Source organism: Gilliamella sp. B3817 (genome assembly GCF_026536705.1).
Lineage (GTDB): Bacteria > Pseudomonadota > Gammaproteobacteria > Enterobacterales > Orbaceae > Gilliamella > Gilliamella apicola_I.
This window is the reverse complement of sequence record NZ_JAFNNV010000004.1, coordinates 57672-115342: the sequence shown is the minus strand read 5'-3', so window position 1 is coordinate 115342 and position 57671 is coordinate 57672. Positions and strand designations below refer to the sequence as shown.

Annotated in this window: 41 protein-coding genes, 2 tRNA genes and 4 pseudogenes (2 of these 47 cut by a window edge); 27 read left to right on the top strand and 20 right to left on the bottom strand. The window is 35.0% G+C overall.

Annotated elements, in window-relative coordinates; genetic code table 11:
• From J3U36_RS06780 to J3U36_RS06740, 9 genes are all read right to left on the bottom strand, one after another.
• Positions 1-406: the start of a hypothetical protein gene (locus tag J3U36_RS06780; protein ID WP_267380605.1), read on the bottom strand. It extends 557 nt beyond the left edge of the window; the window shows 406 of its 963 coding nt (coding positions 1-406); it begins with the start codon at positions 404-406; its stop codon lies off the left edge, out of view.
• 62 nt (positions 407-468) lie between these two features.
• Positions 469-1143 (bottom strand): LexA family transcriptional regulator, encoded by a 675-nt coding sequence (locus tag J3U36_RS06775; RefSeq protein ID WP_267380607.1) that lies wholly within the window; start codon positions 1141-1143, stop codon positions 469-471.
• A gap of 762 nt (positions 1144-1905) precedes the next feature.
• Positions 1906-6849, bottom strand: coding sequence for a DNA repair ATPase (locus J3U36_RS06770; protein ID WP_267380609.1), 4944 nt, complete (start codon positions 6847-6849; stop codon positions 1906-1908).
• Positions 6850-6968: 119 nt separating this feature from the next.
• Positions 6969-9080, bottom strand: coding sequence for a hypothetical protein (locus tag J3U36_RS06765; RefSeq protein ID WP_267380611.1), 2112 nt, complete (start codon positions 9078-9080; stop codon positions 6969-6971).
• Positions 9081-9110: 30 nt separating this feature from the next.
• A complete protein-coding gene (locus J3U36_RS06760; RefSeq protein WP_267380613.1) occupies positions 9111-9764 on the bottom strand; it encodes an OB-fold-containig protein in 654 nt (217 codons plus the stop codon).
• A 73-nt stretch (positions 9765-9837) separates the two neighbouring features.
• Entirely contained in the window at positions 9838-10530 is a 693-nt protein-coding gene (locus J3U36_RS06755; RefSeq protein WP_267380615.1) for a PspA/IM30 family protein, read from the bottom strand.
• A 36-nt stretch (positions 10531-10566) separates the two neighbouring features.
• Positions 10567-11196, bottom strand: coding sequence for a YjfI family protein (locus J3U36_RS06750; protein ID WP_267380616.1), 630 nt, complete (start codon positions 11194-11196; stop codon positions 10567-10569).
• Positions 11197-11559: 363 nt separating this feature from the next.
• Positions 11560-13863 carry a TonB-dependent receptor domain-containing protein gene (locus J3U36_RS06745; RefSeq protein ID WP_267380617.1) on the bottom strand — a complete coding sequence of 768 codons (2304 nt, stop codon included), beginning with the start codon at positions 13861-13863 and terminating at the stop codon, positions 11560-11562.
• 136 nt (positions 13864-13999) lie between these two features.
• Positions 14000-14851 (bottom strand): heme/hemin ABC transporter substrate-binding protein, encoded by an 852-nt coding sequence (locus J3U36_RS06740; protein WP_267380619.1) that lies wholly within the window; start codon positions 14849-14851, stop codon positions 14000-14002.
• A gap of 340 nt (positions 14852-15191) precedes the next feature.
• On the opposite strand from J3U36_RS06740, the pseudogene hutW reads away from it, so the two are divergent.
• From hutW to J3U36_RS06705, 7 genes and pseudogenes are all read left to right on the top strand, one after another.
• Positions 15192-16505 (top strand): annotated as a pseudogene (gene hutW / locus J3U36_RS06735) (heme anaerobic degradation radical SAM methyltransferase ChuW/HutW); the annotation flags it as partial.
• A 125-nt stretch (positions 16506-16630) separates the two neighbouring features.
• Positions 16631-17131 carry a heme utilization cystosolic carrier protein HutX gene (gene hutX / locus J3U36_RS06730; RefSeq protein WP_267380622.1) on the top strand — a complete coding sequence of 167 codons (501 nt, stop codon included), beginning with the start codon at positions 16631-16633 and terminating at the stop codon, positions 17129-17131.
• An 18-nt stretch (positions 17132-17149) separates the two neighbouring features.
• Positions 17150-17788 (top strand): NAD(P)H-binding protein, encoded by a 639-nt coding sequence (locus tag J3U36_RS06725; protein ID WP_267350759.1) that lies wholly within the window; start codon positions 17150-17152, stop codon positions 17786-17788.
• Between the two features lie 106 nt (positions 17789-17894).
• Complete coding sequence (locus J3U36_RS06720) at positions 17895-18821, top strand: FecCD family ABC transporter permease (protein WP_411589888.1); 927 nt, start codon at positions 17895-17897, stop codon at positions 18819-18821.
• Between the two features lie 16 nt (positions 18822-18837).
• Positions 18838-19611, top strand: coding sequence for a heme ABC transporter ATP-binding protein (locus J3U36_RS06715; protein ID WP_267380624.1), 774 nt, complete (start codon positions 18838-18840; stop codon positions 19609-19611).
• An 84-nt stretch (positions 19612-19695) separates the two neighbouring features.
• Positions 19696-20697: a zinc transporter ZntB gene (gene zntB / locus J3U36_RS06710; RefSeq protein WP_065558201.1), complete on the top strand. Its 1002-nt coding sequence runs from the start codon at positions 19696-19698 to the stop codon at positions 20695-20697.
• Positions 20698-21359: 662 nt separating this feature from the next.
• Positions 21360-23252, top strand: a complete 1893-nt coding sequence (locus tag J3U36_RS06705; RefSeq protein ID WP_267380626.1) for a DNA topoisomerase III — start codon at positions 21360-21362, stop codon at positions 23250-23252.
• 84 nt (positions 23253-23336) lie between these two features.
• Here J3U36_RS06705 and J3U36_RS06700 read toward each other — a convergent pair whose 3' ends face one another.
• The gene (locus J3U36_RS06700; protein WP_267380628.1) at positions 23337-24026 is read right to left on the bottom strand and encodes a hypothetical protein; all 690 of its coding nucleotides are present in this window, start codon (positions 24024-24026) and stop codon (positions 23337-23339) included.
• A gap of 699 nt (positions 24027-24725) precedes the next feature.
• On the opposite strand from J3U36_RS06700, the gene mgtA reads away from it, so the two are divergent.
• On the top strand, positions 24726-27434 hold the full coding sequence (mgtA, locus tag J3U36_RS06695; protein ID WP_267380630.1) for a magnesium-translocating P-type ATPase: 2709 nt from the start codon (positions 24726-24728) through the stop codon (positions 27432-27434).
• A gap of 475 nt (positions 27435-27909) precedes the next feature.
• Here the strand turns inward: mgtA and J3U36_RS06690 are convergent.
• Positions 27910-28123 (bottom strand): annotated as a pseudogene (locus J3U36_RS06690) (YdcH family protein).
• Positions 28124-28228: 105 nt separating this feature from the next.
• On the opposite strand from J3U36_RS06690, the gene J3U36_RS06685 reads away from it, so the two are divergent.
• Entirely contained in the window at positions 28229-29746 is a 1518-nt protein-coding gene (locus J3U36_RS06685; RefSeq protein WP_267380634.1) for a helicase HerA-like C-terminal domain-containing protein, read from the top strand.
• A 70-nt stretch (positions 29747-29816) separates the two neighbouring features.
• Complete coding sequence (locus J3U36_RS06680) at positions 29817-30899, top strand: AI-2E family transporter (protein ID WP_267350769.1); 1083 nt, start codon at positions 29817-29819, stop codon at positions 30897-30899.
• A gap of 21 nt (positions 30900-30920) precedes the next feature.
• Here the strand turns inward: J3U36_RS06680 and bcp are convergent, their stop codons facing one another.
• A complete protein-coding gene (bcp, locus tag J3U36_RS06675; protein WP_065558209.1) occupies positions 30921-31397 on the bottom strand; it encodes a thioredoxin-dependent thiol peroxidase in 477 nt (158 codons plus the stop codon).
• Between the two features lie 70 nt (positions 31398-31467).
• Entirely contained in the window at positions 31468-32763 is a 1296-nt protein-coding gene (gene hemL / locus J3U36_RS06670; RefSeq protein ID WP_267380637.1) for a glutamate-1-semialdehyde 2,1-aminomutase, read from the bottom strand.
• Positions 32764-32920: 157 nt separating this feature from the next.
• On the opposite strand from hemL, the gene erpA reads away from it, so the two are divergent.
• Positions 32921-33259, top strand: coding sequence for an iron-sulfur cluster insertion protein ErpA (gene erpA, locus J3U36_RS06665; RefSeq protein WP_065558211.1), 339 nt, complete (start codon positions 32921-32923; stop codon positions 33257-33259).
• 394 nt (positions 33260-33653) lie between these two features.
• Here the strand turns inward: erpA and J3U36_RS06660 are convergent.
• Positions 33654-33741 (bottom strand) — tRNA-Leu (locus tag J3U36_RS06660).
• Between the two features lie 203 nt (positions 33742-33944).
• Positions 33945-34250, bottom strand: coding sequence for a hypothetical protein (locus tag J3U36_RS06655; RefSeq protein WP_065558212.1), 306 nt, complete (start codon positions 34248-34250; stop codon positions 33945-33947).
• Between the two features lie 770 nt (positions 34251-35020).
• Here J3U36_RS06655 and hcp point away from each other — a divergent pair.
• Together hcp and J3U36_RS06645 are read left to right on the top strand one after the other, a co-directional pair.
• Positions 35021-36691: a hydroxylamine reductase gene (hcp, locus tag J3U36_RS06650; protein ID WP_267359582.1), complete on the top strand. Its 1671-nt coding sequence runs from the start codon at positions 35021-35023 to the stop codon at positions 36689-36691.
• Positions 36692-36864: 173 nt separating this feature from the next.
• Entirely contained in the window at positions 36865-37281 is a 417-nt protein-coding gene (locus tag J3U36_RS06645) for an Rrf2 family transcriptional regulator (protein ID WP_267350772.1), read from the top strand.
• 55 nt (positions 37282-37336) lie between these two features.
• On the opposite strand, the gene J3U36_RS06640 is transcribed toward J3U36_RS06645, so the two are convergent.
• Positions 37337-37987: a DUF421 domain-containing protein gene (locus J3U36_RS06640; protein ID WP_081298988.1), complete on the bottom strand. Its 651-nt coding sequence runs from the start codon at positions 37985-37987 to the stop codon at positions 37337-37339.
• A 316-nt stretch (positions 37988-38303) separates the two neighbouring features.
• Between J3U36_RS06640 and J3U36_RS06635 the strand changes: the two genes are divergently transcribed.
• A complete protein-coding gene (locus J3U36_RS06635) occupies positions 38304-38513 on the top strand; it encodes a hypothetical protein (protein WP_065558216.1) in 210 nt (69 codons plus the stop codon).
• 302 nt (positions 38514-38815) lie between these two features.
• On the opposite strand, the gene J3U36_RS06630 is transcribed toward J3U36_RS06635, so the two are convergent.
• On the bottom strand, positions 38816-39088 hold the full coding sequence (locus J3U36_RS06630) for a DksA/TraR family C4-type zinc finger protein (protein WP_065558217.1): 273 nt from the start codon (positions 39086-39088) through the stop codon (positions 38816-38818).
• A gap of 100 nt (positions 39089-39188) precedes the next feature.
• Here J3U36_RS06630 and msrA point away from each other — a divergent pair, with 100 nt between their 5' ends.
• Genes msrA through msrB form a run of 3 tightly spaced genes read left to right on the top strand, consistent with a single transcriptional unit; the run spans position 39189 to position 40773 of the window.
• The gene (gene msrA / locus J3U36_RS06625) at positions 39189-39737 is read left to right on the top strand and encodes a peptide-methionine (S)-S-oxide reductase MsrA (RefSeq protein WP_267350773.1); all 549 of its coding nucleotides are present in this window, start codon (positions 39189-39191) and stop codon (positions 39735-39737) included.
• A gap of 3 nt (positions 39738-39740) precedes the next feature.
• Positions 39741-40265: a cytochrome b gene (locus J3U36_RS06620; protein WP_267380356.1), complete on the top strand. Its 525-nt coding sequence runs from the start codon at positions 39741-39743 to the stop codon at positions 40263-40265.
• A gap of 58 nt (positions 40266-40323) precedes the next feature.
• Positions 40324-40773, top strand: coding sequence for a peptide-methionine (R)-S-oxide reductase MsrB (msrB, locus tag J3U36_RS06615; protein ID WP_267359576.1), 450 nt, complete (start codon positions 40324-40326; stop codon positions 40771-40773).
• A 78-nt stretch (positions 40774-40851) separates the two neighbouring features.
• Here the strand turns inward: msrB and lptG are convergent, their stop codons facing one another.
• Together lptG and lptF are read right to left on the bottom strand one after the other, a co-directional pair.
• Positions 40852-41916: an LPS export ABC transporter permease LptG gene (gene lptG / locus J3U36_RS06610; protein ID WP_065558221.1), complete on the bottom strand. Its 1065-nt coding sequence runs from the start codon at positions 41914-41916 to the stop codon at positions 40852-40854.
• An 11-nt stretch (positions 41917-41927) separates the two neighbouring features.
• The gene (lptF, locus tag J3U36_RS06605; protein WP_267380354.1) at positions 41928-43031 is read right to left on the bottom strand and encodes an LPS export ABC transporter permease LptF; all 1104 of its coding nucleotides are present in this window, start codon (positions 43029-43031) and stop codon (positions 41928-41930) included.
• A 143-nt stretch (positions 43032-43174) separates the two neighbouring features.
• Here lptF and J3U36_RS06600 point away from each other — a divergent pair, with 143 nt between their 5' ends.
• From J3U36_RS06600 to J3U36_RS06575, 6 genes and pseudogenes are all read left to right on the top strand, one after another.
• The gene (locus J3U36_RS06600; protein ID WP_267380352.1) at positions 43175-44656 is read left to right on the top strand and encodes a leucyl aminopeptidase; all 1482 of its coding nucleotides are present in this window, start codon (positions 43175-43177) and stop codon (positions 44654-44656) included.
• Positions 44657-44674: 18 nt separating this feature from the next.
• Positions 44675-45130 carry a DNA polymerase III subunit chi gene (locus J3U36_RS06595; RefSeq protein WP_267350779.1) on the top strand — a complete coding sequence of 152 codons (456 nt, stop codon included), beginning with the start codon at positions 44675-44677 and terminating at the stop codon, positions 45128-45130.
• 144 nt (positions 45131-45274) lie between these two features.
• The gene (locus J3U36_RS06590) at positions 45275-48133 is read left to right on the top strand and encodes a valine--tRNA ligase (RefSeq protein WP_267359569.1); all 2859 of its coding nucleotides are present in this window, start codon (positions 45275-45277) and stop codon (positions 48131-48133) included.
• Between the two features lie 281 nt (positions 48134-48414).
• Positions 48415-48490, top strand: a tRNA-Lys gene (locus J3U36_RS06585).
• Positions 48491-48651: 161 nt separating this feature from the next.
• Positions 48652-48930, top strand: a pseudogene (locus tag J3U36_RS06580) (integrase arm-type DNA-binding domain-containing protein); the annotation flags it as partial.
• Positions 48931-48937: 7 nt separating this feature from the next.
• Positions 48938-50528: pseudogene (locus J3U36_RS06575) on the top strand (terminase large subunit); the annotation flags it as partial.
• Here the strand turns inward: J3U36_RS06575 and J3U36_RS06570 are convergent.
• Positions 50529-51047 carry a hypothetical protein gene (locus J3U36_RS06570; protein ID WP_267380348.1) on the bottom strand — a complete coding sequence of 173 codons (519 nt, stop codon included), beginning with the start codon at positions 51045-51047 and terminating at the stop codon, positions 50529-50531.
• Between the two features lie 529 nt (positions 51048-51576).
• Between J3U36_RS06570 and J3U36_RS06565 the strand changes: the two genes are divergently transcribed.
• The 4 genes from J3U36_RS06565 to J3U36_RS06550 all read left to right on the top strand — a co-directional run.
• Complete coding sequence (locus tag J3U36_RS06565) at positions 51577-51909, top strand: DMT family transporter (protein WP_220215206.1); 333 nt, start codon at positions 51577-51579, stop codon at positions 51907-51909.
• Positions 51910-52190: 281 nt separating this feature from the next.
• Positions 52191-52910 carry an epoxyqueuosine reductase QueH gene (locus J3U36_RS06560; RefSeq protein WP_267380346.1) on the top strand — a complete coding sequence of 240 codons (720 nt, stop codon included), beginning with the start codon at positions 52191-52193 and terminating at the stop codon, positions 52908-52910.
• Between the two features lie 256 nt (positions 52911-53166).
• Positions 53167-57441 carry an acyl-CoA dehydratase activase-related protein gene (locus tag J3U36_RS06555; RefSeq protein ID WP_267380344.1) on the top strand — a complete coding sequence of 1425 codons (4275 nt, stop codon included), beginning with the start codon at positions 53167-53169 and terminating at the stop codon, positions 57439-57441.
• Positions 57442-57506: 65 nt separating this feature from the next.
• Positions 57507-57671, top strand: the 5' end (the start) of a protein-coding gene (locus J3U36_RS06550) for a CDP-alcohol phosphatidyltransferase family protein (RefSeq protein ID WP_267380342.1). It continues 444 nt past the right edge of the window; the window shows 165 of its 609 coding nt (coding positions 1-165); its start codon is at positions 57507-57509; its stop codon lies off the right edge, out of view.

Genomic DNA, 57671 nt, shown 5'->3' with positions numbered 1-57671 from the left:
TTCTCTTAGGTGAAAGAGATGATTTTAAGTTGGTTACTAAATAGTTCTCACTTAATGCGATATAAAAATGATCTTTATATATAATTCCAGTATCAATACTTGTTTTTTTTAAATCAAGTATATTGAATAAGGGTTCATCAAAAAGAGAGCTTTCGATTGTAGGTAGGGTGTTTTCTTCACTAGATCTAAGTATTGTTGCAACTAAATGATTATTGTTATCAACAAATTCGTAATAAGATAATGAATCATTTTCTTTTTTAGGGTCGTCCTGATTTAAGAACATCTTTCTGGTGGATACTGAACACCCCTCATTGAGAATTTTACTTATGTTTTCAAAAACATCATTTTTAAATTTTTTAATATCAACGTTTTCAAATTTAAAAGCTCTAAGCGTTACTTTCTGCATTTTATTATCCTAAATTTAACCTATTTTATTTATGTTTATTGCAAGGAAAACCACAAAATCGGTTATCCATGCTTCCTCAATAACATGGATTGGCTTAACATAACCTTTCCATGTATATAAAGTTGATCAATCTCATCTTCGCTAATATCCCATTCTTTGTATTTTTTATTATCGGATATTACAATAAGTTTATTCTTGATTTTTTGAAGACGTTTTACGTATAGACACTGTCCAAAAGTAAAAACATAAATGCCATCACCGATGAACTCCTTCTTTGAGACATCGACATAAATAGCATCACCACTATCGAATGTTCCCTGCATCGAATCACTGGCTATATTAATAATTTTCAAATCACTAGCATTAATACCCTTAAATATTATTTTTGCTTGATCTAAATCATATTTAACCAATTTAATAACTTGCATAACATCAGAATCAATATAACCTTTACCTGAATAAGAAGTAATATCTAAAACTTCGATGTAAAAATTATCGTCATTGAATTCGTTCGGGGTGATGTTTTCTGAAGCAGAACCATCGGAATTTATAATGATTTTATTAATTTCCAATGTTTTCATTATTGAGCTGATTATATCGGTATCTGGTTTTCGTCTACCCGACAACCAGTGAGCAATACTACCTTGGGTAACATTTAATTTTTCAGCCAAACTCTCCTGAGTTTCACCTAACATTCTCATTTTATTTTTTACTATATTTTGCCATGTGTTAAGCATAAAACTTCTCCTTAACTTAAATTATTACAGTTTGTTTTTAATAGACAACTAACAAAATGTAATATTTTTGATCAAATTAAATTACATTATGTAATATTATCAATGAGTTGTTATTAAGCAACAGAATTTAAAAATTAAAGAAAATAGTCATCATGCCATATGCTTAAGCGATAAAATTTGTTTTTTGAAAGTTCATATTTTGTATTTTGAAAACGAGATAGGTATTTAATCAATATTTCTAAATGTTGATTAGAAATTTTGTGACGTTTAAATTAATGATTTTGTTTTTACTAATCCAACTCATTGCGTGTTTTGAAGGGCAATATATTGCTTCAACGGAAGATAGAACTTACCCTGAATTATGATCAATTCGTTCAATATATTGGACATTTGATAATCACTTAAAAATTGCGAGAAATTTATTATTCTGTGACAACATTAATTAATTAAGGATTCATGCATGATGCGAAAAATTTTACTCGTTTATATCAATATATGATGATAGAACAGTTAGTTTTAAAATTAATATTATATTCTTTGGTGAATTATTAATTAAAGAATAAAGATCCTTATTCACCTGAATTAAAAATGAATATTTATGTGTCTTCTGAATTAATGAATTTGATGTTATTAAGTTAAACATCTTGATTATTTTCTGGTTTAATTGTTTATCAATTTTGTTTTAACCTAACTGAATCATGGTCATCATTTTCTAAGAAAAAGCGGAAAATTCATTTCCGCTTTTTTAATAAAATAACCACTTTATAACTTTAATGCTTGAACACTTTGTACTAAGTCAGCTAGTTGGGTAACAATTTGGTTACCGGTATTCGCTTCGTCACCACCTAGTGTTTTATTGCGCATAAAGTCAGCTTTGATTTGTTGCCAACGTTTAGTTTGTTCTTTTGTTAACACCCCTCGAATTTCAGCAAGTTTAAGCAGATTTTCTTCTGCGCCGTTGGTCAGCAGTTGTGCCTCGCCCAAGTAGTGATCTTCAATAATTTGGTTGAGTTCTTCATCATTCATTACGGAAGAAACTTTTTCGGCTAATTTGTTCATGTTTCGATAACTACCTTGTAACTTGAACGGCGGTTCTGTTCGGTATTTATCGGATTGCGCTGCGCTAATAATGTATTGCTGATTGACTTTAAAGACCACTTCTCGAATTTTCAGTAAATGACGCAGTACAGCGATGATTTCGCTAATTTCCGCTTGGCTATAGGCATAGCTAAGTTCGTTGGTGTTAAGCGGTTTTCCTTGCGCATGGTCGATAAACTGATATAGGTCATTAAGATCACGTAGTGCCAATGGCGATAATATTGGATTTGATGTTAAGCAGTTTTCAATGTAACTTGATGCAAACACTTCATCCATGCCACCTAAAACTTCACCTAAGTTATAAATATCTGCACGGTTGGCTAACATGTCAGGGATTTTGAAAACCTCACCCGATTCGGTATAAGGGTTGCCAGCCATAATGACACAGAATTTTTTACCCCGAAGGTCATAGGTTTTGGTTTTTTCTTTCCATACCCCTTCAATACGACGAGAACCATCACATAACGAAATAAATTTTTGTAAAAATTCTGGGTTAGTGTGTTGAATATCGTCAATATAAAGCATGACGTTATTACCCATTTCGAGCGCTAAATTGAGTTTTTCAAGTTCTTGTCGCGCGGTGGCATTTGGCGCTTGCTGTGGATCGAATGATAATACGCTGTGACCTAGTGCTGGGCCATTAATTTTCATAAATATTAAGCCAAGTCGATTAGCCACATATTCCATTAAGGTTGTTTTACCGTAACCTGGTGGCGAGATAAGTAGTAATAACCCCATTAAGTCAGTACGGCGACTTTCACCGACAGTGCCCATTTGTTTTGCTAAATTGTCCCCAATGATTGGTAAATAAACTTGGTTGATCAGTTTATTACGCACAAATGAACTGAGTGGTTTAGCTTTGAATTCTTCAAGATGTAATTGCTCACGTTGTTCATCCAGCACTTCTTGACGCAGGCTTTGGTAATGTTGGAATTGCGGTATAACGACACGTGATTGTTTACGCATGCGACTAAAGAAGTCATCAAGATTGATTTGTAACACCCCTTGTGTAATTGAAGGGTGTTCACCTAATAAATCATTGACGGTGATATCCAGTTCAATTTCGCTGATTGCTAAAGTGATGTTACTTTCTTTATCCAACATGCATAGTAAAGTGGCTTCGGCGATGTATTCACTCAATTTTTGATATTGGGGTAGGGTACAAAGCCCTTTAAACCAACTTTCAATAAGATTCCAACGGTCAGCCAGTCGTTTTTTAAGATTTAATTGCGATTGGTTAAAATCACTCCACATGTGCGATTCTTCTAATCGAGTATTTAATCCTTCATATAAATAATGGCTATATTTGCTTAACGTAAATTGTTGTGGAATTTCAGCTAAGACATAGCTTAAGTATTCGCTTGCCTGTTTAATATGGTAAGGTTCATGTTCGATTGGCTGTTTTTGTAAGAATAGAGTGAGTTCAACCGATATTTCGTTTTGTAGATTTTTTAATCCTTCTTCATGTCCGAATAATGCTTGTATATCCTTACACGTTTTGGCACGTTCTGGCCATAATCTGACGATATCATTTTTTTGATTGTGATACCAAAACAGTATCGCCACGCTACGTGCTAATGGATTGTATCTAAGTAGTTTGGCGGCTTCACCAAGTGGAACAATTTTCGATAATATTTTTACCGCATCGTGATCATGTATCCCTTTTTCATAACCTTCTCGATAGCGTAAGGCAGCGTAGTCACGTACCGTTTTATTTAGAATTTCGGGTTGATTAAGTTGGCTGATTAAATCTTCATAACTTAAATTATGTTCTTTTTTTAATGCCGAGTTGATGATCGAATAGGCAAGATACTCTGCTCGATAGACAGTAGGGGATTCAGATTCAAGCGAGATAGTCCAAAAAGGTTGATAACTTTCTAATTTTGGATGGACTATTTTTTCTTGGTAATCGGTACCTGTTAATTGTAAGTAAAGATGATGTTCTTTGGGTACAATGGTAAGGTCAAGTTCTTGTGTATTGACGCTAAATTTATGTCTTGGCCCTAATTTAATGACATTTCCACCCGATTCAAAGATTTCGGATTTGTCACGTAAAGAACGTATTGCTTGATCTCTGGCACTTTTGAAGCGTGATTCAATATCATCAGCTTTGACATTATCAAAAAGTGCACGTAATTTTTCGACTATTTCACGAATTTTCAGCGCTAAAGGATCGGCAACAAAAAAGGCATTGAGTTCGTTTTGATCTGAAAATTTAGCGGTTCGTCTTGGAATACTGTCTAAAATTCTGTCAGCAGCAGTGAGTAGCGATTCGGTTCGTCTTGTTCGATCTTCAAGTAATGCTTGTTTGTGCGTTTCGAATGATTCTAAGATTTCTTCACGTTTTGCCAGTATGTCATTTAAAAATTCTTCACTTTCGCTAAACTGATTTTCCAGTTCTTCAAGTTGAACTAATAGCCTTGATAGTTCATCGTCACATTTTTCAGGTGTGGTGGCTAAGCTTAATGCACTGGCAATACTTTGACTGAATAGTTTGAATTGCGCACCAAATTGCGCCACCATTTCAACGCTGGATAGATTTTTTCGTTTTTGGTTAATGCGTGCTTTGGTTTGATTGAGTTTGGCATAAACTTCGGCGATCGATTCAATGATTTTGGTTTGTAGTGTTACGTCATCAAATTTTAATGATGCCATTAATTGCGAAAGCATATCTAAGTTTTCAGACATTTGGTCAGCGGTTTTTATCGGTTCGATAAGTTTGGCAACAGTGTCCGCTTTAGTAAGATACTTTTCAATTTCATCTATTTGTGTGATAAACGGTTCGAGCGCTTTGTCACTGCCTAAAAATTCGGCTGTCGCTAAAGATACGATAGATTGGCGTTCTTTTAAGGCTTTTTCCATTATGTCGATCTGATTCAAATCAATATAACGGTAAGTTCTTAATGTGACTAAACTACCTAGCTGCATTTTAATTGCATTTAGTGCATCTACGTATTGTTGTGTTTCTTGCCAGCTGTCGGGATAGAGTTTGGCTAATAAGTCTTGTTGGTTTGAAATCGCTTCACGCATGGCGCTTTCAGATTGTCGGCGTATGCTTTCCACTTTTTCATATTCATCTATCACTAATTCACTCGTTTGTATAATGTTACGTAGTACAGGCGTAAAAGATAGATTTTTTTCATCGTTGAGCCAAAAATAGCTGTCAAATAACCGTTTTGTGTCTTCACTTAGTTTGCTGTATAGTTGGGATGAAACCGATTGGTTATCAATTTCACGTGCAATAAAGTAAAGATCTGAAATCCCTCTGACCAGTTCCGCATTACCAATCTTGCCTAAAAAACTGTTGTTAGTTGGTTGTGTTGCTGCAAATTCGTCACTATAAAAGGGGGTTTGCCAAATTTGCATTGGATGAACGCGAGTCGGGTCATTATTTTCACCTTCAAATACCACCATTCGACCGTCTTCAAACACTGCATAACCATGACCTAAAATTGGATTATCAAGTTTTCGTTCGATCATATTGTAGTTAAATAGTGCTAAACGACCAGAACTTGGATCATAAAATATGTAAAGGACATCTTCGCCATTGGGTGAACGTCTGATACGTCTAAATCGCATACCCGACATGGATTGATCGAAAGTTTTATATTCCCCATTTTGTAGATAATATCCACCAGGAAAGATTACACCATGATCTTCCGGTAGCTGAATACAGGCTTGTCCAATAAAATCGATGCGTTGGGCTTTTTGAGTGAGGGTGTTATAGATTAAATAGCGCCAGTTTTCTTCACGATACGGTAAGACTTTTAGCAAAATTAAGGATCCGACTTTTGCGTATTCAATTTTGGCATCATTAATGGATTGATTTTTGTCGAGTACTTCTTCACTGTAGATTCCCAGCCCGTCATTGGTGTTGTTTTCACATTTTATGGTTAAGTCACCGCCAATGGTTTCAACAAAAACAGTATCTAAAATATTTACATGCGGGAATCGTCCATTGACGATATTGTCACGTGTGGTTTCAATCCATTCAAAATCGTAGGCAGGTGGTAGCGCAATATCACGTTCACCACGATTATCGATGTAATTAATGGTTTTTTTGTCACTTGATATTGACCAACGAAAAACACGAATGTCACTAACGCGTTCACCAATTTGGAAACTGGCAAGTAGCTTTCCATCTCGTTCAACTAATTGAAGTAATTGTGCATTTTTATAATAGGTGTAGAGTTCATTAAAATCTTGAACAAAGCGATCAATATTTAAAAAGGTATTGGATAGATCAACTGAATCGGCTTCGTAATTGCCATCTCGTTCTACAAGTTGATAAAGCGAAAATACGTCTTCGATTTTGGTTTCTTTTTTTAATCCTAGAAAGACGTTGTAACCAAAAAGTAACCAATCACCAAATCGAACGATATCTCTGGCGATACAGTTATTTTCAGTTCTGATGCGAATACGTCCGATAATTGACATGTCACTTTTGCCAAATTCAGTCAGTCGTTGTTGGTTTAAGGCTTCGGTTTTTTGGTTTAGTTCTTGTCCTAGCGAAGTCAAACGTTTACGAAGGATTTCATAAGCACCGCCTTCGGCGACCGCTTTATCGAGTGTTGTTTGTTGTTCGTTTTCTTGTTCTATTTCTGCCATTTTTAACTCTTGATCATTATCCAGAAAGGCGACAGTTTTCGGTAGGCTATGATTGCCTTACCGAAAACAGTTGATAGTGATAATGTTGTTTTAACCATTATCAGTAAAGTGCAGTTGGGTTAGCTGTCACTTTCTTTATTACTATCAGATGGTAAAAATTGTTTAGCTAAAGCTTTTAAGTCAGTATTTTTTAATGTGTCTTTGATATCAATATCTTTGTTTCCCGATAGACGTGATAAGACTGATTGTAGTGCAGATTGCAGAACAGGGCTTTGGTTGACTGTTCCTTCAATCGCTTTACCTACGCTAATGGCTTTCGAGAAGCTGTTAAAGAAGTTGTCATTACCACCAACAATTTCAATATTTGCTTTACTAAATGCAGCTGCAAGTACGTCTGCTTGTTCTTTAGCGATTTCTTTATTCGCTGCAATTGCTGCCATTGCTTGTTCAAAGCCTTTTTCGAGTGCCAAGCGGAACTCTTCATGATTTTTAGATTGTTCACTCATAGTGCCCATTGCTTGGAATTTCTCAACTAAACCATTTGCTTCAGCGGTTAGGCGTTCACGTATAATCAGTGCTTCAGCCAGACCTTGTTCTTTCATTGCAGCGGCTTTAGCAAATCCAATGCGTTCATCACCACGTGCTTGAGCAGATAGTTTTTCTTCCAATATTTTCGCTTCGGTCAGACCTTGTTTTTCAATTGCTGTCGCTTTCGCTTCAATGACTTTTGCTTCAGATAATCCTTTTTCTTGATTTCCTCTTGCTTCTGCTAATAAGGTTTCAGCGGTAATGTTGGCTTTGACTAATCCTTCTTTTTCTTCCGCTTCGGCACGTGCTTTACGAACTTTTGCTTCAGCAAGTCCAATTGCCGCTTCTTCTGCTTCAATACCTTGAGCAAGTTGTTTTTTCGCTTCGGCTTGTTTTGCAGCAGCTTCAAGTTCGGCTTGTGCCATGATGCTAAGTTCGACCGCACGATGTTTCGATGCTTGTTCATCCGCTTCGGCTTGTTTAACTTGTTTGACTAATTCTTGCTCTGCTCGTGCTTCGGCTTCGATAATTGTAGTTTGTTTTTCTCGATCTGCTTTTGATACTTCGCGCACTTCTTTGATGTTTTCTTCTTCAATCGCAACGGTTTTTTCAACCGCTACACGTTCACGAATCACATTGGCAATATGTTTCTTTTCTTCTTCAAGAACTTTATCTTTTTCGATTCGTTGTAATTCAACTTCACGTTCACGAGCGACGATTTCAAGTGATCGAGCACGTTCAACCCGTTCTTCTTCAATGGCAATTGCACGTAAGCGGTTTTGTTGTGCAACTTCTACTTCACGTAGACGATTTTCTTCACGAACTTCAATTTCTTGTTGCGATTGAATTCTTGCTTGTTCGGCTTTTAATCGCTCTTCTTCTTGAACTTTTAATGTTTCAGCTTGTTCACGAGCTCGAATAGTTTCAATTTCACGTTTTTGACGGGCTTCGGCATCGGCTTGTTGACGCTCAAGTTCTAATTTAGCTTCAATCGTTTCTGTGTCTTTTTTCTTTAAAGCTAATTCAAGATCTCTTTCCCGTTTGTTGGTTTCATCTTTATGAATAGCGGTGATAGCCGTGATTTTATTAATCCCTTCCGCATCGAATATATTATCGGGATCGAGTGATTTAATTGGTGTTTGTTCTAAGTAATCGATAGCGACATCTTCTAAAGCATAACCGTTAAGATCTTTTCCAATCACATCAATGATTCGTTCACGGAAATTCATCCGATCTTCAAAGAGTTTGGCTAGTTCGAATTGTTTACCAACCGTTTTTAACGCTTCCGAGAATTTAGCACTAAATAGGGTGCTGACGGCTTTTTGATCTGATGCACGATCAACGCCGATCGATTTTGCCACTTTTAACACATCTTCTGTGGTTTCGTTAACACGTAAATAAAAGGCAACACAAATATCTGCACGTAGATTATCTTTACAGATTAATCCGTCTTTGCCTCGACGTTCTACATCAAAAGTAATCAATGATATTTTCATAAATTCTTTTTTGTAGATTACAGGATAGACTAACGCGCCAGTAAAGTGTACCTTCGGTCTTGACGTCATATCGTTAACAATAAGTGCAGTACCTTGCGGCACTTTTATATAAAATGCTTTGAATAATAAGAAAAATCCAACAATAACAAGGAATATAATTCCGATTGTTAACAAGAAAAATATGACTGTATCTTGATTGATTGACATGATTTGTTTTTCTCCAAAAAAATAATTTTGTTATCCATTAAACTCGTCGAGGTTAATAATTTCATAGCTATTATTTGTTTTATCATAGCTTAGCAAAATGGCTTTATCGCCACGTTTGAATTGATATGATTCGTTACATCTAACTTGTAAGATTAGACCTGCTCCACCGTCTTCATACGTTGCTTCACCTTTGGTTTCGCTGACAGTACTGGAACGGATTTCAACAGTTTGACCTAATAATGATTTATGACTATTGGCTGTATTGAGTTTGCTAAAAATAGGGCGTAGAGGTTTTATTGTAAATGCGGTTAAGTACACCGCCGCGATGAAGGTAGTTATGAAAATTATTAATCCTAATAAGTAGTAAATTAGCGCATAATGACTAATTGGTATCATGAAAAAACGAAAAGAAAAATAGCAGATTGACCATCCAAATAAAGAGATTAGGGTAATGACTAATGTCATGGGGACTTCGTTGAATCCTAACTTCATGAGTAGGCCGCTAAATCCTGAAGCTGGATTATCAGTTGATAGTTGTTTGACATCTATATCAAAATCAATGTCTAAGCAATCAACCGTTAAAACGCCAATTGATGCAACCAACCAATACAGTACGCAAATCGTGACTAATCCACTAAAGATGACGACTGGAAAAGAAAAAAAGATTCCCCAGAATAGATCCATTATATTTCCTTAAATTTCATTCTTCCAAATAGCGATATTTATAATTTTTAAGTTTAAAAAATAAATAACTATTTTAGTTTGTTTGTTTTTCTTTTAATCTGGCTAAAATTGCCATCGCGCTTTGATTGCCTGTTTTAATTCCTGCTGCTTCGAGCTTGTTATCAAGTGAACTTTCATTTTCTGCTGTTGCCAGTTCATTTTTTGCTTCAATAATGGCAGCATTTTTTTCCTGACGTTTTTTGATACGTTCTAAAGAATCTAACGCCGTTTGTAATTTAGCGGTCGAACTTCCATAACGTTGAGCAATCGCAGTTTGAGCTTTTTGCACGCTTTCGGTCGCTTTGACAATATCAACTTGTTGTTTTAAATTGCGAATGTTAATTTCAGTTTGTGAAATGGTTTGACGCAAGTTTTTTACACTGTCAGAAAAATAGGTCACCTGTTTTTGGTAGTTATCATGTTCGTTTTCAAGTGTCACTAATTTTTCAGCAATTTCTAATGCAAGTTCTTCATTATTTGAATCTAATGCTTTTACTGCGTAGCCTTCGTATTCAGTAATTTGAGTTTTAACTCTTTTTGCTTCTTTTTCCGCTATTTTTTGTTGAGCTAGAACGTTGGCAAGCGACTCTTTCGCTTGTTTGAGTTCTGCATCGGCGTCTCGGATTTCTTGATCCAATATGCGCAAAGCTTGGGTATCGATAATGGATTCACCGGCTTCGTTGATACCGCCTCGTAGTGCCGTAATCAGTTTTTTGAAAATGGTCATTGTTTAATCTCCTTATTGTTGATATTTATTCTGTAGTTAAATATTGAAGTAATGTTCGTAAGCTTCGGTCGCTTTGATCACATTATCGGATAAGGTTTCTAATTCATAAATGACATTACTTAGTATCGATGTCGCACTGAGCGCACCATACATAATATAGTTAACTGAGCCATCTCCCGTTTTTTCAATCGCAATGGTTGATAATGGGAAAAGTTTACGAGTACATAAAATTTCTTCGTTAAATTGGGATTGTTGTTTAATTATATTAACAGGCCAAAGTAGCGCTTCAACAATAATTTGTTGATTTGATACACTTAAAAATAGTGGTAAGTCACCATATTCATGCATGATAATATGCAAACAAGCATCAACACCATCAATGATTTCGATACTTGCAGAACCTTGTTTAACTAATTCAGAATTGTTTAATTCATCATAAAGATCTGTAATTAACCAAACTTTATTATTTTTCATTTCTTTATATTCCTGTTTATCATTAAAACGCTGGTTGTTTATTACCAAAGGTTGTCGAAATTGCTTTTCAATGTCGAGTAACCTTGAAGTATTTTCTGGCAAAATCCAAACTTCTTTTTTGATTAAGCCCTGATCACGCAGACGTTGTCGATACTGCTGCTGATAAAAAGCCGAGCTTTTTGTCTCTTTCATTTTTTTCATAAAAATTAGTTAAGATTTTGTTAGTGTTTAATGTGAACAATATTATCATAAAAACATTACATGTAAATATTACATGTAATGTTTTTTATGATGATTATTTATTCATGAAAAATTGAGTTATTTTTAAATAATTATTTGATTAATTGTGCTTTATTAATAGTTGTCTGTTGAGTAGCCATTAACGATAGGATAATTAATCTTTATTCAGCGCCATATTATTGAATAAATTTGAAACGTGTTCAATTCGATTTGTTGTTTTTTTTGATGTACCGAATTTTAGGCTAGCTTGATCTCCTTTTCTAACAAAAACCCGCATAAGCGGGTTAATTGTCAACATTATGTTATCAGGCGATTTTAAAAATCGATATCTAAGCCGAGTTGGAATGTTCGACCCGGTGCAGTAAATAGATCGAGGTATTTACGATCAGATGATCGATATAACTTGTTATTACTTAAATAATCCCAGTATTTTTGGTCGGTAAGATTATAAATACCACCACTTAACTTGACGTTTTTAGTGATGTTAACATAGCTGGTTAAGTCAATGACACCATGTCCTGCGATTCTAAAATATTCTTCTTTTGAATCAGGAATGGGTTTACCATCATTGTTATAGGATTCCCGTGAAGTTGGGGTGGTTTTTTTGCCTTTTTGGAAAGTTGCATTAATTGCAATACCATAAAATTTATTTGGATCATCCCATGCTAAACCAATGGTACTTTTGAGTGGGGCAATAGAGTCCATTTCAATGTATTTATCACCTAAATAGCTCGATTTTGATTTACCTTGGTTGTAGCCAATTGCAAATTTAGCTGTTAAGCCATTAGCTTGGTCGAACCATGAACCAAAATTAAATTCACTGCTTAATTCAGCACCATAGATATACGCTTTATCACGGTTTTCAGCTTGATAAACCAGTCGATTACCGGTTCCGACAAAATCTTTTTTATAGCGAGTGTAAGCGATAAAGTTTTTGTATTTATTGTAAAAAGCTGCCGTTGATAAGGTTATTCCTGTCATAGGATGACCTTTAACGCCTAATTCGAAATTATCACTTGTTTCGGTTTTGAGATTAGAGTCACCAACCAGTACATACATGGTGCTATGCGCTAAATAAGAACCATAAAGTTGATTTTGGTTTGGCATTTGTGCGCTGCGTTTATATTGTAGGTAAGCTGTAAAATTAGGATTGATGTCGTACATCAAAGCGAGTGAAGGTAATAGCTGGAAATCACTGTTACTTTTATATTGTTGGCTTAGTCTAGATGCATCTGCAATGGTGACAGCCATATTTTCTAAATGACGTGGCTTTGTTTTTTGATAAATTGCTCGAATGCCAGGTACTAAGTAATAGTTATGATGATCATTAATATTGAAGGCGATTCGGTCTTCAATAAATCCACCAAGTTGATAAGTACGGCTGTCAGCTTGGGGTTTAGTGTAATCTCCGTCAGGGAAAATCTTTCCATATCTTGGTTTGGCTGATGTATAAAATGGCGATTCGTCCTCACTCCATTTACCATTTAAACCAGCACTTATTTTTTGATTATTATATTGTTTTAGCAAGGTGGTAATAAAATTATAGGCTTTAGTATTGTAATTGGTTTGAATGTTATATTGACCATTTGTTGTGTGATTTAGATAGGTGCTGTCATATACATTCGTACGTTGATAATTTAATTGCGTTGTCAGGCTATCTATCCAATTAATATTGGTTGGTGTCCATATATCTTTTATCGCCAAATTGAAGCGGTTGTTTTTACTTCGTTGCTTATCATGCGATTCAATTTTTTTACCATTTTTGTCCCATGTATCATAATGAGAATGTTTAGTTTTATTATTGTAATCGATAGTTGTGTTAAGTTGATGCTCATCAGTCATTTGCCAGCTGAAACCCGCAAGGATTGAATTTGAATGGTAGTTTTCCGGATAGTTATTAATTGAGTTTCCGTAATTTCTTCCTTGCTGCCCATCACGACGACTTAATACGATAATTCCGTTTAGTTCATCATCACCGCCTGCTAATGTGATACCTTGATGATAGCTTCTGTCGGTGCTGTCATAATTATTTTGGAATCCAAAATAGCTGGTTTTTCCGGGGTAGAGGTAATAGCTAGCAGTTTTAGTTTGAAACGACACCGATCCACCAAGTGCATTATTGGCATTACTTACCGAAGTTGCGCCAGATTGAATATTGACTTTGTTATACATATAGGTATCGATATAATCGCGTCCTATTCCATACGAGCCAAAGCCTGCTCGCCCGACAGAATTAACGCGTCCTTGTGCAATAGGCAGTGGCATTCCGTCAATATCGATAGAAACGCGATTAGCATCTAATCCTCGAATGTTGTAACCTGTAAAGCCTCCTCTGTCCCAACTACTTTTACCACTGCCAGAACCCGATATATTGCCCGATGCTGAAATCAATGGTTGGTAGCGCATAAGCGTGCCAAAATTAGTCCCGCCGTCTCGTCGAATATCTTGTTCGGAAATTTCAGTATTGATACCCGGTTGTTTGATTGATTCGTGTGCCGTTACTGTCATGACATCGTTGATTTTATCATCATCATGTTTTTCAGTTGCTATGGCAGGCATAACGAATGTTAAGCCTAAAGCTAGTGTGCCCGTTTTTTTTAAATTCTTAATATATAACATGTTTAACCTTCAATCTTACTAATCTAAATTAAATGATTTTTATCATTCGTTAAAAACAGTTTTCGTGATGTTTGATTGTTTTATCGTTACTGTTAAATGCCTTTAATGCTGAATAATCTAAAGTACTTTCAATTGATTATTCTGGGTAAAAAATTTGATAAAGCTGGGTAGCAACTTCATCCACTCGTGGCCCAATGCCAAAAAGATAACTGTCATCAATGGTTTTAATTCGATTATTTTTGTAAGCCGATGTTTCGGTTATGCCAGATATCGTTTGTAATTTATCCATACCCCCTAATTGTTGTATGGAATGGCTGTTTAATAAAATAACATCAGGATTCATCGCAATTAGCGATTCGGCGCTGTAATTTTTATAGCTGTTATGCGTCGCTAGATTTTCACCACCTGCAATGGTGATTAAGGCGTCAGCGGTGGTATTTTTACCGGCAATGGCATTACTTCCTCCCATTGTCATCATGAATAATACTTTGGTTTTTTGGGGATGCGTTTTAATCTTGTCTTGTAGCTTGGAAAGATGGGTTTTTATTCTGGTAATTAATTGATTACCTTCATGTTGCTTGTTAAGTTTTTGAGCAATTTTGTCAATATTTTGATAAAGTAATTCAACCGTACCGGGGACGCGTGGTAATGCCAATACGTCAACTTTGGCTTGATGCATTTGTGTTAAAACGTTGTCGGGTTCAATATCATTAAAGGCAATAAATAGCGTTGGTTTAAGCGATAATATACCTTCTATGTTGAGCAGTTTCCAATATCCAATTTGGGGTAGATGTTGAGTTGTTGCCGGATACGTACTGGTTTTATCAACACCGACCACATGTTGACCTTCTCCCAAAGCATAAACAATCTCTGTTAACGATCCTCCAGCTATGACAATTCTTTGATTAGCTGAACTGATATTTATTAAACCTGATAATGTAAGCATAAGTAAAATAATACTCAGGTTTGTATATATTTTTTTAATCATTACATAATTCCTATAGCTAAAATACAGTTGCATTACACTATATTGAAAATGAGAACTATTATCAATAGTGGTGTGGTGATATTTTTACGTTTTAGTTGGATATTCGGTTTAAAACTAAGGGGAAATAAAGTAAGAACAATGAATGTTATAAGTGAATATTTTGTTAAAAATGGCAAAAAATTGAAAAATGAAGATTCAAATTGGTAGTAAAAGAATCTCATCAGTCATTGAAAAAATAAAAATATCTATCTAAGTATCAACGGGTTAATAAAAAAATAAATAAAATATATTGATAAATGATAATAATTATTATTTAATCTTTACAGAATATTTAATCAGAATGGCAGTTATGAAATCTTTAGATGTTAGTCCTTTTTATGCGTTAAATTCAGCACTTCCTTTTAAGGATCGCTGGGCGGTTATGCCCTTACAGGCAAGTTTACCCGTTGCCCCACACGAAATTGAACAAAAATGGCAAGAAATTCAAAATGCTGATTTGCGTGGTCGAAAGCGTCTTATTTATATTCATATTCCTTTTTGTGACATTCATTGTCAATTTTGTGGCTTTTATCAAAACCCCTTGCGTAAATTTGATACAAGTACTTATATCGATTATTTATTGAAAGAAATTTCATTGGAAATTAATAATAAAGCCATGCAATCCGCCCCCGTTCATGCCATTTATTTTGGCGGTGGTACGCCTTCGGCTTTAGCTGCCGGGCAATTAGCACGCGTTATAAGTTATCTTAAGCAATATGCGCCTTTAGCCCCCGATTGCGAAATTACGGTAGAAGGGCGTATTTCGGATTTTGATGATGAAAAAGTGGATAGCTATATTGAGGCGGGTGCTAATCGATTTTCAATTGGCATACAAACCTTCAATACGACAATCAGACAGAAGTTAGGTCGTCAATCAACAGAACAAGAAATTATCAAAAATTTTGAGCGTATTGCTTCACGTGATAGTGTGGCATTAGTCTGCGATTTGATGTTTGGTTTACCTAATCAAACTATTGAAACTTGGCAACGTGATCTTGAAATCGTCAATGATCTTCCGTTAGATGGTGTTGATCTTTATTCACTAAATTTACTACCTACCACACCGTTAGCAAAAGGGGTAGAAAACAACCGTATAGCGTTGCCGTCAGTAAGTGACAAATGTCATTTTTATCATCAAGGTGCTGAGTTTTTAGCTAAACAGGGGTGGGTTCATTTGACCAATGCGCATTGGGCTAAAACAAGTCGTGAACGTAACTTGTACAACTTTTTGATTAAGCAAGGTTCGCATTTTTTTGGCTTTGGATCGTGTGCTGGTGGTAAATTAGATACGCATTCGTATATGCTTCATCGTGACTTAAATCAGTATTATATGCAACTTGATCAGGGCAAAAAACCCCTAATGATGTTAACAGATAAATCCTTATTAGGGGATTGGTTACATCAATTACAAGCAGGCATTGAGAAAGGTCGAGTGGATTTGACTAAATTGACCGAGCATAGTCATTTATTTGATCCTTTAATTAAACAGTGGCATCAAGTTGGTTTACTTCAAGATGAGGATCATTGTTTACGACTGACATTATCTGGTCGTTTTTGGTCAAGCAATATTTTACAAGCTTTGCAGCAGTTGTTATTACAACTGAACAACCCCGAACATATTGAATTACAGCATAAAATGGCAAAGGCTAAGCAAGCAATGAAAGGTCATCCTGCTATGCCTGGTGCACATTCTGAAAAGAAAAATAATCAACCTATTTCACATCATTAAAGGATATTAACATGGTAGATAAGCAAACTCATATCAGTAATCTTTCAACTTATATGCAAACCAATCCCGAGGAGTTATTAGAAAAAATTGCTCAAGATCATCAAGTGACTTTGACGCAAGTTATTCAAGCCTTACCGGATGCGAAAATTGTTGATGGTTCATATTTTGATATGATTTGGGATGAAGTGACAACTTGGGGCGATGTGTTATTTTTGATCCATACCGGTGATGTCATTGCTGAAATTTCAGGTGAATTACCGCCAGGTTCGCATAGTCAAAAATATTTCAATTTACGTCATCAAAAAGGATTAAGTGGTCATATTAAAGCTGAACATTGTCAATATATTGCTTTTATTGAACGTAAATTTATGAAAATGTCGACAGCTTCGATGATCTTTCTTAATCATATGGGACAATCAATGTTTAAAATTTTTGTGGGTCGTGATGAAAAACATCAGTTAAAACAAGATCAGTTAGAAAAATTTAGAGCATTAGCAAATAAAATTAACTAATGTTGAGATGATAATAGCATGAAAACAATATTAGTTTTTGGTGTCAGTCCAAAATTGGGTACGGGTTATCAGATTTGTCAGTTAGTTAAACAGTGCCAACCAAGTTGGCGTTGTATTGCATTGGTACGAGACGAAACTTTTGCCAAGCAGTTAAGTGAGCAAGGTATTGAGTGTCATGTCGGTGATGCGACCGACTCATCTATGGTTAGCCAGCTTTGTGCATTAGCCGGACCTGACGCCACAATTATTTCAACACTGGGTGGGGAAACCGGAAATTATCTGGCACAACGTATTATTATTGATTGTGCTGAACAAGCCAATATAAGGCAGATGGTGTTAGTCACATCCTTAGGTTGTGGTGATACATGGTCAACATTATCTTTACGAGCTAAACAAGCGTTTGGACATGCGGTACGTGAAAAATCGTTAGCGGAAGTTTGGTTACAAACTAGCACGCTAAAATACCTTATATTAAGACCGGGTGGATTACAAAATGGGGAACTAACAGGTAATGCAAAATGCTATTTTCAGCAAGAGGTACATGGACTGATTCATCGTATCGATTTAGCGAAAGTCATTATTGATAAAATAGCGCATCAGCAACTTGATAATAAAGCTTATACTGTTATTGATCCGAATCTTAAATTTGAACATTAAAATAGCATGAATGTAATTAAATCCATATTTTTAGTGAGGATAGTGAGTGCAACGTTATAGTCATCGTTCATTGTTATGGGGACTGTTTATCGTGCTGTTGGTTTTGATGGTTTTATCAGCTAATACGGGTGCTTTAACATTTCCGGTTTCTCAGTTATTGTCATTATCATTTGATGATCCATTGATGAATATTTGGTTGAATATACGTTTACCTCGTATTTTATTAGCAGTGATTGTTGGTATGGCATTAGCAACTTCAGGCGCTGTCATGCAAGGATTATTTCGTAATCCTTTAGCGGATTCAGGTTTGTTGGGTATCAGCAGTGGCGCTGGTTTGTTGGTTGGTTTGTCAGTTTTATTTCCGACTATCTTTCCACCAATTATGATGCTGTATGGAAAAATGTTGGCTGCTTTTTTGGGTAGTTTATTCATCTGTTTTCTGATCTATCTTTACAGTCTTCATGCCGAGTGTAATTTGGCCAAAATGGTGTTGTTGGGTGTAGCAATCAATGCCATTATCGGAGCAGTAATGGGATGCCTAAGTTATATTAGTGATGAAGCACAATTAAGACAAATATCACTTTGGTCAATGGGGCATTTGGGTAAAGGATCGTGGGAATTAGTGTTAGTTGCTACTTCGTTAATTATCCCTGCTTTGTTAGCCATTTTGGTTCTTTCTCATCAGCTCAATATATTGCAATTGGGGGATGAAGATGCGCACTATTTAGGTATTAATGTTATTCGTTTGAAGCAATATTTGTTGGTGTTTAGTGCCATTTTAATCGGTACATCGGTTGCAGTAAGTGGCATTATTGCTTTTGTTGGTTTGGTGGTTCCTCATATGATTCGATTACGTATTGGGGCTAATCATAGCGTGTTATTACCTGCATCGGCATTGGCAGGTGGCTGTTTATTACTCTCTGCCGATACGCTGGCAAGAACGGTTGTTGCACCGACTGAAATACCGGTAGGGTTATTGACAAGTTTAATTGGTGGACCTTATTTTCTTTGGCTCATTTTAAGGCACAAATAACGGGTATAATTTGACGATGTTGACAGCAAAAAACTTAACTTTTTATTGTGGTACTCGGTGTTTAATCGATGATGTGTCTTTAGATATTCAAGCTGGCGAAATTGCCATTATCATTGGTCCTAATGGTGCAGGTAAATCAACTTTATTACGGCTTTTAACGGGTTATCAGCCCCCATCATCTGGCGATATTTATCTTTTTGATAAAGCGATGACACAATGGTCTGCTAAGCAATTAGCTAAAGTGAGAACGGTGATGTTACAGCATAGCCAGATGACGTTTCCTTTTACGGTAAAAGAAGTGGTGGCAATGGGGCGAGCACCTTACGGTAAACTTCATTGCGAGCAAGCCATTCACGAAACTATGCAACAAACTGATTGCTTGAAGTTGGCTAACCGTGATTACCGTAGCTTGTCAGGCGGAGAACAGCAACGTGTACAATTGGCTCGCGTTTTAGCCCAATTGTGGCAAGAGGAGCCAACTGAAAAGCTACTTTTTTTAGATGAACCCACTTCAGCATTAGATTTGTATCATCAGCAACATACATTGCGATTATTAAAGCAACTCGCCAAAGAACAGCAACTGACAGTGTGTTGTGTGTTACATGATCTTAATTTGGCTGCCTTGTATGCGGATAAAGTGTTGCTTCTTAGTCAGGGAAAAATCGTTAAGCAAGGTGCACCTGCTGAAGTATTAACTGTTGAAAATATTAATCATTGGTATGGGGTTGAATTAGGTATTATTCCGCACCCTAGTAATGCTTTGGTTCCGCAACTCTATTTAATGCCTTAATTTTGATAAATTAAGTTAATCAATCGCTCCATTTTTAAGCAATTTCAGTATATAATTAAGAAAACTTAACAAATGGGGCTTATAATGACGAATGAAAATAGTGAAAATTCCGTTCCTGTTTCAGATCTTATATCAGCAAAACCTGTTTTTAGTTGTCAATTTGATGGTAAAGGTAAAGCCAATCCTTTAAGTAATGATTGCCAAGCGACGGTGCAAAAGCCATGTTGGATCCATCTGGATTTTGCTAAATCCGAAACGATTAAGTGGATTAATCAGACAAAATTGATTCCGGATTTAGTGAAAAATGAGTTAATTAAACCCAACCAAATATCGAAAGAAATTCGTTTTGATACGGGTATTTTAGTCGTATTAAAAGGTGTTAATTATACGCCAAATGAATTACCCGATCCGATTGTAACCTTCCGTTTTTACATTACCGATAATTTAATTGTTTCGACCCGACATCAACAAATCGATGCGATTTTCCAATTAAAAGATAATTTAGAAAAAGGAATAGGGCCTGTTGATGTTGCTGATTGGTTAATTCAAGTATCCGAACTCATTAGTGATCAAGTCAATTTATCGTTTGATAGTGTACATAACAAAATTGTTAAACTTGAAGACTTAGTATTAAATCAGCGAATTCTTTCACATAAAGAAATTGGTCGAGTACGTAAACAGTTGATCATTCTTCGTCGATTATTATCTCCGCAACGGGATATTTTTGTTAAAATTTCAACCGAAAGGATTTCTTGGATTGATGATAACGATCGCCAACGTCTACATGATATTTCTAATCAACAAAGCCACTATGTGTCAGATATCGATAGTTGTTTATTGCGTCTTGCCTCGATTATGGAGCAAATTAATAGCTTTTTGGCAGAATCGACCAATAAACGAATCTATTTAATGTCACTATTTACCATTATATTTACACCAATCACGTTTATAACCAGTTTACTTGGTGTCAATCTTGCCGGTATTCCGTTTAGTGAGCATCCTTGGTCTTTTGTTGGGTTAATCTTGATTCTTATTGTTATTTCTATTGTTTCTGCCATTTGGCTTAAGTTCAAAAAGTGGTGGTAAAAACCCGTTTTAAAATCACGACAACTAAAAAATGATAAAGCTGAATCTTGTAACATAATTAATCAATTAAATGATATTTTAAAAACTTTAACATGCATTGTTGACGAGGTATTGGCAAAGTGATAAGTGTTGTGCTTTCAATCTTAGCTGATTTCAGCCTTGTGATAAGATTATAAATAATAACTGTCCTCTTTAGGGTATTAGGATTACTTAAACAGACTAAGCTTAGTCCTGTTCTTTTAATGCATTGTAAAGATTAGGTTATTTTTGTGTTTATTGTTGAGAATGATTTTCTGCAAATTATTGCGCTTGAATGGCGTTAAGACTTATGTAACAATTTTCAACCTTATTGAGCATTAATAACAGACTCAGCAGGATTGGAAATTTTAAAGGATAATATGATAATTTATGGAGCTTTACCGAATTTGGCCTATCACACTGGTTTTAAGATTGAATGGTACTCGACAAAGCAAAAAAGTCGAAAAGAACAAGGTTTGATGTGTTTAGACAAACATATTTTAATTTGTTTTTATTGTCGCATTCTGCCTTGTAGGGATGCTGACAAGGCATTGTTATTGAAGATGTTAAATCATTTAAATTTTAGCGTTAAATCATCCTATCAAACTTATTTTGTTTCAAATTTATGATTAAGACTAATAATTATGCAATCTAATCAAACTTATCGTCTGTTTATTGCTGAAAAGCCCAGTCTAGCAAGGGCTATTGCCGATGTTTTGCCTAAACCACATCAAAAAGGAACGGGTTTTATCAAAGCCGCTAATGGCGATATTGTGAGTTGGTGTATCGGACATCTTTTAGAACAAGCCACCCCAGAAGTGTATGATGATCGCTTTAAAAAATGGGTGATTGATGATCTTCCTATTGTTCCGGAAAAGTGGATTTTGATGCCAAAAGGGAGTACAAAAAGCCAATTTGATATTTTAGTCGAATTGATTAAATCTGCCGATCAGATTGTACATGCAGGCGATCCAGATCGAGAAGGGCAATTATTAGTCGATGAAGTTTTGAATTATTGTCAACTCACACCCGATAAACGCAAAACAATTAAGCGTTGCTTGATTAGTGATTTAAATGCCAGTGCAGTTGAAAAATCGCTTGAACAATTACGCAGTAATCAAGATTTTATTCCGCTCTCTACGTCAGCGCTTGCAAGAGCCCGTGCTGATTGGTTGTATGGTATTAATATGAGTCGTCTTTGTACGCTGGTGGGGCAACGAGGCGGGTATCGAGGAGTGTTATCCATTGGACGGGTACAAACGCCTATTCTTGGTTTAGTGGTAAGGCGTGATTTAGATATTGAAAAGTTTGTTACCAAACCGTTTTATGAAGTTTTTGCTGTACTTCAAACCCAGCATAATGAAATATTTAAGGCCAAGTGGCAACCTAGCGAAGCTTGTGCTCCCTATCAAGATGAAGAAGGGCGAGTTTTAGTCAAAGCATTAGCCGAAAATGTTTGTCAAAGAATTAAAGATCAAACCGGTATTATTGAGAAAGTCAGTAACAAAAAGAAAGAAGTTGCACCACCTATGCCATTTAATTTATCCGCTCTTCAAATTGAGATGGCTAAAAAAAGTGGATTAAGTGCACAAGATGTGCTCGATATTTGCCAGTCATTATATGAAAAGCATAAACTGATCACCTACCCGAGATCCGATTGCCGTTTTTTACCCGAAGAGCATCTTAACCAAATAATCAGTGTAAAATTAGCAATGGAAAATAATTGCCCGGATTTACAGCCTGCTATTGAAAACGCTGATTTTAGTTTGCGGACAAAAGCTTGGAACGATAAAAAAGTTGAAGCGCACCATGCCATCATTCCAACACAGCGCAAGGCTAAAATGGACAATTTAACGGATAATGAAAAATTAGTTTATCAGGTGATTGCAACCCAATATTTAGCACAATTTTATCCTGTATATAAATACGCTGAATTACAAATTGATGTTGATATTCAAGGTGGAAAATTTATTGCTAGAGCAACGCAAATGCTTGAAGCAGGCTGGAAAGCGTTGTTTGGAACGAAAACTTTACAAGCTGATCAATCCGAAGCGGATGCAGAGAGTAATGGATTGTTAACTAAATTAGTGAAAAAAGGGGAGGCAGTGCAGTGTATTGATGCTGAACTTATCAGTAAAGAAACACAACCCCCTAAACCTTTTAATGATGCAACTTTACTTTCCGCAATGACAGGTATTGCAAGATTTGTTAAAGATCCAGAGATTAAAAAAATATTGCGGGAAACCGATGGTTTAGGCACAGAAGCAACCCGAGCAGGAATAATAGAATTGTTATTTAAACGTCAATTTTTAACACGACAAGGCAAAACAATTCGTGCCACTCCAGTTGGACGTAAGTTAATTTTATCGTTACCAGATATTATGTCTATCCCCGATATGACTGCGCATTGGGAACGACAATTAGATGAAATCAGTAAAAAGGCGTTTTCTTACCAACAATTTATGAATCAGTTAAATCAATCATTGCTTGAACTTGTAGAGCAGCTTAAAAATGCCCGTTTAAATATACGTGCTTAGTTCCCATATAACTATTAAGGCGACGTAAAGCCCAGATTTGTCGCCTTATATATTACCACAGCAGATAAAGCCTTCGAAATTGGGTTATGATTGATGCGATTCTTCTTTACTCATTATGGATTTTTCAAAACTAGGATTACTATTATTACTTTCTTGAATAATGCGAACTAGTTGGTCATTAGCACGCTTTAAAAAAGTGTCGTCTTTCAAAATCAATCGATAGGTATTAAGCCTTTTTAAAGGCGCTGTGGCGAACTGAGTTGCAATCAGTAAGATAATAAAAATGGTTATCGAGGCAATGATTATATTAATCATTGAATTTGATCTAAAAACGGTATCAAGATTCGATATTACCATAATAAAAGCGAGAATGAACCCAACACATAATAGGATGACTTCTTTAACTAAAAAAGGATTGACTGCCGTTATTTTATTTTGTCTGATACAAAAGTATTGGGTTAGTGAATTTAATTGTAATAAATTGATGATGTTTTTAATGTCAGCATTAATTAACGAAATTGCGATTCTTTCTTTATTCATGTCACCGGTTTGATAAAAACAGACCTTGTCCCAAAGAAGTTTACTTTTAATATTATTCAAGTAATCCTTTTGGTATTTTGGCTTAGGTGTCTTTTCTAAAATATCAGCATATATAATGATATTATCGAGGTATTGATTGGGTGATCTTTTTCGATTGAAAAACCATAAAAATGAAAGTGCGAAAATGATCACGAAATTTAACCAATTAGTGTCGAGTAATGTTATGAGTTCCACTTTCGTTTTCCTTGCGTTGAACAGTATTAGTTATTGTAAATGATATTAAGTTTTGTGTGTATTATTTATATACAAAAAAGCATTTATTGGGGCGATAAGTGCTGTTTTTAAGCTGTTATGACGTTTTTAAAGGATTATTGGTTGACTTATTTTAGCTAAAGGCGTATAAATTGCCCGCCTTTGAGCTTTTCTTACTTTTTTAACTATTAGGTGGTTAAAAATGAGGGTTAAGAAAAGTTGAAATACAAAGTGTTGAGTTCAATTTTATAGGAGAACTATGGACGCTCAATCGGGTCACCCCATATATGGGGAGATGTATTCAAACACAAATCATTATCGGTTAATGAACCTGTCTAAATAATCATTTTTTCAGTTCACGCGCCGAAATTGATCGAACGGTAACGGTGAACGATATGCAATTTTTTACACGCTATCACACAAATTCAAAACATCATGGTGCGCACATCTTAATGTTGTGTTCATTACTTTTTTCAGAAAAACATTTAGAACCACCGAGTTGTATCTAATTCTTAATTAAATTATCTCGCTAGATTTTTTTTTGCTCAGCCATCGCTTTGAGTGCGGTCGTGCTGTGGCATTAAAGTCTTAGCTATTCAATTAGTTACTTTGCTTATTGTTATTTTTTAACAGTGAGTAGGCATATTTTTGTCTAAAAAATTATGAATATAGGTACATAAGATGACCAAAAACACTACAAAAATTCATTCACAAACAAGCTCAGATATTAAAGCAATTCATGAAGCTCAACATAGCTTAGATAGCATTTTATCTAAATTTCAATCGAGCTTGTCCGGTTTAACGCAAGAAAATGCAAAATCAAGATTAGAAGAGTATGGCAAAAACGAAGTAGCCCGAGAAAAAGTCCCTTCAGTATTTATGCAATTATTAATGGCGTTTAATAATCCATTTATTTTTGTGTTACTTATTTTAGCGGTGGTTAGTTTTGTCACGGATTTCTGGTTACCTTTACAAAAGGGGGAAGAAACCGATCTAACCAGTATCATTATCATTTTAACCATGGTTTCATTAAGTGGTTTATTGCGTTTTTGGCAAGAGTTTCGATCTAATAAAGCCGCTGAAGCGCTCAAATCGATGATTCGAACAACAGCAACGGTATTAAGACGTCCGCATAAGGATATGAATCCTGAACATTTTGAAATTCCGTTAAGCGAGATTGTGCCTGGCGATATTGTCTTTTTATCGGCAGGGGATATGATTCCTGCGGATATCCGCTTAATTGAATCACGAGATCTTTTTGTCAGCCAAGCGGTACTGACAGGTGAGTCTATACCTGTTGAAAAATATGACACTTTAGGCGCCGTTTCACAAAAGACAACCGATGAAATTAATGCATCGGATATTGATAAAGATAATGTTCTTGATGTGAATAACGTCTGTTTTATGGGGACGAATGTGGTAAGTGGAACAGCTAAGGCAATTGTGGTTGCCACAGGTGCAGACACGCATTTTGGATCATTAGCTAAATCCATTGTTGGTTCCCGTGCTGAAACGTCATTCGATCGAGGTGTGAATAGTGTTAGTTGGTTACTGATCCGTTTTATGCTTATTATGGTGCCAATTGTTTTTGTGATAAATGGTATTTCAAAAGGAGATTGGGGCGATGCGGCTTTGTTTGCTTTGGCGGTAGCGGTTGGATTAACGCCTGAAATGTTGCCGATGATTGTCAGTGCTAACCTGGCTAAAGGTGCGGTTGGAATGGCAAAGCGTAAGGTTGTTGTGAAACGTCTTAATGCGATTCAAAATTTTGGTGCAATGGATATTTTATGTACCGACAAAACGGGAACATTGACACAAGATAAAATTATCCTTGAACATCATCTTGATAGTCATGGTCAAGTTGACCCAGCTGTATTAGAACTTGCTTGGTTAAACAGCTATTATCAAAGTGGTATGAAAAACCTAATGGATAAAGCCATTATCCGTTTCACTGAAGAGAAAACCAGTGTTAAAAAAGTCGGGGTTGGACTTTATAAAAAGATTGATGAATTGCCATTTGATTTTGTTCGTCGTCGTTTATCGGTTGTGGTGCAAAATGGTAATGATGATCATTTGATGATTTGCAAAGGTGCCGTTGAAGAGATGCTGTCTATTTCTCGTTATGTTTATCAAGACGGTGAATATTTGCCATTAGATGAAAAACGCAAACAAGAGTTAATCGAACTTGCTCATAACTACAATAAAGAAGGATTCCGAGTTTTAGCGGTGGGATTAAAAAATATTTCTGCTTCACAAACAAAAACGCAATACAGTGTCCAAGATGAGACTGATCTTGCAATTCGAGGGTTCTTAACGTTTTTAGATCCGCCAAAAGAGAGCGCATACGAAGCCATTTCTGCATTAAATGAACATGGTGTAGGGGTAAAAGTTTTAACTGGTGATAATGAAATTATTACCATAAAAGTGTGTCGTGAAGTGGGTCTAGAGCCAGGAACTCCCTTACTGGGTACCGAAATTGAAAAAATGGATGATGATGAACTCAAAGAACAAATTGAGCAACGTACTATTTTTGCTAAATTAACACCTTTACAAAAATCACGAATCATCCGTTTATTACAAGAAAATGGTCATACAGTGGGTTTTTTAGGCGATGGTATCAATGATGCGCCTGCATTACGTGACGCCGATGTTGGTATATCGGTGGATACTGCAACCGACATTGCGAAAGAATCAGCGGATATCATTTTGCTTGAAAAGAGTTTAATGGTGTTAGAAGAAGGGGTAATTTGCGGTCGAGAAACATTCGGTAATATTATGAAGTATTTGAATATGACTGCCAGTTCAAACTTTGGTAATATTTTTTCGGTGTTAGTTGCCAGTGCATTTTTACCTTTTTTACCTATGCTAGCAATTCATTTGTTGATCCAAAATTTATTGTATGATATTTCACAATTATCATTACCTTGGGATAAAATGGATGATGAGTTTTTACAAAAGCCTCGTAAATGGGATGCGCAAAATATCAAACGATTTATGATTTGGATTGGACCAACATCTTCTATTTTTGATATTACTACCTATGCGTTAATGTGGTTTGTGTTCAGTGCAAATAGTGTCGAAGTACAATCATTATTCCATTCTGGTTGGTTTATTGAAGGGTTACTTTCACAAACTTTAGTTGTGCATATGTTAAGAACACAAAAAATTCCATTTGTTCAAAGTACAGCAGCGTTTCCGGTCATTGTGATGACATTATTGATAATGATCGTAGGTATTTATATCCCATTTTCTCCAATAGGAAGTTTGATTGGTCTTGCTCCTTTACCTTGGTCATATTTCCCATGGTTAATTGCCACACTACTATCTTATTGTTTTGTTGCGCAGTTAATGAAACGAATTTATATAAAACGTTTTGGGCAATGGTTCTAAATTTGTTGGTAGCGCAAGTAGGCGATATGGAAGTCGCTTACTAAATAACCAAAATAATTGGTAATACCATTAATTTATGCTAAAGTAACTACCATTATTGGAGATGGCGAGTATTTTATACAAAATACCTGATAAGGATATTGCTAGTCACTCTTTAAAAATTCCATACATTTTCGTGGTGTGATAACTATAACAAAAAGAGGAAATTAAAATATGAAAACTCCACATAAAAATATTATTGTATTGATTAAAAATCGTAAAAAAAGAACGACAAAAGAACAATTAAACAAGTAAAAATTCGCTTTATTATTAAATTTTTTAGTTTTTGTTTTATCTGTTATCATCATAAACCCCTTGTTTGGGGTTTATTTATATTTATTGCTTTTGATAAAAGCACCTACATCAATATTGTTTTCACAACACTAATTTTTTGAATAAAGATTGACTAATACGCTATTGATGTTTTATCCCGTATTTATGCCTGATTTTTTAAGATTGTGTGTATTTCATCTTTAAGTTTAAGTTTCTGTTTTTTTTAAGTTTTCGATAGTTTCGGATGTGTCGATTTCGATACCTGACTCAATATTTTTAATTTTTTGATCCAAAGCATTATGTTGATCAAATAATTTTTGAAATCGTAAATCTGTATTTTTTAATTTTGAAATTAATTCTCGATATTCTGGAAACATAGTAGCTCCTTATGTTGGCTAATGAATGGTTAAATCGTCGATATTGCATTCTTAGCTTACAATATTACTGATTGTTTTAATAGCAATTTAATGAGGATTTAATGTATGAGTGAATCTATCGTTATAGCCAAAAGCAATGGCAAGGATTTATCTATTATCAGCGCATTAGCCAATCGTCATGGTCTCATTTCTGGTGCAACAGGTACCGGTAAAACAGTGACGCTTCAAAAAATGGCAGAGAGTTTTTCTCATATAGGTGTACCGGTATTTTTGGCTGATGTTAAAGGTGATTTGACCGGTTTGGGTGAGAAAGGGATTTTAACAGATAAACTTAAAGCACGCCTAACAAGCATTGGGGTAACTGATTGGAAACCTGAAGCCTCGCCCATTGAATTGTGGGATGTGTTTGCAGAAAAAGGGATTCCGGTGCGAAGTACCGTTTCGGATATTGGTCCAATTTTATTAGCACGATTATTAAATCTTAATGATATTCAATCAGATGTATTACAACTGGTATTTAAAATTGCCGATGACAATAATCTTTTATTACTGGATTTTAAAGATTTACGAGCCTTAGTGCAGTTAATTGGTGATAATGCAAAAAAATTTACGTCTGAATACGGCAATATTTCTTTATCATCGATTGGTGCCATACAACGCAGTTTATTATCGCTTGATCAAGAAGGGGCAGAATATTTTTTAGGTGAACCTATGCTTGATATTCAAGATTTAATGAAAACCGATGCCAACGGTCACGGTATGATTAATATTTTAGCAGCGGATAAATTATATAACTCACCTAAATTGTATTCTGTTTTTTTGTTGTGGTTGCTGTCAGAACTGTTTGAACATATGCCTGAAATTGGTGATCCTGATAAACCTAAATTAGTCTTCTTTTTTGATGAAGCGCATTTACTATTTAATGATATTACTCCCGCTTTATTACAGAAAATTGAGCAGGTAGTCAGACTGATTCGCTCTAAAGGCGTTGGTATCTATTTTGTTACTCAAAATCCTACCGATATTCCCGATACCGTTCTTGGTCAGCTTGGCAATCGTGTCCAACATGCGCTTAGGGCATTTACGCCTAAAGATCAAAAAGCAGTAAAAGCCGCGGCTCAAACTATGCGAGCTAATCCCAATTTAGATACCGAAAAAGTGATTATGGAATTAGCTGTCGGCGAAGCCTTAATTTCTTTTTTAGATGAGAAAGGGCGTCCTAATATGGTCGAGCGTGGTTTTGTTATTGCACCAAATTCTAAAATTGGTCCAATTACACCTGAAAAAATTCCTGAGATTATTAAACAATCGCTATTTTATGATAAATATGCTAAAACTGTCGATCGGCAATCCGCTTATGAGAAAATAAAAGCAGGTTTTTCATTGGATAATTCAGCTAACGTTCAATCAGCTGATGATGATAATTCAACAGAACCAGCTGAAAAATCCAGTAGTGGTGGTTGGTTAGATATGCTAAGTTCTCTGTTTTTTGGTCATAAAGGCCCAAGAGGTGGTCAACAAGATGGCTTTGCGCAAAAAGTTGCTCGAAGCGCAACGCGACAAGTAGCCAATGAAATCGGTCGACGCATTACTCGTGGTATTTTAGGTGGATTTAAACGATAAATGCATTGGGCTTATAATTTATCGTATTGAAACTTAATCTAATATAAACAGCAAAATAGGAGTGTTTGCAATGTTTAAATTGTTTGTGGAATGGTATAAAAGACGATTCAGTGATCCGCATGTGGTATCGTTGATAGTGGTTTTAGTCTTCCTGTTTTTAATTATTTATTTTTTTAATAAAATTCTTTTACCCGTTTTCATTGCAATCGTGCTTTCCTATTTGCTTGATACCCCAGTCAATTTTTTGTATCGAAAGGGCATTCCACGCACTTTTGCGGTTATCATTGTATTACTCATTTTTCTTCTTGTTGTTTTAGCATGTTTTATGATTCTGGTACCTTTAGTTTGGCAACAAAGTATTAGTTTGATAACCAATATTCCAAACATGCTCAATTTTGCTAATAAGTTTTTGACATCACTGCCGGAACACTACCCCGAACTGATTGATGTTGGATTATTTGATTCTATTATTCAAGGCATTACTAGCAGGGTCGTGCAAACCGGAAATTCGTTATTACAATTCTCTATTGTTTCCCTGTTTGGTCTTGTTTCAGTTGCAATTAATGCCGTGCTAGTCCCTATTATGATGTTTTTCTTTTTGAAAGATAAAGCAAAAATATGGGGATATTGTTCTCGTATTCTGCCTAAAAATCGAGGAGTGTTAAATAAAGTCGCCGCTGAAATGGATACGCAAATTGCTAACTATATTGTAGGCAATGTTTTGCATATTCTTATTCTAGGTATTAGCGTGTATATTCCATTTTGGTTTTTTGGTTTAGATTATGGATTATTATTGGCGGTAATTGTTGGGCTTTCGGTGTTGATTCCTTATATTGGGATTATTATTTCAAGTATTCCGGTTATTCTTATTGCTCTATTCCAATGGGGCATCAGTCCAGAATTTGGGTATTTGATTTTCTTTTATGTGCTTATTCAGGCTTTAGACGGTAATTTGTTAGTTCCTTGTCTTTTTTCCGAGAAATTGAATCTTCATCCATTAGTAATTATTTTAGCGGTGATTGTATTTGGTGGATTATGGGGATTTTGGGGAATATTTTTTGCTATCCCACTTGCCACTTTAGTCAAAGCAATTATTAATGCTTGGCCAAATCCGGATGAGATTAATAGTTTTGATAAAGTAAAAGCAGATTAGGTTAATCTGCTTTTAAGATGTCTATTTTGAGTGGTTTTTGAGGTAATCTAAAACCACTTCATGGTGATTACTGGTTTTGAAATCGTCAAAGACTTTTTCGATTTTTCCATCAGTCCCAATTAAGAAACTAATACGGTGAATGCCGTCATAGGTTTTTCCCATAAACTCTTTTTCACCCCATGTGCCAAAAGCTTCACATAATTCATGATTTTCATCAGAAAGCAACGTAAAGTTTAATAATTCTTTTTCTGAAAATCTTGATAACTTTTCTGGCTTATCTGTACTAATGCCAATGATTACCACATTGTATTTTTTGAGGTCATCAGCACAATCCCGTAAATTACAAGCTTGAACTGTACAGCCAGGTGTCATGGCTTTGGGATAGAAATAGATCAACATACGTTGACCTTTAAAGTCTTTAGAGCTTATTAGCTCTCCATCTTGGTCAGGCAACGAAAATTGAGGTGCTTTTTCACCTTCTTTAAGTGGATTAACCATAAATTAATTACCTATGTTAATAGTTTAATATTTTAATCGCTAATGGTATCAAAAACTTTGTGTCATCAATTTAACTTATCTTACTAAAAAAACGACTTGCTGCATCAATAGTATGATTGATTTCTTTATCTGTGTGCATAAGTGACATGAAACCTGCTTCAAAAGCTGACGGTGCAAAGTAAACACCTTCAGTGAGCATATGATGATAGAATTTTTTGAATAATTCAATATCACAATTCATTACATCTTGATAACTGCTTACTTCGGAAGCATTTGTAAAGAAAAATCCAAACATCGCACCCGCTTGATTAACCGCAAAAGGAACTTTATGCTGTCTGGCAGCGGATAAAAGTCCGTTTGTTAGCGTTTTAGTTTTCTCCTCTAATTCTTGATAAATACCTACGTCCATCAATTTGGTTAAGGTTGCATATCCGGCTGCCATGGCAACAGGATTACCCGAAAGCGTACCAGCTTGATAAATTGGTCCGGTTGGCGCTAATTGTTGCATGATATCTGCACGACCACCAAATGCGCCCACAGGCATTCCCCCTCCAATGATTTTACCTAAACAAGTCAAATCGGGGACAATGTCATAATAATCTTGCGCTCCACCTAGTGCTACCCTAAATCCTGTCATCACTTCATCAATAATTAACAATGCCCCATATTCATCACAAAGCGCTCTTAATCCTTGTAAAAACGATTTTTTAGCCGGGATACAATTCATGTTGCCGGCAACGGGCTCAATAATAATCGCGGCAATTTCATTTGGATATTGTTCAAACTGTTTTTTAACTGATTCAAGGTTGTTATAATCACATACTAAAGTATGCTTAACAAAATCATTAGGTACGCCGGGTGACGTCGGATGTCCAAAAGTAAGGGCTCCTGATCCTGCTTTTACCAATAGATAATCAGCATGACCATGATAGCATCCTTCAAATTTAATGATTTTATCACGCCCGGTAAAACCCCGTGCCACGCGTATTGCACTCATGGTTGCTTCAGTACCTGAGTTGACCATGCGTAGCATCTCTATCGATGGCATAAGTTCAGTGACTAAATTGGCGACTTTGGTTTCAATTTCAGTCGGAGCACCAAAACTGAGTCCATTACGCACAGCGTGAATGACTGCGTCAGCTACGTCTGGATCATTGTGTCCAAGAATCATTGGACCCCATGAGCCTACATAATCGATATAGGCTTTTTCATCAACATCATAAATATAAGCACCATTGGCACGCTCAATAAATAAGGGTATTCCACCCACGCCATTAAAAGCCCGTACTGGTGAATTTACACCACCAGGTAAAACGGATAAAGCTTGATGAAAGAATATTTCGGATTTTAATGATTTTGTAAACATATGTTGTATTCTCATTGAAGAAATATGGTGGTATTTATTCATAGTTTCAAAATTATTTCAAGCAACTAAACAAAAATTTAAATAATAGAGTTTTTCATTTTGTAATTTCTTTTTTACACAGTATATAATAAGCAGATCAAGATAGTAGGAGAATAAAATGGGCAATGCTTTACCAATTAACTTTACTGATGCTGCAGCGAATAAAGTAAAAGCGTTAGTCACCGAAGAAGAAAACCCAAATCTTAAATTAAGGGTTTATATTACAGGTGGAGGATGTAGTGGATTTCAGTATGGGTTTACTTTTGACGAGAAAGTAAACGAAGATGATTTAGCCATAGAGAAAAATGGGGTATCGTTGGTTATCGATCCTATGAGTTTACAATACTTAGTTGGCGGTACCATTGATTATGTAGAAGGATTACAAGGCTCACGTTTTGTGGTTGATAATCCTAATGCAACAACGACTTGTGGTTGTGGTTCGTCATTTAGTGTTTAATCTTCAGACCCAAAAATTTTGGGTCTGCGTTCTAAGCAATAATTCATTTTAGAGTTGTTAATATCATAGATAAAAGTTACTCCAATAACATTTCCTTACCAAACTAATCTTGTCACTAAAAAGTTTAATTATAGCGCTATTTTTTGAGCATACTCAGCCGTTAGCTATTGATCCATTAAAACAGTATGGATGATTACATTATTTTTGTTCAAGCAGTGGATCTGGCTTATCTAAAAAATTGAATTTTATTAAACAACTAAAACATCTTTAATTAAATGATTGATAAAGTTTTTTAGTAAAATGTTGATATAAGTTAGTAATAATATGCTTACAAAGGTGTCGTTAAGACAGTGATAAAATAAGTCGATGAAAGAAGGATAAAGAGAGATAGATGTGGTGCCCGGGGCGAGACTTGAACTCGCACGGCCAAAAAGGCCGAGGGATTTTAAATCCCTTGTGTCTACCGATTTCACCACCCGGGCTCAAAACGATTCGTTAAAAATAAATGCGTTTCGAATGCAGTGCATTTTACCCATCTTAATTTCTACGTCAATAGAAATTTAAAAAAAATTGATTAACCGCTCAATGTTTATCATATTTCTGTTTTATTTTAGTCTGTTTCTCTATAACCTTATCGTTGCGTTATAGAATTATTCTGTAAAAGTTGGTCTTAATTAATTCCTTATTAGGAATCTAATTTATTGGTGATCCATTTAACTAATTTCATTTTCCTTTCTCTTGAACAATAGACCCAATAACCTTTTATCACTGAGGGTATAGTTAATTTTATCAGCCATCTGTCATCTTTTTCGATATCATTAGGAAGAACAATGTCCCGTAACACAATATCGATGTCTGAATTAAGTTTTTTAACAATCCAGTCTGATAACGTCATATTGGCTTTTTTGGCTAATTTTTTCCATTTTATAAATTTTTTTTTCTGAGTATGAAAACAAAAACTTATTTGTTTAGTGTTTGAATCAGTAAACATATTTCTTTCCTGTTAAAACTTTATTAATTTTAGATTTTAACCTCTATTCCTTAATAGATTAACGCATACTAGGTTAAGATTTTATTTTTGAGATTATTTTTTTGATTTTAATGGCATTAAATTGATGCTTAAATAACAACAATTACTTGTCATTTGACTGGGTTCGGTTAACTTGAGGAACAACCAAGGATATTTACTCCATTAACATTTGATGTCATCTTTTATGGTTTGTATTTATAACAAACTGCTTACCCGTCTAAGTATATTGTAGTTCACCTTTTTTATAATGACATGAATATCAATTAATATTTAATCAATAATTATGCATGATTAAAATAATCGGTTTAGCATTATTTCTGATTTTAATCACTTAATCAAATTTATTTTGGCGATTAATATTTGATATTTCTTACATGTAACCTATTGAATTAAGTTAAAATAAGTAAATAATTTTAATTTTTTATTTAAGAAATGAATGGAAAAGCAAATTTTCGATCTGGCTTGAAAACCGATTTTTATCGAAATCATCAGACAATATCCTAACTAGGCTTAGGATGAGCGAAGCGTTTCTAGTATTCCTTAATTGTAATTATCAAATTGTCTATCTTTTAAATGGCATACAATATGAATTCTGACTCTTAGTTTCAATATAAGTTCAAATTTTTCATGTTTATTAAAAAAATTAAATTGGTAAATTCACTTTTCTTTTTTATTTTAAACATGTATTTTATATACCTGTTTTAGTGAGAGGAAAGAAAACAGGAGTAATGATGTTTTGTATTCAGTGTGAGCAAACAATAATAAAATCAAATGAAAAAGGGTGTAGTTATTCTAAAGGAATGTGTGGTAAAACAGCAGAAGTTTCTGATCTTCAAGATGTTTTAGTCGCCAGTTTGCAAAAGGTTTCATTTTGGGCGGCCATTTGTCGTAGACATGACATTGTGGACAGACAGATCGATAGATGGTGTGCACAAACATTTTTCTCAACGTTAACTAATGTGAATTTTGATGCAGACAGAATGTTGGCGTATCTTGCAGAAGCCGATATCTATTCTCAAAAATTAGAACAGCTAGCCAAAGTTGCTGTACTACAATTTAATGAACATTTACCTGCGTTAACCTATGTAGCCCAATTAAATTTTCCTAAAACTAAGCAAGAATTATTGGATTTTTCTTCTTTAGTGATGTTAAAGCACGATCAAGATAAAGTCGGAAAGGATGTCATTGGACTGCGCTTATTAGCACTATATGGATTGAAAGGGGCAGCTGCTTATATGGAACACGCTGCTGTTTTGGGGCAATTTAATCAAGATATTTACACCGAATATCATGAAATGATGAGTTTTCTTGGCGATAATCCTTCTGACATTAATAAATTATTTCAATTATCCATGCAAATAGGACGATTGAATTATAAAGTAATGGGAATGCTTGATGCCGGCGCTACCAATACTTTTGGCGATCCTATCCCAACTAAAGTCAATACTAGACCTGTTACAGGTAAATGTATTCTTGTCTCTGGTCACGATTTTCATGATTTGCGTTTGATATTAGAACAGACTCAAGATAAAGGCATTAATGTGTATACACACGGCGAAATGTTACCAGCTCATGCTTATCCTGAATTAAAAAAATATTCACATTTAGTTGGAAACTACGGTACAGCTTGGCAAAATCAACAGACTGAATTTGCTAATTTTCCTGGTGCTATCGTCATGACGTCTAACTGTATTATTAATCCTTTTACTAAAGGCTATGCAGAGCGCATCTTTACCCGAAGTATGGTTGGCTGGCCAGGTGTCACTCATATTGAAACAGATGATTTTAGTCCCGTTATTGAGTGTGCATTGAACCAACCCGGATTTGATTACACGGAATTAGAGCATTTTATTACTGTCGGCTTTGCCCGTAATACTTTATTAAATGTAGCACCAACGGTTGTCGAACAAGTTAAAGCAGGTAATATTAAGCATTTCTTTTTAATTGGTGGATGTGACGGCAGTAAAAGTGAACGGCATTATTATACCGAAATGGCAAATCAAGTCCCTAAAGATAGTGTTATTTTAACTTTAGGTTGTGGTAAATATCGGTTTAATATGCAAAATTTCGGCAATATCAACGGCATCCCTCGATTAATTGATATTGGGCAATGTAATGATGCTTATTCCGCAGTGCAATTAGCATTGGCGTTGGTTGAAGCTTTTGGATGTGGCGTGAATGAATTACCATTGACTTTGGTTTTATCATGGTTTGAACAGAAAGCTATAGTTATATTATTGACATTATTGTCGCTAGGTATCAAAGGAATTTATGCAGGGCCTTCAATGCCTGAATTTTTAACCGATAATATATTGAATATTTTACAAGATAAATTTGATCTTCGTATGACTTCTCAAGCCAGTAAAGATCTAAATCAAATACTAAATTATTGTGCAGCATAACAAAACTTAAACTGATTGTTATCCTCATGTTGTTGAAGAGGATAACACCATGATAATTTAGTTTTTTAACTTGGTAATAAAAATTCAATTAGTCATAAAAAGAGGGTTAATTTAATCATTGATATTGCCTATAATGTGAGATGATAAGTTTTTTAAGTAGATAGGAAAAATCAGTGCAATTATCAAGTTTTACCGATTACAGTATACGTGTGCTTCTTTATTTATCCACGGTAGATGGTGATCAGCTAGTCAGTATCGCAGATATTAGTCATTATTTTAAAATTTCTAAAAATCATTTGGTTAAAGTCGTTTATAATTTAAGTAAATTAGGTTATGTCGAGACCAAGCAAGGAAAAAATGGTGGCATTAAATTAAAAATAGAAAAAAAACTGATTAATATTGGTACTGTGGTTAGACAAATAGAACCGCTAAATCTTCTTAATTGCAGTTTATCATTTTGTCATATCAGTCCTGCTTGTCGTTTAAAATACTATCTGTCGGATGCTAAAGAAGCATTTTTGAAAGAGCTTGAAAAGTATACGATAGAAGATATTATGGACCCTAATGTGCAATTAAATAACTTTAACTAACAAGTTTAATTAGCTAAAGTTAATTTAATTAGGTGGTTATTTTTTTAAGTGGGTTTTAAGCTGACTTATCTTCAGTTTTATCATATGGGTAGATGATGAGTTTATTATCAAACCATTCTGCACAAAAAATGTCTTCGACTTTTTCATATCCTTGTTTATGGATTTCCTGCATGAGCCAATCTTCATCTTTTTTGAGTTGTTCAAGATTATCTTGACTAATACAGCCATTTTCGATGATCAGTTCAGCAATATCTTTTTCACCTTTCTTAATAATGGTTAGCGAACCATTTAATTCATACCAAACTTGTTTTAATTGACTAAATGAGGATATTCCTTGTATGTTCACTAAAGTTTCAAAATCACGTACAGGCAAGTTTGCCTTGGCAAAATTATCTGTTAATAATTTTCCGTTTTTAACTAACTGAATTGCTTCACCGTCAATCGCATCTCTTAATCGAGAATTTTTTGATTTAATAAAGCGAATTAAAATTAATAACGCTGCCCAAATTGCGACAAGCCCAGCGGCTTCCCAAGCTGAAACGGTTGGACTGAGTAAAGCTCCCCCGACTAACGCACCGATTACCATACTACCAACCTGATCTAACTGAGACATCGGGGCAATTTGACTTTTACCCGATAGTTTCACGTAAATAAGTAAAATGATGAGTGCAAGTAAAAATTTCGGTGCCATTTGTAGTAAATACATTTCCAACCTCCAAATTAAAAAGTTATTTTAAGTGGCATTGATCCATGCCTTTTTAGAGAAATAAAAAATTAAATTTAAAATGGTCGAGATTAGATTTAGTGAGTTCTAATTTATGAAGAATTTTTGTTAAAAACGTGTTTTTTCTTGAAATGCAGGTTTTATTATATCTGATTTTTGGAAAATTAATGAGAAAATTATTGTCAGTTGGATTGTAAATTAATCAAATCTAAACTTGATTTTTTACTGATAGACGTTTATATATAATAGTGATAAGTAATGTGCTTATCACTAACCTACAACATACGAGGAGCTAATAATGGTACAAAAATTTGCTTCATACGGTAGTGATGTTTCAGCTGGCACTTATAAGTGTGCTGATTGCGGTTATACTTTTTCCAATCAAAGTAAAAAATCCTTGCCACCATGTCCGGATCATAACAAAAAACCACATATCAAAAATGGTTGGTATATTGTTTCAGGACAGGGCGATTCAGTAAAAGATCCTCATCCAGATAAAAAAAAGTAGACGACCATTGCTAAAATACATTCGCTATCTATTTGTTTTGGTTATGAATAGTATAAAAAAAGGAGCGTTGCTTGTTTTTCTACTTATGAAAGCTGCATGATGAAATCAGTAACGCTCTAATCATGATTTAATCCTTATCTTTATATGTAAGCTGATCTAAAAAAAGTGATTAACTTAAAGGTGTTAATAAGCGCAAAACGTGTTATCTTTTATAAGATAACGATTTTATTAAATCGAAATAGTTGCGGATTTTCAGTTTTCAACATCACAATGAATTTTATAATTAGGCAATAAACAAAATATTAACGTAGTTGACTGTCTTTGCTGCCTCGACGATTATATAAAATCGCCGCTTTAGCAGACTGTTTATCCAGTTCTTGTTGGCAGTTTAAACAATATTGTACGCCAGGTAATGCAAGCTTTCGTGCTTTTGGAATAGGATCACCGCATTCAATGCAGAAATCAGCACTTTGAGCACCTTGTTTAAGTTGGCGTCTAGCATTTTCGATAGCATCTGCAATGGTGCTTTCAATTTGTTGATTAACGGCATCGTCAGATGCCCAACCACTAGCCATATTCGATCCTCCTAAAACTGAGATGGTTAGCTTGTGAAATGGTGATTTTTTAAGCTTTTTCAAGGGGTGTCTTTTAAAATCATTTTTATTGGAGATTATTATGCAACAATATGAGCAAGCAACATTCGCCGGCGGTTGTTTTTGGTGTATGGTCAAACCGTTCGATCAATACGAAGGTGTTATTAGTGTGGTGTCGGGTTATACGGGTGGGCATGTAGTAAACCCTACCTATGAACAAGTATGTCAAGGTGATACCGGACATACTGAAGCCGTTCAAATTACGTTTGATCCCAAGAAAATTAGTTATAAAAAGTTATTAGATATTTTTTGGCAACAAATTGATCCTACGGATCAACATGGTCAGTTTGCTGATCGAGGAGATTCTTACCGTCCGGTTATTTTTTATCATAATCAATTCCAACATAATTTAGCACTAGAATCGAAAAAAGAGTTAGAGGCAAGTGGTCGTTTTACTCACCCGATTCAAGTCGCTATTGAACCCGCTGTCGCTTTTTATCCAGCTGAAGAGTATCATCAAGACTTTTATAAAAAACAGTCACAACATTACAATCGTTATTATCAATTGTCCGGGCGTTCGTCATTTTTGTCACAGCATTGGCAAGATAAATCTAAACCTAAAAGTGAGTAAGTTATGCAAGATTACCCTCAGTATCGAAGTCAACAAAAATTAATACATTGGCTATCAGCAGTGCTAGTTATATTAGCGTTTTTGCTGATTATGTTTAAAATCATTCTATCTCATTTTTTGGGAGGGATGCCGAATATCTATTTGTTACATAAATCAATTGGTGTTTTAGTCTTCATTGTATCAATATGGCGTATTAAAGTAATTATCCAATATGGTATCCCTGATGTTTTAGATAAACATCAAAGATTACAGCGAATTTTATCAAAATCTACCCAAGGCTTTATCTATATTTTTCTGTTAATTGTTCCGTTATCTGGGTATTTGATGAGTAGTCGCCCGCTCAATGTTTTTGGTCTTGTTTCCATCCCTGCTATCGATATGCCAAATGAGTTTTATCTGTTTTTCCATAGCACACATTTAATCAGTTCATATTTGCTAGCCGTATTAATTTTGGTACATATTCTCGGGGCTTTATATCATTACTTTTGGCTTAAAGATAAAGTTTTACAATCGATGTTGGCAAAATAGTTAGCTTTAAAGGCTGTTTTGCTAATTAAGTTCTTCAATATTAGCTATTAGGTGACTTATGAATAAACTTACGAAAGAACAAGCCATTTCTAAATTAACCGCTATGCAATATCATGTGACGCAACAAAATGGCACAGAACCTCCGTTTGAAAATGAGTTTAATGATAATCATGAAGAAGGATTATATGTCGATATTGTATCCGGTGAACCTTTATTTACTTCTTACGATAAATTTGATTCTGGATGTGGTTGGCCAAGTTTTTCTCGTCCTGTTAATGATCATCATATTCTTGAAAAAGCAGATAACAGTTATGGTATGCATAGAACCGAAGTCCGATCTGTAAAAGGGGATTCTCACCTTGGGCATGTTTTTAATGATGGGCCTAAAGCGTTAGGTGGATTGCGTTATTGTATTAATTCTGCTGCTTTACGTTTTATACCGGTTAATAAACTGGTCGAAGAGGGGTATGGGGAATATTTATCTCTTTTTGAAAAACATAAATCTTGATTTCCTATCATTCATTTATTGAATGATAGGCGTTAAATGGTAAATAATAAGATCAACAAACATTAAGGGTATGTTGGTTTAATTTCTTCTTTTAAATAGTGCATAACTTATCAGTAAAAAAACAAAACTGGTTATTAACGATCCTATGATTGGATAGATACCAATAACGATACTCATTTGAGCAAATAAGTTATCGGCTATATAGAAAATAAACCCAAAACTAATGCCGATGATGACCCTAACACCCGTTGACACACTTCGCAGTGGGCCAAATATAAACGAGAGGGCAAGTAACATCATGACAGCAACAGAGACCGGTTTTATGATTTTTTTCCAGAAAAGTAAATCATAATAGCTCGTATCTTGTCCCGAGTTGTGCAGATATTGTGAATATTTATAAAGTCCTGTAGCAGAAAGCGAGTCAGGATCAAAAGCAACAATGTTCAATTTATCCGGCGTGATGTTAGTTTCCCATTTCATGGACATCAGATTTGTTCCATTTACTTTAACCGGATCACTAAAGTCATTTTTTTCAACTTGCGTTAATGTCCATTCATTTTTTTTAAATATGCCATAATCAGCATGGGTTATAGACAATAATTGATTATTATCTGTCGCATAAATTGAAATATCGTTAATGGAATTATCGTCATTAACACGACCAATATAGATATAATTGTTTCCATCTTTTGCCCATAAACTACCTTGTTCAGCTAATAACGAATTGCCATATATTTTTACAGAACGCATATTACGGGCAGTTTGTTCACACTCAGGGGCTACCCATTCACCGATTGCCATAGTAATAATCACTAATGGTATAGCCGTTTTCATAACGGCTTTTGCAATTTTAAAACGGCTAAAACCAGACGTTTCCATAACGATAAGCTCGCTTCGAGATGCCAGTAACCCTAATCCAATTAAGGCGCCTAACAATGCTGCCATTGGAAAAAAAGTTTCCAGATCTTTAGGTGTCATTAAGGCCGTATATATACCAACTGAAAAAGCATCATAATCACCTTTTATTCTTCTGAGTTGGTCTATAAAACGAATAATCCCTGACAAGCTAATAAGTAAAAACAGGCTCAGACCTATTGAGCTTAAAATTGTTCTACCAATGTAGCGATCTAAAATCGAAAACACATTTTTCCCCTTTATGATTTACTGAATTTTAGACGAAGTTTACGCATGAAGATGCTATCCCAGCAATTTAATATCAATGCAATAATAAAATAGGTAATATTAATTAAGTAAAACCAAAATTCAGCATCCATACGACCTTTCCCAGCATTTGCTTTTATTGAACTGGCTAACAGAAAATAGACCAAATAGAGCAGTAAAGCGGGTAAGATTTGCGAAAGCCTGCCTTGCCTTGGATTTGTGACACCCAGTGGAATAACTAAAAAAGCCATTAATGGAACAGAAACAATCAGTGTTAACCGCCAATAAAACTCAGCTTTGGTTTTGGGCGTTTTCAGCGTTTGCAATTCAGTTAATCCGAGCTGTTGTACATCAATTTTTTCATCATCACTATTCATATCTAATTCTTTAGGTTTGATAATTCCCAAATAATTATGAAAATTTGATATACGAAAATCTTGTAATTGTATGTTTCCTTCGTAACGATTGGCGCTTTCTAACGTAATAATTTGATTGCCTTCTTTGTCATGGCCGGTTTTGCCTTTATTCGCAATTATGATCGAGGGTCTTTCGTTATCTTTAGTTTTTACTTTAGCGATAAAAACATTTTCTAAATTGTTATTATTGACATTACCAATATAGATGACCGAATTTCCGTCAGGAGTTTGTTGAAATTGTCCGGATAATAATCCCGCTAAACTTGGATTTAATTTTGCATTTTCAATTAATTGACTTTGCTTGATATTTGACCAAGGCCCGAACCATAAAGTATTTAGCATTGTTAACGAGCAGGTGAAGATACATAGTAAAAAAACGACTTGATAAGTGACATTTTTTTTCACGCCGCAGGCATGCATAGCAACCATTTCACTGTCTGAATATAAGCGGCCAAATGTAATAAGCACCCCTAAAAAAAGACTTAAAGGTAAAATCAAATCAGCCATATTAGAAATACCCAAGACTAACAAGGGCATGATTAAGTCACGAGGAATATTTCCTTCGATCGCGCTCGATAAAATTTTAATTAATTTTTGAGAAAAGAAAATAAGGAGCAAGATAAACAAAATAGCACCTTGTGTTTTCAATGTCTCTTTAACTAAATATCGACGAATTATCACATTTTACCTATACAAAATTAAACGTTTTTTCAGATCTAATTATTATAAACTGAAATAAGAGTAATTAGTTATCTTTTTGTTGCTATCCCATGATGAATCGATAAAATATTACTATTCGCATTATCTTTTACACGAGAAACATTATGGAATTCTTAATCAAAAACAGTCATACTTTAACGAATCAAAAAACAGAATGTTTAGTTATTACAATAGATTCAGGTAAGAAACAATCAGACATTGTTAATGAAATCGATGAATTGACTCATGGCATGATTAGCCAACTTATTAAAAGTGGTGATATCAGTAGTGAATTAGGAAAAACCACTCTGTTGTACCCTTGTATAGCTGGTTTTACTCAAAAGTTATTATTGGTTGGCTGTGGCAAATGTAAAGAATTTGATTTTTCAAAAGCCAAAAAAGTGATTCAAAATGTGGTGAAAGAGTTAGTTGCTAAAAATATTAAGAGCATCACTTGGGATTTACTAACCGTCAATACAGCCTATAGTTCAATCATTGCAAAACAATTACCGCAAATTGTGAATGATATAACGTATCACTTTGATCTATTCAAAACGGAAAAAGCACCCAAACTGAATCTTGCTAAAGTTAATTTGATTTATGGTGATAAAGAACAAACGCAATCGATTAGTTGCAATTTACAACAGGGTAAAATTATTGCTGATGCTATCTTGGCTACAAAAACGCTGGCTAATATGCCTTCAAATATCTGTAATGCACAATATTTAGCAGAACAGGGTAAATTGCTAGACAAAACTTATGAATCATTAAAAACGACGTGCTTAGGTGAAAAAGAGCTCGCTAAATTAAATATGAATGCTTATTTAGCTGTAGGTCGAGGTTCACAGAATGAATCGATAATGACAGTTATCGAATACAACGGTGCAAAAGACAAAAAAGCGCAACCTATTGTTTTAGTCGGTAAGGGATTAACGTTTGATTCTGGTGGTTTGTCAATTAAACCAGCTGCAAGTATGGATGAAATGAAATACGATATGTGTGGCGCAGCTACCGTTTATGGCGTAATGCAAGCTGTAGCAGAATTAAATTTACCAATTAATGTGGTTGGTGTTATGGCTGGATGTGAAAATATGCCCGATGGTAATGCTTATCGTCCTGGCGATATTTTAACGACAATGTCAGGTACAACGGTTGAAGTGATTAATACAGATGCAGAAGGTCGTTTAGTTTTATGTGATACACTAACTTATGTTGAGCGTTTTAATCCAAAAGCGGTGATTGATATTGCAACGCTAACTGGTGCATGTATTGTGGCTTTAGGACATCATTATACGGGCGTGATGGGAAATGATGAAAAGTTAGTAACACAGTTAGTGCATGCATCCAACAAAGCGGATGATAAAGCATGGGCTTTACCAATGGATAATGATTTCCAAGATCAGATTAAATCAACGTGTGCCGATATTGTCAATGCTGGTGGGCGTGATGGTGGTACGATTACAGCGGCATGTTTCTTGTCTCGTTTTACTCAAAAATACCATTGGGCACATTTAGATATTGCGGGTACAGCATGGAAATCAGGTGCAAACAAAGGTGCGACAGGGCGACCGGTTGCTATGTTGATTCAATATTTGTTAGATCAATAAGACGGCATTACTATTTTTATGAAAAAAGTGATTTTCTATCTGTTAGAAAACCAAACAGAAGCAAGCGAAACAGGCATATTGTTTTATGAAAAACTCGCTTGTCAAAAAATTGTCGAGGCATGGCAAGCAAAACAAAGAGTGTTGGTTGCTTGCCAAGATCAAGTTCAAGCTGAACGTATCGATGAATACCTTTGGCAACTGGATACCGATAATTTTGTTCCTCATAATTTAGTCGGTGAAGGAATGAAAGGGGGATCACCTGTTGAAATCTGTTGGCCTCAAAAACGCAGTAGTGGTAATCGTCAATTATTGATTAATTTGCAGGAACAGTTCCCTGAATTTTCTGGATTATATCATGATATTATTGATTTTGTGCCTGTTGAGGAACGATTGAAATCACTTGCCAGAAATAGGTATAAAACGTATAAAGAAAGTGGTTTTAATCTGAAAACAATACCCATATTATGTACATAATGGCTAGTATTGCTATGCTTGGTCATTAAGTTTTCAAACAGCAAATTTAATACTTTATGATAGTATTAAGCCAATTTATTGTTTTTCTATTTTATTGTAAAATAGTTCCATTTTTATGCCTTGAATTAGGATTAATGCATTTATATGAAAAATTCGACTTATAATCCACAAGAAATCGAACAGCCCATTTACCAACATTGGGAACAGAGCGGTTATTTTAAACCCAACGGTGACAAATCCCAGCCTAGCTATTGCATAGCGATTCCACCACCTAATGTGACAGGTAGTTTACATATGGGACATGCGTTCCAACAAACGATTATGGATGCGTTGATTCGGTATCATCGTATGCAAGGTCATAACACATTATGGCAATCTGGTACTGACCATGCCGGTATTGCAACGCAAATGGTGGTAGAGCGTAAAATCGCAGCCGAAGAAAGTAAAACCCGTCATGATTATGGTCGTGAAGCTTTTATTGAAAAAATTTGGCAATGGAAAGCCGAATCAGGGGGAAGCATTACTAAGCAAATGCGTCGTTTGGGTGATTCGGTTGATTGGGATCGTGAGCGTTTTACCATGGATGAAGGTTTATCTAATGCCGTTAAAGAGGTATTTGTAAGGCTTTATCAAGAGGATTTAATTTATCGTGGTAAACGTTTAGTAAACTGGGATCCGAAGTTACGTACAGCTATTTCTGATTTAGAAGTTGAAAATCGTGAAGTAAAAGGGTCTATGTGGCATTTGCGTTATCCCTTAGCTGACGGCGCAAAAACTGCTGATGGCAAAGACTATTTAGTGGTTGCAACTACTCGCCCCGAAACGCTATTTGGGGATACCGGTGTGGCTGTTAATCCTGAAGATCCGCGTTACAAAGATTTAATTGGTCACTATGTGATATTGCCTTTTGTTAACCGTCGTATTCCGATTGTTGGCGATGAACATGCTGATATGACCAAAGGTACCGGTTGTGTAAAAATTACACCTGCGCATGATTTCAATGACTACGAAGTCGGTCGTCGACATCAATTACCGATGATCAACATTTTTACATTTGACGGTGATATTCGTGCACAAGCTGAAGTTTTTGATACCAATGGTGAAGCAAGTGATATCTATTCAACTGATATTCCGTCTGAGTTCCAAAATTTAGAGCGTTTTGCAGCACGCAAAGCGGTCATTGCTGCTTGTGAAGCTCAAGCTATTTTAGAAAAAATCGAACCGCATGATTTAACCATTCCTTATGGTGATCGTGGTGGAGTTGTGATCGAACCAATGTTAACTGACCAATGGTATGTTCGAGCTAAAGTGTTAGCTGAGCCAGCTATTGATGCGGTGAAAAATGGCGATATTCAATTTGTACCAAAACAGTACGAAAACATGTACTTTTCTTGGATGAATGATATTCAAGATTGGTGTATTTCACGTCAATTATGGTGGGGACATCGTATTCCTGCTTGGTATGATGAGCAAGGTCGTGTTTATGTTGGACGAGATGAAGCTGAAGTTCGACGTGAAAATAATTTATCTGACGATATTATTTTATCTCAAGATGAAGATGTACTTGATACATGGTTTTCATCTGCGCTTTGGACATTCTCAACATTAGGTTGGCCAGAAAATACGGATGATTTAGCAACTTTTCATCCAACGAATGTTTTAGTTACAGGCTTTGATATCATCTTCTTCTGGGTAGCTAGAATGATCATGATGACCATGCACTTTATTAAAGATAAAGACGGCAAACCTCAAGTTCCGTTTAAAACGGTCTATGTGACTGGCTTGATTCGTGATGAAGAAGGGCAAAAAATGTCTAAATCTAAAGGAAATGTTATCGATCCTTTAGATATGATTGATGGGATATCACTTGCTGATTTACTCGAAAAACGTACTGGTAATATGATGCAACCTCAATTGGCTGAAAAAATAGCCAAACGTACGGAAAAACAGTTTCCAAACGGGATAGAAGCACATGGTACTGATGCATTACGCTTTACTTTAGCGGCGCTTGCATCAACTGGGCGTGATATCAATTGGGATTTAAAACGTTTAGAAGGTTATCGTAACTTCTGTAATAAACTTTGGAATGCTAGCCGTTATGTGCTAATGAACACCGAAGCACATGATTGTGGTTTCAAAGGTGGCGATCTGGCTTATTCATTAGCGGATAAATGGATATTAGCTGAATTTAACCAAACCGTAAAATCTTATCGTGAAGCTTTTGATACTTATCGATTTGATTTAGCCGCTAATATTTTATATGAATTTACGTGGAATCAGTTCTGTGACTGGTATTTAGAATTGACTAAATCAGTATTAGCCAATGGTGGACAATCCGAACAACGTGCTGCCCGTCATACCTTAGTCACCGTTCTTGAGGCATTATTACGACTTGCACATCCAATTATTCCTTTTATTACAGAAGAGATTTGGCAAAGTGTTAAACCATTAATGGCGATTAAAGCCGATACTATTATGTTACAGCCGATGCCTGCATTTGATAGCAAGCATACTGATGACCAAGCCGTTGCGGATATTAACTGGATTAAAGATGTGGTCATTGCTGTTCGTAATATTCGTGCTGAGATGAATATTGCACCAAGTAAACCATTGCAACTATTGATTCGTAAAGCTTCGCCTACAGTTCATCGAATCATCAGTGATAATATCAATTTCATTGAATCGTTAGCCAGATTATCCGAAATTGTCTTATTAGATGAGGGTGAAACGGGGCCGTTATCGGTAACTAAATTGGTGGATGGCGCTGAGCTATTAATGCCAATGGCTGGCTTAATTAATAAAGACGATGAATTAGCGCGTCTTGAAAAAGAGATAGCCCGTATTGACGGTGAAATAGCCCGTATTACCGGTAAATTATCCAATGCTAGTTTTGTAGATAAAGCACCGGCAGCAGTCGTTGCCAAAGAGAAAGAAAAACAACAAGGCTATATTGATGATAAAACCAAGTTGCAAGAACAATATCTTGCGATTAAAAATTTATAGTTTTGCCAATAAAATCTCTCGCTAAATTAGCGAGAGATTTTTTTACCTTGCTACATAACTGCTTATCGATAATATCTGAAATTGTATGTTAACTGACCGCTATCAAGGTTGATAAAGTACCACCACTATAAAATGATACATGTTATATTTGTAATTAGACCATGAGGGCGTTAAGGTAAGAAATGATATATTAAGATTAATATCAATGTTTTACAAAAAAAATTTGTGTTGCTAATTTGCTTTTGAATTAAGTTTACTATATACTTCGAAAATACTTTAATGGGTTGTTAGCTCAGTCGGTAGAGCAGTTGACTCTTAATCAATTGGTCGCGGGTTCGATCCCCTCACAACCCACCACTTCTTAATTCATCCAAATTCAAAAACGTTCAAAAAACCTTTATATAACAAGCTTTCTAGCTGATTTACTGTTTAACTAAGTTCAAGAAGATTTGGCGAAATTCAAACTTTTATGTTATATATTATGTTATACGCTCAAATATAACTTAAATTCGTATAACATGGTCAAGATTATAAAACCTCTAAATGATACTCAAATCAAGTCAGCCAAGCCAAAGGAAAAGGATTTTACTTTATCAGATGGCAATGGTTTATATTTATTAGTTAAGTCTAATGGCTCTAAAATTTGGCGGTTTAATTATATTAGTCCTGATTCAAGAAAACGTACATTAGTTAGCTTTGGTAGTTATCCAGAAATCACATAACTTAGCGCAAGACAAAAAAGAGATGAATATCGTTTTTTGGTATCTCAAGGAGTAGATCTAGAACAGCATAAACAATCTATAGATTAAACGCTATTTTATTGATTTAGATAATCCAAATTATTATTTTGATAGTGAGGTGGTAACTAAATTTATTTCATTCTCAAAAGTTTGCCCACACGTTAAAGGACACCTTAGAAGTAAACCTATTGGACTTGAGCCTTGGCAACAATTTCTATTCGCCAATTTGCTAGGATTTAAGCATGTTAAAACTGGACTTTGAAAGTATCATAGTGCCTATGTACAAGTATCGAGAAAGAACGCTAAATCAACAACAGTGGCAATACGGGCTAACTGATTTTTATTGATGGAGAAAGGGCAACAAGATATCTTTACTGCAGCCGTTCGCCGTGACCAAGCCCGAATCGTATTTGATGATGCTAGGCAAATGGCAATAATTAGCAAGCTAATAAAAAAAAGGTCACAATTCAATAGTTTAAAGTGATCAACCCTAAGCAAAATAGCCTATTACGACCTTTAGCATTAAAAGCAGCAACTATTGAGGGGACTAATCCGAGTTTATCCATTGTAGATGAATACCATTTATACCCTGATAACAGTGTATATTCAGCCCTTGAGCTAGGTATGGGGGCTAGACTTGAGGGCATTTTATTTGCTATCACTACCGCAGGTAGTAACACAATATCAGCCTGTAAACAGCATTATGATTATTGTTGCCAGATTCTAGAGGGTGATGAAGTTAACGAATCGCAATTTGTGCTGATTTATGAACTGGATGGCGAGAACGAGATTGATAACCCAGATTTATGGATTAAAGCCGATCCTAACTTAGATACTTCAGTCGATAGGATAGCTTTTGAAGACACCATTAAGAAAGCCAGAGGAATATCCTCGCAGTGGGTCGAAATGCTCACTAAACGCTTTAATATTTGGTGCAATGGAGCCAAACCTTGGGTGAATGTTGAAAATTAGAATGATTGTAAGTTAGATTATACTGAATCCGATTTAAAAGGATTAGATTGCTATACAGGGCTAGATTTATCATCCACCAGTGATATTACTAGCGTCTGTTATTCATTTCCGTTTGAAATAGAGGTTAGATTATTAACAAGACATTACATTCCTGAATATCAACTTACTAACGTGGCTAACAAAAATAAGGAAATGTACCGTAAATGGGTTAATAAAGAATGGATACGGGTTACTAAAGGTGATTGTATCGATTATGACCAGATACGGGATGATATTTTAAAAGACAGTGAACAGTTTAATATTAATTTGATCGGTTTTGACGTGCGGAACTCCACGCAATTAAGAACCCAATTACAAAATATTGGTTTAGATGTTGAGCCATTTCCCCAAACTTATGCACGCTATAGCTCAACGTCAAAACTGCCGAGGTATTTATTAGCCGTAAACGCATTAATCATAATAGCGATCCTGTTCTGGCTTGGGTGATTGGTAATGTAGTGATGGAAACCGATGCGAATGCCAATATTAAGCCCAACAAAAAGAAAGCAGCCAACAAGATAGATCCTACCGTTGCTTTCCTGATGTCATTTGGCACTTACTTGCTTGAGTATGGCGAAGTCGATATCAATCTAACCGATGCACAAATACAAGCATTAAATGAGTTTAAAGGGATTGAGTTATAATTACACCCCTTTTTTTACTCGCTCCCATTCAGTTTTCAATACTTTCTGTGTATTTTTTGTTAGCTCTTCAATTTTATGTAATATTTCTTTATTAAATTCTTGAAGTATTGTTTCAGAAAGTTCTTGCTTATCTTTATTATTTAGATCGTTAATGATAGACATTATATTTTGAATACTAGTGTTTATGTTTTGACTATCTTTTTCATCAGGATTCAATAATAAAATTAAGTAGTCGCGAATAATTGCAAGCCTACTTATTTTTTCAATAATCTCATTTTTATCATTTATGTTGTATGTTGTAGTTATTTTTTTATAGATAATATCTACAGGCATTTTTGTTGATATGCTTGTAAACTCCGATACTTGTTTTCTTAAGTCATTAATCCATTCTTGTCTATTTTTCGATAAAACTTCAATACCTATTCTTTTTCTACCTGCCCACCAGCCGCCAAAAGCTGCACATAGTAGAGTTGCAAAAGGAACAAACCAGTCTTTATTTTCAATTAACCATTCTTCCATAATAAAAATACCTTAATTTATGCTCAGCTATATAAAATGAAATAATATCATGTTATTAACAACATACAACACTATAATAACACATCTTCATATGTTTGATTATTAATGATTAATTTTGTTAGTGTTGTTAGTGTCATAAATTTACAAAAAGAAGTTTTCTTTCAACTTTTTACTTTATTGCTAATGGATGATATATTACATGCTGGTGATAAGTTGAGTGAGGCATCAATATTTAATATTATACATTATGTTATAAGTTTAATATAGTGTTTTTATAATATCATCATATATCAATATGATATTATCATAATTCGATCCCCTCACAACCCACCATTTAATATTCCTTTTTAATAATTTTCTAGCTTTGATAGCTTTCAAGTTTACCTGTTTGTTCAAATTAGCATGATGAAATGAAACCATAATTAAGCTTTAATATTATTGATTAAGGTATGATAGGTTAAAAAACATCAAAACGTTAAGGTTAAACTTAACCAATAAATTTGTTTTTCAAATGACTATAGGTATTATTATGAATGCATATCTTTATCTTTTTTTCGCTATTATTTGTGAAGTTATCGCTACATCTTCATTAAAATTATCGAATGGGTTTACCCATCTTATTTATTCTATTATTACAATTGTTGGTTATAGCGCATCATTTTATATTCTTTCCTTAGCATTAAAAACCATTCCCGTAGGTATTGCTTATGCGATTTGGTCAGGAATTGGTATTGTTCTTATTAGTTTGATTGCTTGGATCTTTCTGAAACAAACTTTGGACTTAGCGGCTGTAATCGGTATGGGATTTATCATGTTTGGGGTAATTATTATAAACTTATTTTCTAAAGTGTCAGGGCACTAATATTATTGATATCGATTTTGAGATGAATAATTAATCAGTATAACAGTTTGTTTTAATAAGTTAATCAATGAACAAGGTTAGGTGATTGAATAAACTTCAGGTTTAATGGCTATTGAGTAAAAGCACGATATGGACGTTATAATTAGATTATCAAAAAGTTTTAGTTATTACCTTTGTTTCAGTATAAAAAATTACATGCTAAGCTTGAATGGTTGCGTTTATCGCTATATCATAGCGCAGCTTAAAAAGACTTTAATCATCAAAATTATAAACGAGTCATCATGTTAATTAATGCTAAAAATATACTGGAAAAATTAAATCCTCATAACAAAATCAATTACGATTCTGTTTTACAAGAAGTCATTGCGGATTGGCAGCACGAAGCAGTTCGCCCTAAATTATTGATTCATAGTTGCTGTGCACCATGTAGTACCTATGTTTTAGAGTATTTAGCGCAGTATGCTGATATTACTATCTATTTTGCCAATTCGAATATTCATCCAAGAGTTGAATATGAACACCGTAGTCTGGTTCAACAAAAATTCATCAACGATTTTAATCTGAAAACAGGGCATAATGTCCAGTTTTTAGAAGCACCTTACCAACCGGCAGAGTTTGTTAAACAAGTTGGGCATTTGCGAGATGAGCCCGAAGGAGGAGAGCGTTGTCATCTCTGCTATAAAATGCGCTTAGATTTGGCAGCGATTAAAGCTCAAGAATTGGGATACGATTATTTTGCTAGTGCATTGACGTTAAGTCCTAAAAAAAATAGCCAGAAAATCAATCAACTGGGTTTTGAAATACAGGAAATTTTTTCGGTGAATTATCTCCCTTCCGATTTTAAAAAAAATAATGGTTATAAACGTTCTATCGAGCTTTGCAAAGAATATGATGTCTATCGACAATGTTATTGTGGTTGTATTTTTGCTGCTAAAGCGCAAGGTGTAGATTTAAAAAATGTTATCGCGATCGCCAAGCAGGGATTAGAAAAAATGAGTTAATACATATTATTATCCTCATAAAAGATACAAAAAAATAGTTAGTTCACCCTATTAAAAATGGTTTTAGCTAACTATTTTCTCTGATAGAAATTAATTTAATAGGATTTTAAAAACGCAACTTTAAAACAAGATATTTTTTAACCAAATTGATTAAAAAAAAGTAAGATTCGGCTATAATTATTACACATAAAAAATAAAGCGATATTGATTATATCGATTAAAAAGTAATGGATGCTTTGGGGATTATGTGCTGCTTATGTCAAAATTATTTAAATTTGGTTTAGATGTGGGTTCCACAACAGCGAAATGTGTTGTACTTGATGAGTTTGACAATTTTGTTTATACCAATTACATTCGTCATAATACACATATTGTGGCGACAGTCCTCGATTTACTTAATGAAATTAAACAGAAGTTTGGTAATAATATTTGTCTATCCGTCAAGGTAACGGGTTCGGCTGGTATGGGAATATCTGAAAAAGCCGATATTCCTTTTATCCAAGAAGTGGTGGCGGCATCGGAAGTTGTGCAGCGCAACTATCCCGAAGTCAGAACGTTAATTGATATTGGCGGTGAAGATAGTAAGATGATTTTCTTCTTTCCCGATCGCCCGCCCGATATTCGAATGAACGGTAGCTGTGCAGGTGGGACAGGGGCATTTATCGATCAAATGGCAACCTTATTAAACACGCCTGTTCAACAATTTGATCAACTCGCTCAACATCATGACAAAATCTTTCCGATTGCTTCTCGTTGTGGCGTTTTTGCCAAAACCGATGTCCAAAATCTCATTAGTCGTAATGTCTCAAAAGAAAATATCGCCTATTCTGTTTTACATACTGTTTGTATTCAACTCGTTAATACCTTAGCACGTGGTTATGATATCGTTCCTAAAGTGATGTTAATTGGTGGGCCATTTTCCTTTATTCCAACCTTAGGTAAAGCAGCGCTTAATACGTTGAAATTAGGTGAAGATCAGCTAGTTGAAACGCCTTATCCAACATTGTTGTCTGCTTGGGGGGCGGCAATTCATCCGATTGAACGTGCTGAACTTTCAATTAATAGTTTTATCGAGAAATTAAATGCTTCAACAAAAATTGCAGTGAATCAATCTTTTCGATTATCTCCTCTTTTTAATGAAGCCTTATCATTTGATGACTGGAAAAAAAGACGGAAATATATCGATATTCCTCGATTAAATATCGCAGATTATAAAAAGCAAAATGCTTTTTTGGGCATAGATAGTGGTTCAACGACAACCAAAATTACGTTAATTAGTGAAGATGATGAACTACTGTTTACTTATTATGCCCCCAATAACGGTCATTCAATAAGTGCACTGATTAAAGGATTATCTCAATTAAAAAAAGAAATTGAGACATCCAATAAAGATATTGTGATTTTGAGAACGGGTGTCACCGGTTATGGCGAAGAGTTATTAAAAGCCGCATTTGGTATTGATGATGGTTTAGTTGAAACGATGGCGCATTTTGCCGCAGCAAAGCATATTGATCCAGATGTCAGTTTTATCATGGATATCGGTGGTCAAGATATGAAAGCCATTTTTATTGCCAATGGTGTGGTTAATCATATCGAACTTAATGAAGCTTGTTCATCAGGGTGTGGTTCCTTCATTGAAACTTTTGCTAAATCATTAAACTCAAATACCATTGATTTTGCCGATGCGGCCTGTCAATCAACTCATCCCTGTGATTTAGGTACACGCTGTACTGTGTTTATGAACTCTAAAGTTAAACAAGCCCTACGCGAAAATGCCACCATGGGGGATATTTCGGCTGGACTGGCGTTTTCAGTGATTAAAAATGCAATTCATAAAGTGCTTAAACTGCACGATATGCGTAAATTAGGTAATAATATCGTCGTACAAGGTGGAACCTTTAAGAATCCTGCTGTTTTTCGAGCCTTAGAACAATTAACCGGTGCGCAAATCACCAGCTCAAATATCCCTGAATTAATGGGCGCCTATGGCTCTGCTTTAGTGGCAAAAAATTATTTTGTTGAAAATAATACACCTTCACAATTTATTGGGCTGGATAACTTAGTAAAAGCTGAAAATAACAAAACGAAACCTTCTCGTTGTAAGGGGTGCGAAAATAATTGTGATATTATGATCTACCGTTTTGCTAACGGGCAAAAATATTATTCCGGTAATAAATGTGAACGTTTCTTAAGTAATAATCAATATAAAGATAATCATGCCTTTAACATGTTTGATTATAAAAACGCGCTTTTGTTTGATCGAATCACTGTCGAAAATCCTCAAGCAAAAATTAATATAGGCATACCTCGTGTTCTTGGACAGTATGAAAATTTTCCTTTTTGGCATACTTTATTGACTCAAAGCGGTATCAACGTAATACTTTCACCTTATTCGACCCATAAAATTTATGAACAAGGAGCAGGTACAGTGATGTCTGATAGTATCTGTTTTCCTGCTAAATTAGTACATGGGCATATTATGAAATTAGTTGGTCAAAAAGTGGATCGTATTTTTATGCCTATGGTCGTATTTGAATCATCCCAGTTTGATAATGCAGTAAATAGTTATAATTGTCCTATTGTGAGTAGTTATGCAGAAGTCATACATAGTGCTATCAATCCAGAATTAAAATATGGTATTCCGATTGATTATCCTGTGATGAATTTCACGGATGTGAAATTACTCAAAAAAAGTTGTGTTCAATATTTACGGTCATTAGGTATAGCGAAAAAAGTCATTGATAACGCCTTTTCGGCAGCATTAATGGCACAGTCCCAGTTTAAACAGAATCTTTACAACAAAGCGATTGAAGTATTAGATAATGCCAAACAAACAGGGCGATATGTATTTATTTTAGCAGGACGACCTTATCATAGTGATAGTTTGATAAACCATAAAACGCCTGAAATCTTAAATGCGCTTGGTTGTGATGTAATTACTGAAGATTCTGTATTAGGTGGCATTAGCCAGTTATCGCCAGAACTTCAAATTTGTTCACAATGGAGCTACCCGAATCGTTTATATGCTGCCGCTTCATTCGTTGCAGAGCAACCCAATAATATCCAATTTGTTCAACTTAATTCATTTGGTTGCGGGCCTGATGCTATTGTTACCGATGAGTGTAAAGCAATTTTAGAATCAAAAGGTAAAACCGGTACGATAATTCGTGTTGACGAAATTACCGCAACGGGTTCTGTCAGATTACGTTTACGTTCCATTATTGAATCGATACGAATGAATCATCAGCAACCGTTAAAAACAGATGAACGTAAAAAAACGGCTATTTTTAGCAAGCAAGATAAGCAACGTCGAACCATTTTAGCACCGTTTATCTCCGATTTTTATTCTCCGCTTTTAACGCCAATTTTTGCGTTATCGGGTTATAAACTGGAAACATTACCTAAACCAGATAAGCGTTCAGTCGAATGGGGATTAAAATACTGCAATAACGAAATCTGTTATCCAGCAACAATTATTGTTGGGGATATTATTAAAGCATTGCGTTCAGGTAAATATGACCGTAATGATGTGGCAATAGGGATAACTCAAACGGGTGGACAATGTCGAGCGAGTAGTTATTTATCGTTGATCAAAAAAGCGATGATCAGTAATGGCTTTGAAGATATTCCCATAATTTCACTTAGTACTGGAAATATTAATGAAATAGAACAACCTGGCTTTAAGCTAAATTGGTTTAAAACATTACCGATAACTTTTTTTGCGATGCTTTTTGCTGATTCACTATCAAAAATGTATTACGCCATTGCGCCAAGAGCGAAAGTTAAACAACAAGCTGATCAGCTTAAAGCGCTTTATATGCATAAATTGCAACAACTTATTCAACAAAAGCAAAGTAAAAAGGCCATCTTCGAACTATTAACGCAAGCCGTTCTACACTTTAATCAAATTGAAACACACCATAAAGATTGTCCACAAATCGGTATAGTGGGCGAAATTTACGTTAAATATAATAGTTTTGGTAATCAACACAGTGTTGAATGGCTAGTCGAGCAGGGTATTGAACCGGTTATTCCACCAATGATTGAGTTTTTTGCGCAATGTTTTGTTAATTATGATAGTAATGTCAATAATTATCTCTCATCAAAGAGTTATATCTCTTATCTAATGTCCTTTTTTGAAAAGATTGCACATCGATATATTGATAAAACAAATAAAATTTTGTCCCAATTTAAGTATTATCAACCTTTCCATAATATACGCGATATGTCTAAAAAGGCTGAAGAAATCTTAAATCTGGCGAATCAATATGGTGAAGGTTGGTTGATTCCTGCTGGCATCATGACATTTGCTGAACAGGGAATTAACAATGTTATTAGCCTGCAACCGTTTGGATGTATTGCGAACCATGTTGTATCTAAAGGTGTTGAAAAACGAATGCGAGATCTTAACCCAAAACTCAACTTACTTTATTTAGACTTTGATGATGGTGCAGGTGAAGTTAATGTGCTTAATCGTTTGCATTTTATGGTAAGTTCATTAAAGTATACCCAGTTACAACGGATTGTTTAAATGTTAAAGTACATGACGATTCAGTGTAAGTAATAGTAAAAAGATAATTTATAAAAGGATTGTTTGTGTTATCAATTTATCAATTAAAATCACGATTTCAATCGTTACTTCGTCCCTGCGTTGAGAAATTCTATAGTGCGAACATTACCGCTAATCAGGTCACTTTATTCGCTTGTATAGGCTCTATTTTTATCGCCTTGATTGTGAGTTATTTTATTGAATATCTTTGG

What these genes read in the sequence shown, in the direction of transcription:
- J3U36_RS06775 (WP_267380607.1), bottom strand. Translation starts at nt 1,143, where the DNA reads ATGCTTAACACATGGCAAAATATAGTAAAAAATAAAATGAGAATGTTA.
- J3U36_RS06770 (WP_267380609.1), bottom strand. Translation starts at nt 6,849, where the DNA reads ATGGCAGAAATAGAACAAGAAAACGAACAACAAACAACACTCGATAAA.
- J3U36_RS06765 (WP_267380611.1), bottom strand. Translation starts at nt 9,080, where the DNA reads ATGTCAATCAATCAAGATACAGTCATATTTTTCTTGTTAACAATCGGA.
- J3U36_RS06760 (WP_267380613.1), bottom strand. Translation starts at nt 9,764, where the DNA reads ATGGATCTATTCTGGGGAATCTTTTTTTCTTTTCCAGTCGTCATCTTT.
- J3U36_RS06755 (WP_267380615.1), bottom strand. Translation starts at nt 10,530, where the DNA reads ATGACCATTTTCAAAAAACTGATTACGGCACTACGAGGCGGTATCAAC.
- J3U36_RS06750 (WP_267380616.1), bottom strand. Translation starts at nt 11,196, where the DNA reads ATGAAAGAGACAAAAAGCTCGGCTTTTTATCAGCAGCAGTATCGACAA.
- J3U36_RS06745 (WP_267380617.1), bottom strand. Translation starts at nt 13,863, where the DNA reads ATGTTATATATTAAGAATTTAAAAAAAACGGGCACACTAGCTTTAGGC.
- J3U36_RS06740 (WP_267380619.1), bottom strand. Translation starts at nt 14,851, where the DNA reads ATGATTAAAAAAATATATACAAACCTGAGTATTATTTTACTTATGCTT.
- hutX (WP_267380622.1), top strand. Translation starts at nt 16,631, where the DNA reads ATGGTAGATAAGCAAACTCATATCAGTAATCTTTCAACTTATATGCAA.
- J3U36_RS06725 (WP_267350759.1), top strand. Translation starts at nt 17,150, where the DNA reads ATGAAAACAATATTAGTTTTTGGTGTCAGTCCAAAATTGGGTACGGGT.
- J3U36_RS06720 (WP_411589888.1), top strand. Translation starts at nt 17,895, where the DNA reads ATGGTTTTATCAGCTAATACGGGTGCTTTAACATTTCCGGTTTCTCAG.
- J3U36_RS06715 (WP_267380624.1), top strand. Translation starts at nt 18,838, where the DNA reads ATGTTGACAGCAAAAAACTTAACTTTTTATTGTGGTACTCGGTGTTTA.
- zntB (WP_065558201.1), top strand. Translation starts at nt 19,696, where the DNA reads ATGACGAATGAAAATAGTGAAAATTCCGTTCCTGTTTCAGATCTTATA.
- J3U36_RS06705 (WP_267380626.1), top strand. Translation starts at nt 21,360, where the DNA reads ATGCAATCTAATCAAACTTATCGTCTGTTTATTGCTGAAAAGCCCAGT.
- mgtA (WP_267380630.1), top strand. Translation starts at nt 24,726, where the DNA reads ATGACCAAAAACACTACAAAAATTCATTCACAAACAAGCTCAGATATT.
- J3U36_RS06685 (WP_267380634.1), top strand. Translation starts at nt 28,229, where the DNA reads ATGAGTGAATCTATCGTTATAGCCAAAAGCAATGGCAAGGATTTATCT.
- J3U36_RS06680 (WP_267350769.1), top strand. Translation starts at nt 29,817, where the DNA reads ATGTTTAAATTGTTTGTGGAATGGTATAAAAGACGATTCAGTGATCCG.
- bcp (WP_065558209.1), bottom strand. Translation starts at nt 31,397, where the DNA reads ATGGTTAATCCACTTAAAGAAGGTGAAAAAGCACCTCAATTTTCGTTG.
- hemL (WP_267380637.1), bottom strand. Translation starts at nt 32,763, where the DNA reads ATGTTTACAAAATCATTAAAATCCGAAATATTCTTTCATCAAGCTTTA.
- erpA (WP_065558211.1), top strand. Translation starts at nt 32,921, where the DNA reads ATGGGCAATGCTTTACCAATTAACTTTACTGATGCTGCAGCGAATAAA.
- J3U36_RS06655 (WP_065558212.1), bottom strand. Translation starts at nt 34,250, where the DNA reads ATGTTTACTGATTCAAACACTAAACAAATAAGTTTTTGTTTTCATACT.
- hcp (WP_267359582.1), top strand. Translation starts at nt 35,021, where the DNA reads ATGTTTTGTATTCAGTGTGAGCAAACAATAATAAAATCAAATGAAAAA.
- J3U36_RS06640 (WP_081298988.1), bottom strand. Translation starts at nt 37,987, where the DNA reads ATGTATTTACTACAAATGGCACCGAAATTTTTACTTGCACTCATCATT.
- J3U36_RS06635 (WP_065558216.1), top strand. Translation starts at nt 38,304, where the DNA reads ATGGTACAAAAATTTGCTTCATACGGTAGTGATGTTTCAGCTGGCACT.
- J3U36_RS06630 (WP_065558217.1), bottom strand. Translation starts at nt 39,088, where the DNA reads ATGGCTAGTGGTTGGGCATCTGACGATGCCGTTAATCAACAAATTGAA.
- msrA (WP_267350773.1), top strand. Translation starts at nt 39,189, where the DNA reads ATGCAACAATATGAGCAAGCAACATTCGCCGGCGGTTGTTTTTGGTGT.
- J3U36_RS06620 (WP_267380356.1), top strand. Translation starts at nt 39,741, where the DNA reads ATGCAAGATTACCCTCAGTATCGAAGTCAACAAAAATTAATACATTGG.
- msrB (WP_267359576.1), top strand. Translation starts at nt 40,324, where the DNA reads ATGAATAAACTTACGAAAGAACAAGCCATTTCTAAATTAACCGCTATG.
- J3U36_RS06600 (WP_267380352.1), top strand. Translation starts at nt 43,175, where the DNA reads ATGGAATTCTTAATCAAAAACAGTCATACTTTAACGAATCAAAAAACA.
- J3U36_RS06595 (WP_267350779.1), top strand. Translation starts at nt 44,675, where the DNA reads ATGAAAAAAGTGATTTTCTATCTGTTAGAAAACCAAACAGAAGCAAGC.
- J3U36_RS06590 (WP_267359569.1), top strand. Translation starts at nt 45,275, where the DNA reads ATGAAAAATTCGACTTATAATCCACAAGAAATCGAACAGCCCATTTAC.
- J3U36_RS06570 (WP_267380348.1), bottom strand. Translation starts at nt 51,047, where the DNA reads ATGGAAGAATGGTTAATTGAAAATAAAGACTGGTTTGTTCCTTTTGCA.
- J3U36_RS06565 (WP_220215206.1), top strand. Translation starts at nt 51,577, where the DNA reads ATGAATGCATATCTTTATCTTTTTTTCGCTATTATTTGTGAAGTTATC.
- J3U36_RS06560 (WP_267380346.1), top strand. Translation starts at nt 52,191, where the DNA reads ATGTTAATTAATGCTAAAAATATACTGGAAAAATTAAATCCTCATAAC.
- J3U36_RS06555 (WP_267380344.1), top strand. Translation starts at nt 53,167, where the DNA reads ATGTCAAAATTATTTAAATTTGGTTTAGATGTGGGTTCCACAACAGCG.